We start from the raw sequence: 46797 nt of genomic DNA on the forward strand, positions 1-46797 counted from the left end.
GGCATTGGGCATTGGGCATTGGGCATTGGGCATTGGGCATTGGGCATTGGGCATTAGTCTTTGGTCGATGCTTAGTAACTTTAAACAAATGACAACGGACAAATGACAAATAAAAAACATTAAAAGGAAGCAGAACTATGGAAATGATGATTGAAGACTTGATGGAGCAGTTGATTGAAATGGGTGGCTCGGATATGCATTTATCCGCAGGTTTGCCTCCCTACTTCCGCATCAGTGGCAAACTTACCCCTATAGGTGAACATGTATTGACAGCCGATCAATGTCAAAGGCTGATTTTTAGTATGCTCAACAATACCCAGCGTAAAACCTTAGAGCAAACCTGGGAGTTGGATTGTTCTTATGGTGTCAAAGGTTTGGCTCGTTTTCGGGTCAATGTCTATAAAGAGCGTGGTGCTTATGCTGCTTGCTTACGGGCATTAAGTTCTAAGATTCCTAACTTTGAAAAATTAGGTCTGCCAGATATCGTACGAGAAATGTGCGATAAGCCTAGAGGACTTATTCTTGTGACAGGCCCTACAGGTTCCAGCAAGACAACTACCCTAGCGGCAATGATTGACTTGATTAACCGCACTAAAGCAGAGCATATTTTAACGGTGGAAGACCCAATTGAATTTGTCTATGAACCAATTAAAAGCTTGGTTCACCAGCGGCAACTAGGAGAAGATACTAAAAGTTTTGCTAATGCTTTGAAAGCAGCCCTGCGGGAAGATCCAGATATTATTCTAGTGGGGGAAATGCGCGATTTGGAAACGATTTCTTTGGCTATTTCTGCTGCGGAAACAGGACACTTGGTATTTGGTACGCTACACACTAGTTCCGCCGCCCAAACTGTTGACCGGATTATCGACGTTTTCCCGCATGAAAGACAAACCCAAGTGCGGGTGCAATTGTCTAACTCATTGGTGGGGGTATTTAGCCAAACCTTGGTGTCCAAGAAAAACCCTAAACCCGGTGAATATGGTCGGGTGATGGCTCAAGAAATTCTGATTGTCACTCCTGCTATTTCCAACTTGATTCGAGAAGGTAAAACATCTCAAATTTACTCAGCAATTCAAACTGGCGGCAAATTGGGAATGCAAACTCTGGAGAAGGTTTTAGCCGATTTTTACAAAGCCGGAACGATTTCCTTTGAAGCGGCAATGTCTAAGACTTCTAAGCCAGATGAAATTCAACGTCTCATTGGTAATTCTACACCGCAAGCTGCCGCAGGTGCTAAACCCGGTGTGGCTGCCAAAGCGCATTAAAGGAAGTGGGGAGATGAGGGAGATGAGGGAGCAGGGAAGAAGTTGCAGTAAGTTTTTCCCCTCTACCCCTTTGCACCTTTGCTTTGTGTACCCTATGACCAATTAATAACAACTATTTTGAATTTATTTATGCCAAACTTCGTTGCCCGTGTTCGCGATTCCCAAGGAAAATCCCGAACAGAAAAAATTGTTGCTGAATCCTTGGTACAAGCTCGTACTAATCTCAGAGATCAAGGTTTTGTAATTCAAGAACTCAAGCAATCTCAAGGATTTCAGCCAGATGTTGCCTTCAAAAACTTTCAGAAATCCTTAGTTAAGGTTTCTGTGAAAGACAAAGCCGTTTTTTCGCGTCAATTTGCCGTTTTGATGAATGCGGGAGTTGCGATCGTTAGAAGTCTGGGGGTGCTTTCCGACCAATGCAGTAATACTAAACTGAAACAGGCTCTTGTGGAAATTAGCACCGATGTTCAAAGCGGAATGAATCTTTCAGAGGCAATGCGGAAGCATCCTGACTGTTTTGATGGATTATATGTGAGTATGATTCAAGCTGGCGAAGTTGGTGGTGTTCTAGACGAAGTATTAAATCGTTTAGCCAAGTTGTTAGAAGATGTTGCCCGTTTACAAAACCAAATTAAATCAGCATTGTCTTATCCAACAGTTGTGGGTTTTATCGCAGTTGCTATTTTTCTGGGAATGACCATTTTTCTTATTCCCATTTTTGCCACGATTTTTACACAAATTGGAATTTCATTACCACCTCTAACGCAATTCTTGATGGATGCTAGTAAGTTTTTGAGAAGTCCGGGTGCTTTACTTCTTCTTGGTATTATTATCGGGCTGAAATTTGCTTTTACACAATACGGTAAAACTCCTGTTGGTCGCATCACAATCGATCGTTTTTCCCTGAAGATGCCATTGTTTGGTGACTTAATTCAAAAATCTTCAGTTGCCCGCTTTAGCCGGACTTTTGGTTCTTTGACTCGTTCAGGTGTACCAATTTTAACTTGCTTAGAAATTGTCCGAGATACATCAGGAAACCAAGTGATTGCTAATGCCATAGATGCAGCCCGTATGGAGATTCAACAAGGAGGTATGATTAGCATTGCTTTACAAAAAGATGCCGTTTTTCCAGCTATGGCAATTCAGATGATTAGTATCGGAGAAGAAACTGGAGAATTAGATGCAATGTTGATGAAAGTTGCCGATTTCTATGAAGATGAAGTCGAGCAAGCAGTAAAAGCAATGACCAGTATTTTGGAACCAGTGATGATTGTGGTTTTAGGGGGGATGGTTGGAACCATTTTGCTAGCAATGTATTTGCCTATGTTTAAGGTCTTTGAAAAGCTGGGATAAGGAATTAATAGTTAAGAGTTAGAAGTTATGAGTTAGGAGTTAAAAATTTTAATTCTTAACTTTTAACTCCTAACTGATTAATTTTATTTTTAACTCCTAACTATTTAATAAACTATGACTGTGCAAAAATCTCAGTACGAAGCGAGTTTGGCAGAGTACAGCAATCATCTAGCTGCGATCGCCTTACTAAAGCAACATCGGCCATACTTGGAGATGATTCCCAGTCTGCGCCGTCCAGATGAAAGTGTCATCACTATACCCTTGCCAATTGTCCGGCTTCGCAATACTGCTATAACAGCCGCACAAACGATTTGCTTACCCTGTGATGTCGCAATTTTGATGTGCGATCCAGAGTGGAAAATCAAAACTGGAGCAGAAATTTTAGTCTTTATTCATCGCGCTCACGAAGACTTTTCTGATTTGTTAGGACGTTGGCGACAAACTCAAGTTTATCTGGACAATGATTATGAGTGGTTGATGCCTCTGCGTCACAGTCATATTTTGAGTGAGGGAGCGAATACTATATATCCTCTGTTTATCGTTTTTAGTGAGACTTTAGAACGCATCCAAAGAGGTCTTGTGGGAGCCGAACTCCCATTTATTATGCAAACACCAGATTTGCTTGTTGAGGAGAATTTCACAGATATTTTCTCTTCACAAACTCCACCAGCTTAGGTACTTATAGTTAAAAAACATCCCATCGTTAGGATGCAAGTCCTTGCATCCCTATAAATGTACTAAGCGTGAAACTACATATTTTTACCCCCCGGGTACGCTGTTCCCCTTTTGCTAAACCAGAGGGGTTTTATTATGTGCATCTTCATACAAAATGGGTACAAGTACCCACGCAACAGACTTTTACCTCTACTAAACTACAAATTAGCTCGTCATATATCCGTGAAAGGGCTAGTTATACAAAAATTTATTTTTACTTTTTGAAGAGTAATGAGGATTTGGCAAAGATTCAGTAATCTTACTGTTGTCAATAAAGAATTATCATAGAATTAGAGACATTCATTTAAGAGTAGATATTTTATAATAATGAATCTGAATCGTTTTTCTCAAAAAACAACGAATTCTCAAGAGAGCATTTTACAACAAACTCAGTTGATTCAGATGTGTGGTTCCAAACGGCTATTTCGCGATCGCTATGAAATACTGCAAATTTTGGGTAGAGGTGGTTTTGGTGTGACATTTTTAGCCAAAAATGCCGTATTACCTGGGAATCCACTATGTGTCATTAAACAGCTTTGTCCAAAAGTGACTACTCCCCAAAGTTGGCAAAAGGCATGTATGCGCTTTGAAAAAGAAGCAAGAACTTTGGGACAACTCGGTAGTCATTCGCAAATTCCCATGCTATTAGACTACTTTCAGGCGAATGGGGAGTTCTTTTTAATTCAAGAATATGTGCCGGGTTTGACTTTGGCGCGAGAAGTGCGGCAAACTGGGCCCAAAAGTGAAGCCTCAGTTAAGCAGTTTTTACAGGAATTATTACCTGTATTACAGTATCTTCATAAACATCATGTGATTCATCGGGATATTAAGCCCCAGAATTTATTACGGTGTGAATATGATGGGCGCATAGTGCTGATTGATTTTGGTGCGGTGAAAGAGAAATTAGTTGATGCTTGTGAAAACTCAATCAATCAAGCTGCAAAGACCAACTTTATCGGGACTAGGGGATTTGCACCACCAGAACAGTTTTCTCTACGTCCAGTTTATGCTAGTGATATTTATGCACTGGGTGTAACTTGTATTTATATGTTGACTGCTAAAAGTCCTTTAGAATTGGACTACAACCCAAAAACTGGTGAAATATCTTGGCAAAAACAGGTAAATATCAGTAACAGTTTCGCTCAAATTTTAGGAAAAATGGTGAAAATCACCTTAGAGGATCGGTTTAAGACTGCCGATGAAGTGATGAAAGCTTTAAGTAATGAAAGTTATTCACCTACTTTGGCTAACTGTCTAACTACCCAAAAATTAAATAATAAAAGTATTACACAACACGAAATTATACAACACAAAATTACACAATATGAAATTACACAACAGGAAAATTATGATGTATACATGCCACCTGTAGCCAGAACTGCTAGTGCTATTCGGAAATGGAGAGCAAGATTCAAGGAAACAAGATAGCCCATATAGCAGAATTCAGAATTCAGGAGTAAAACACGCTTTATCCCTGAGTAACAGACGAATCGTTGTGTACCTCACTAACTTGAAATCTGCTGTAAGTTGCAGCCTTTTTTAGCTAAAGTATCAAATGAATAATTAATTATGGGCAATTTAAAATAGCCAAAACAAATTTAGTAAGCATTTTAACTATATTTGATAGTCAGTAATGATTAATTAATCAGGGTTTATCTTCAATACTTAGTCAGTTATCGCTTGCTAAGATACAAGCAAAATTACTATGTTTAAAAGTTCAAAAAAATATTTTTATTCAGATTATTATATAATCGATAGAATAATTAATCTTATGGCTCTCGTAGTTTTCCACAGATGAGGAAGACTGACTACTATTTACAAAAGCTAACTATATAAGTAATTCCCCAATCCCCAGAACAGGGTTTATCTACCACAAGTAAGCGAGAGTCAATTATCTTAAGGGAAAGTTCGGGGCAAACTTAGCCTAAGTTGTCATGCAGTCGCGCCTGTCAGATCATGATCTGCTGCTTAAATCCCGATTGCTCAAATCCCCTGAATCCCAATGGAAAGAAGTTTTGCCAAAGTTGTAGCACCCCGCTGGTGTCACTTTTAAGAAATCGCTTCCGTGTCATCCGAGTCCTTTCAGATGAGGGGGGATTTGGCAGAACCTATCTGTCAGAAGACGTAGATAAACTCAATGAACGCTGTGTTATCAAGCAATTAGCTCCAAAATTCCAAGGAACTTGGTCGCAAAAAAAGGCGATGGAGTTGTTTGCAGAGGAAGCGCAGCGACTACAAGACCTTGGGGAACATCCCCAAATTCCAACTTTGATAGCTTACTTTGAGCAAGACGGTTGCCTATATTTGGTACAGCAGTTTATCAATGGGGAAAATTTATTAAAGGAGTTGCAACAGCGCAAAGCTTATAACGCTAGAGACATTCAATCTATTTTGCTAGATTTACTGCCCATCCTAAAATTTATCCACGATCGCAAAATTATTCATCGGGACATCAAGCCAGAAAATATTATTCGCAATAAAAATGATGGACGATTAAGCCTGATTGATTTTGGCTCTTCAAAGCAATTTACCGCCAAAGTTCAACAGAAATCTGGCACATCTATTGGTTCACATGGTTATTCTCCCCTAGAACAAATTAGAGATGGGAAAGCTTTCCCTGCCAGTGACTTGTTTGGTGTGGGGGCTACCTGTTTTCATCTGCTAACAGGAAATTCCCCGTTTCAGTTGTGGATGGAATCTGGGTACGCCTGGGTAAGTAATTGGCGGGAATATTTGCAAAGTCCGCTAAATCCTGAGTTGGATTTTGTCATCGACAAGCTTTTGAAAAAAGATATCCATGAACGTTACCAGTCAGCCGAAGAAGTCCTTAGAGACTTGACTCCAAAACAACTCCTCGCCCTGCCACCTGCGGGTAAATCATCTGGGAAATTACCACCAACTAAAGCACCAGCTTTACCAAAAAGTTATCCCTTACTGAGAATTTTAATCTTAGTCAGTGCTTTCATTCTGTTGTTTGGATTCAGCGAATCTTGGTATAAAAATTTTCGCCGGATTCAAACCAGTTTGGTCTCTAGGTTGATTCAGCACAATAGTCCTGGTAAAAATGACGCAATTTTGAGTCAGATTAGCTTGGGTAAGGTTTCCTTAACTAACACCCTCCAAGGACACGAAAACTCAGTTTTATCTGTCGCCATCAGCCCCGATGGCAAAACCATAGCCAGTAGTGGCAGCGATCGCACAATCAAACTTTGGAATCTCGCAACCGGAAAACTAATCTCTTCACTCAACGGACATTTTCAGCAGGTGAATGTTGTAGTAATTAGTCCAGATGGCAAACTTCTGGTTAGTGCTAGTGATGACAACACCATTAAAATTTGGAATCTGGCAACGCGAAAACAAATTCGCACTCTTATGGGGCATTCTGACTCAGTTCATGCCCTAGCCATCAGTGCTGATAGCGAGACTCTAGTTACTGGTAGTGATGACAACACGATTAAAATCTGGGATTTGGCAACAGGAGAGCAAATTCGCACACTAGCAGGGCATACATTCTGGGTGCGGTCAGTGGCTATCAGTCCCGATGGTGTGATACTGGCCAGTGGCAGTTTTGACAAGACGATCAAAATCTGGAATTTAGCAAAGGGATACCCAATCCGCACACTAGAAGGAAATTCTCAAACAGTGACAACTGTGGCTATTAGCCCAAATGGTAAAACTTTAGCTAGTGCTGGCCGCGATCGCACCATCAAACTTTGGAATTTAGCTACGGGAAGAGAACTTCGCACACTAGCGGGACATGGCAATACTGTCACATCCGTAGCCTTCAGTGCCGATGGTAAAATTGTTGCTAGTGGTAGCCGCGATCGCACTATCAAACTGTGGAATACAGCTACAGGAGAAGAAATTCTCACATTAGCGGGGCACACCAACACCGTCACATCTGTTACCTTCACTCCTGATCGCAAAACCCTTGTTAGCGGTAGTGAAGATAACACTATTAAGATTTGGCGGTTGTCTGAGTGATTAGGGATTAGGGATTTGTCATTTATCCTTTGTCCTTTGTCCTTTGTCATTTGTTTAAAGTTACTAAGCATCAACTAATGACTAATGACAAATGACCAATGACCAATGACTAATGACTAATGACCAATGACCAATGACAAATAACAAATTCCCAATCAGCAATTAGCTTAGAAAATAGTCAATCTGTATTTACCGCGTTCCTGTGGATTTTTGGAAGTAACAACTATATAGTATGTATCATCTTCAGGCAACCTAGCTCGGTCAATTAAAGCACTGTAGACACCAGCTTTGTCTTTGTCTTTATCGATAGCGATCGTCTGTCCTTGAGAATTTAGTAAAGCTACGTAAGGAGAAAACTCTTCATCAACGCTATCTACACGAATACTTATAAGCTGATTTTTTTTACCTTGAAAATTAGAAACATTGTAAGCGCCTCCATTTTGTTTCAGGGTTGAGCTTTTGGCAGTTAGTTGGCCTGATTCATCTAAAGTATAGCTAGCTCTGTCATTCCTGAGAGCCAAGCTATAGCGACCTGTATCTCCAGGATCTTGACTAGTAACTGCAATTTTGTAAGTTCCATTCTTAGGCAGTCGCGCAAAAATAAATGCATCATCGCCACCACTGCTTTTATCCAAAGCGCCTTTTTTAACGATGATATTATTATCAGGATCGTGCAGAAACAACAAGGGTTTTAAACTCAAGTTATTGGATCTACGTGTATCATTACTACCAATCAGCCTAATTTGAACTAATTGATTTTCTCTACCCTCAAACTCATAGAATTGAAAATATCTACCTTCAGATTGAAAGTCACTCTTACTCAAAATACCTAATGCAACATCTACAAAGTTAATCTCTTTATAAGTTGGTGTTGCAGACGAAGAAAGCGCTGAATTATCGAGAGTTTGGTTCCTAGTTGTAGCGACATTAGAACTTGGCTTGCGAACTCTCCCGGAGCCACCATTAGAACGATTGGCATTTGAGTTAGCAATTCTAGCTCTAGACGATCTAGATGCACCACCACCATTGGAACGATTAGAGTTTGAGTTATAAGTCCTACGTCTAGACGATCTAGGAGTAGAGCTATTATCTGAAACGCTGGAAGTTCGCTGAGAACTTTCTCTATGAGACGATGCACGAGGAGTCTGCTGTATTGGTGACTCAATAGAAGTCTTCCGTCTCGGAGATATTGATGCTTGAGAAGCAGGAATTTGCTCAATTCCTTTTTTTACTGCTTCTGGTTGTCTCTCATCTGGTGATTTAGCAATTATAAAGTCTTGAGAACTTTGAGATTTCACCAAAGCACTTATAGGCAGCACATTACTTGTGATTAACAAACTACTAGTCACGCAACCAATTAAAACATGACTTAATTTGCGACGATAGTTTTTGTTTTCTAATAGCATAATTACGCTCCTAATTTTGCTGATAATTTTGTCTATTCCTGAAATACAAAATTAATACTAGTTGCTGTTTTAACCACAGCAGTTATGTAAACGTAAAGGGGAATTTAGCGTATATACCTTAGCGGCTTGCTAAAGGCATCGTTTGTAATCAGATGAATTTATATATACTACATATCCGAATGTTTGCTACAATCAAATCAGAAAAATTATATTTTCAATTTAGACTACTAGAGGAAATCTCAATTTCGTAGGTATATACTGAGCTACAAACTTAAATTGCTGCTTTTCGGATTTTTGCCCAGGTATTTTTGTAAACCTGACTAAATTGCTCACACAGATGTAATATACAAGCAGACCTGACGTCCATCAATTCTTCAAAAGGCATCGCTCAAACACAATTTTTTGCAAATTATCTAAATTGTTCAATACCTGATCAGGTAAGGAAATTGGGGATTTGTATGGGGTCTCAGTGATATTTACTAACAAGAGAGATTATACTGTATGACTTAAGATGAATATATACCCCAATTGAAATGGATTCCCAGTATGCTCTGTTGTGTGAATCCCGATTGCCAAAAACCCTTAAATCCTGATAAAAACAACTATTGCCACAGTTGTAGAGCGGAATTGATACCCCTGCTAGGAGGTCGCTATCGTCCCACTCAGGTTTTATCAGACGAAGGCGGATTTGGTAGAACCTATCTAGCAAAAGATGTACACAAACTGAATGAATGCTGTGTTGTTAAGCAATTCGCGCCAAAACTTCAGGGAACTGGGCCGCTAACCAAGGCCGTTGAACTATTTAAACAAGAAGCGAGCCGACTGCAAGAACTGGCAGAACATCCGCAAATTCCAACTTTATTAGCTTATTTTGAGCAAAATAGCTATCTATTTTTGGTGCAGCAGTTTATCAATGGGGAAAACTTGCTCAAAGAATCGGAAACGCGGGGAAACTATAACGAAACGGAGATTCGCCAACTTTTGCTAGATTTACTGCCGATACTGAAGTTTATCCATGTGCGGGGAGTGATTCACCGGGATATCAAGCCACAGAATATTATTCGCCGTCAAAGTGACGGGCGATTAATCCTAATTGATTTTGGAGCTTCTAAGCTGTTGACAGTAACAGTGCAGACTAGAATGGGCACTGTTATTGGCTCACACGGTTACACTGCACTTGAACAGATGCAAGATGGAAAAGCTTACCCAGCCAGTGATTTATTCAGTTTGGGGGCTACTTGTTTTCATCTCCTGACTGGAGTTCGCCCATCTCAACTATGGATATACCAGGGTTATGGTTGGGTTACATCTTGGCGACAACATTTAACCAGTCCAAGTAAAGAAGGGATTTCTATATCTGTAGAGTTGGGTGAAGTTTTGGATAAGCTGTTGCAACTAGACATCCAAAAGCGTTATCAATCGGCTGATGAAGTCATCATTGACTTGACACCTCAACTACCACCATTGTCATCAGTGCCCCCAACTATACTTACACCAACATTTGCAACTACTCCAGCAAACAAGGGGCCAGTTTCACCAAAATCAAATAACAATCTGAAAAGTCAACTGTTGTTAGGTTCTAGCATTTTGATGTTGGGATTAGGGGGAGTTTGGTATTTTCACTCTCGTCCCCATACAGTCAGCGAAGTTCCTGAACCTATTTCTCAGCCTATTCAACCCCAAAAAAACGTCTCAGAAAATTCTTATCTACCCAAACCCTTCAAGGGACATTTTAGTGATGTGAATTCCGTAGCTTTCAGTCCTGATGGTACAACCCTTGGCAGTGCCAGTGATGATAAGACAATCAAGCTATGGAATCTGACAGGTGGACAGGAAATCCGCACTTTAAAAGGACATTCCAATTGGATTTGGACTATAGCTTTCAGTCCTGATAGCAAAATCCTCGCTAGTGGCAGTGCGGACAAGACAATCAAACTGTGGAATCTGGAGACAGGAAAGTTAATCCGCACCTTAGAGGGAAATAGCGACGGAGTTACTTCTGTAGCTTTCAGTCCTGATGGCAAAACCCTTGCGAGTGGCAGTGCTAGTAAGGATATGAAAATCAAACTGTGGAATCTGGAGACAGGAAAGTTAATCCGCACCTTAGAGGGACATACCAGTGGTGTTGCATCTGTCGTTTTCAGTCCTGATGGTAAAACCCTTGCCAGCGGTAGCTGGGATAAAACAATTAAATTGTGGAATCTGGGCACAGGAAAGTTAATCCGCACCTTAGACGGAAATGCAGAGTCGATTCTTTCAGTCGCTTTTGCTCCCGATGGTGTCATCCTTGCCAGTGGCAGTAAAGACAAGACAATTAAATTGTGGAATCTAAAAACAGGAAAGTTAATCCATACCTTAAAAGGACATAATGATAAGGTTAATTCTGTCGTCTTTTTGCCAAACGTAAGTTCAAATGGTATTACTCTTGTAAGTGGTAGTAGTGACAAGACAATCAAACTTTGGAACCCAGTCACAGGAAAGGAAATTCGCACTTTGGAAACAGGTTCTGGATATATTTATGCTGTTGCCATTAGCCCAGATGGACAAACCATTGCCGGTGGTGGAAGTGGTGAGAACATTCTCAAAATTTGGCAGATGATTAATTAAAAATATCTAATAGCATATATTCGGGATAGATTGCGACTTTTTCGGGTTCTATCTCAGAATATTTAGCTGTGCAAAAATCTCAATTTAATCCTAGCTTCAAAAGATGATATTGGCGAAGACTGTATTATGATAATATTCTTTACGTGCTCAGGATTATAGCTTGAAAAAATATCAAAATCTATCCCTAAACCTACGAAAATGGGTTTAATATAGGTTTTTTATTGTCAAAAAATATCTCTAAATAAAAGTTTATGATTAATAATATATTTTTCCTGCTCATACTATTTTCTTCACTTTTAGGGCGAATTAAATTTCCAGGAATAAATATTAGTATTCATTATCTATTACTTCCTGCATTTAGCTTGGGAATCATTAGTTTCTCTTTAAAAGAGATACCAGAAGTTGTTAAGAAGCATAAAATAATTTTGATATCTATAAGTCTAATGTATTTATGGATGTGGCTGTCCTCATTAATGAGCGACTTTCCAAATATTGCTATTACTTATAGTCTCAAATACTCAACTTATTATATATTATTTTTTGCTTTTTTAATATTAACTTTTAAGAAGATAGCAACACCATCTTTAACATTTTATTATCGTTGCATATTGTACTTACTACAGATAATTGCAGGTTTGGGTTTTTTAGAGGTTTTCCTTCCCAAAAACTGGATTTTTAAATTATTAAAGTTCCCCAGTTTTTATCCTGAGATTGGTTCAATTATGCAAAACCCTAATCAATTTGGGGTAATAGTCGCCATTGGATTATGTTTAAGCTTGATTTTAGAAAAACAGAATAAAATTTCTAAAATTGAATTAAATATAAGTGAATTAATTTTTCCAATTTTCTTAGCTTTGTCTGCTAGCGGAAATGGTTGGGTAATTTTTATAATTGGGATGTTTTTTTTGCTGACATATAAAATTATTAGTTTTAGAAAAATGATTTATCTAATAAGCTTGTTGTTTTTATGCATTGTAACTGTACCAGTTTCTACATGGAGACTTGGTTTGGCAGATAGTAAAATATTTCCATTAATTAATGTATTTTTAGAAAATTCAAATTTAGTAAATCCAAACGAAAAAAAGCCTCATACTCTTGTAGTAACAGGTTTTTCAAGGTTTCAAATGTGGCAGGCAGCTATTAATGAAACTATTAAAAGACCACTTACTGGTATAGGTATAGGGGTTTTTCCAGACCAGATAGGAGTGAAAGTTTGGGGAAAAAAAGGTTATCATGCACACAATATATTTTTAAATGTGTCAGCAGAACAAGGAATTCCTGGATTATTACTATTTACTAATTTTTTAGCGAAAATAGCACTTAAAGTTAAATATGCTAATCCTTTAATTACTGTTCCAATTATTCTATTTTTAGTGTCTCAAATTATAGATTTTTTTGCTGAAGACTATACTTTTACAACTATTGAGTTTTATTTTATAGCAGCAGCTATCAATTATCGAAAAGATATTGTCATGCAATTAAAACCTGAAATTATTTAAAATGCCAAAAAACGTATGATTGCTAAACCTCATCTTTACTTAATATTTCCGAATATATTTGATTTCAAGGGAGGTATTCAAGTTTACTCAAAATTTTTGCTGAAAGCTTTACAAGATATATATCCTGAAGCTGATTATGATGTGTTTCTAAAATATGATAAATATAGTTTAAAACAGCCAGACAAATTGCAGTTTTTAAGTTCAACAAGATTTCATTATTTTGGAGATTTACCAAAATTAGTGCAACCAATTTTATTTGCCACGAAAATAATTATTTTAGCTATTCTTCAACATCCCGTTATCGTAATTTCCACTCATGTTAACTATGCGATTGTTTGTTATATTCTAAAATTTCTCACTGGAATTCCTTACTGGGTCGTTGCTCATGGCTTAGAAGTTTGGGATATCGAAAACAAGGCAACAAAATTCGCTTTAGAAAAAGCAGATAAAATCATTAGTGTTAGTAATTATACTCGCCAGCGCTTGCTTCAAAATACAAATATTAATTCCGAAAAAATAGTTATTTTACCTAATACATTTGATGCTAGTAAGTTTCCAATAAATTCTAAACCTACCTACTTACTCAAGCGATATAATTTAACAGATGAACAGCCTGTAATTTTAACAGTAACGCGGCTGGGAAGCATGGCAAAATACAAGGGTTATGACCAAATCCTCCATGCTTTAGTTAAAGTGCGGTTGTATCTCCCTAATGTTCACTTCATTCTTGCAGGGAAAGGAGATGATATACCTCGAATTAAAGCTTTAGTTACCAACTTAAATCTACAAGATTGTGTTACTATTGCCGGATTTGTTCCAGATAAAGAATTGTGCGATCATTACAATCTCTGCGATGTTTTTGCTCTGCCTAGTAAAGGAGAAGGATTTGGGATTGTTTTTCTAGAAGCTTTAGCTTGTGGTAAACCTGTATTGGCGGGTAATCAAGATGGTTCTATAGATCCCTTGGCTGACGGGAAGTTGGGATGTTTGGTCGATCCTGATAACGTTGAAGAAATTGCCGATAATCTAATTCAAATCCTGCAAGGCGATTGCTCTAATCGATTAATTTACCAACCAAAATACTTACAACAAAAAACTATTGAAGCTTTTGATTTTAGCCAGTTTCGTGCAAGTTTAGCAAAGTTAGTTAGTGGTAATTAGTTACAATTTAATAAAATTTGTTAAAAAAATGGAAGATTCAATATTTGTTATATTTCTTGCCTTTGGGTTTATTTGGGTTTTGATGGAAGTTGTAGGTTGGATTGCGTTTCTAAAATCTGAGGGTGAGGAAATTAAGTTTGGTAAGTGGGGACTTATAGTTGCTATTCCAATTTTAATACCAATAATTGTTACTCTGATTATTGGTGTATTTTATCATTAATAAAATGGGCGATCGCTGGACAAAACAGCGTGATAGATGGATAAGCAATGGGACAATAAATTACTTAGATAAGCTTTTTGTCAGGTTGTATGTGTAGAGAAATAAGTCCAACTGAACGACAAAATAAAGATATAGTTCTTCAGTTCTATGGAGCTTTCGACAGCCGGAATATTAGCGAAGCCTTGGCACTTATAGCGCCCAATTTTGTTGCTCATATCGCTGGTACACCTGCTCCTCTTGATGGTGAAGGTTTTAAAGAGTTTGGTATGGCTTTTTACTTAGCCTTTACCAACGGTCAACATACATTTGACCAAGTGCTTGTTGAAGGAGATAAAGTTGTTACTTGTGGAACATTTACAGCTAGGCATCTTGCTGAATTTCAAGGTCTTCCTTCAACAGGTAAAGAAATTAAGTTATCAATCATGCATATTGATCGCGTTGAAAACGGCAAAATCGTAGAGCATTGGGGGCAAGGTGATGCACTTGGATTAATGCAACAGTTGGGTATTGTCTTTCTACCAGGGCCTGCCCTTTTTCCACATATTTTTAAAAGTCTTTTATCCAAGCTGTTGAACAAGCTAACAGAAATTAATAGCTTAAGAGTATGATGTTAATTTTTAGCACCAATATCGTGAAACTACTACTTTTGTAACAGCGATCGCAAGAAGGTACTAATCGATCTAGTTTATTTTTGAATCGCACCCCTAACCAAAATAACTGTACTTTCGACACCAGAGGCGATCGCTTCGGGAATATTACCTTGAATCGCTTGCTGTAGCAATCCCTCGCGGGAAGCTCCCAAAACTACAACATCGTAACCTTCGGTTTGCACTAGGTTAATCACACCTTCGGCGACTGAATTAGCTTGCACTGGCAGAGCAACTACAGTACTGGACAATTTGCGGCGACGCATCAAATGGCGAATGGCTTGTTCTGAAATTGACATATCTGGCTTGAGTTCAGATGGCTTAAACACCTGTGTCAGGTGAATTTTCGGATCGTTTCCCAATGTAATTAAAGCTGGTAACAATTTAATTGCCAGTGGGGAATTGGGGCCACCAGCGACTGGAACTAGCCAACGGTTGAACTGGGGACTGAGAATCGGGGATTGAGTAGTGCCTAATTTTACTAATACGACTTCGCAGGTGGCTTGGCGAATTATGGTGTCAACAACGTTACCAAAAATCCGACCAGGGGTAGATGTGTTACCTTTCCATCCCATTAGAATTAGGTCGATGTATTGTTCGTTGATTGTTTCCAAAATCGCTTGGGCTACATCGTGGGTAACTCGAATCTGCGTGTGCAAAGGAATTTTCCACTTTTTTGCTAAGACTTCTGCCTGTCGTAGCAAGCGGCGGCTTTTTGCTGTTCTTACCTGTGTTTCTGATGGGGAACTGTGGCGGGGTATCAGCATTACTTGCACGCAATCTATTTCATAATGGCGATCGCGGGCAATAGCTGCTGCCATTTGTAATAAAACACCTGCTGTTTCAGGATTAGCTACGGGTACTAATAATCTACCTCTACCAGTGCTGGGCGATCGCGTTTGGTAAACTATGTATGAAGGTTCTGACCGCAGTTTCGGAGTCTGGTTATCACAATTGAGATGATCTGCTTCCGCCCGAATAATATCTGCACGGGTAATAATCCCAATTAGTTTGCGTCTATCTACCACAGGTAAGCGACTGATTTGATGGCGATCGAGTAAATATAGTACATTACTTAAAGTGTGAATTGGTGTTACTGTCATCGGGACAGATGTCATAATTTCTTTTAAGAAAATATCGGCTAGATGGCGATCGCGAAGTGTGTGGTTTGTACTCTCACGTATTTTCAGCAAATCTGATTGCGTTACAATCCCCACTAATTTGTTATCTTCTACCACAGGGAAACCGCGATGATGAGAACGAGCAAAAGCTTGCATTGCTTCTTCCAAGCTCATCTGTGCATCTAGAGTTTCTACTCGTTCTTGCATCACATCTTTTGCAGTTAACTTGGTTAATGCTCCTTCCATCGCCACTTCTTTGGTGAGAGTAATACCTTTTAACTCCAAAAGTTTCTCATAAAGCGAACCAGGCATTACCTTGTCCGCAACCAGGTAAGCTGCGACAGAAACAATCATCAAAGGTAGCACCAGGTTGAAATCTGTAGTCATCTCAAAGACAATCACAATTGCTGTGATTGGCACTTTGGAAACGGCGCTAAAAAATCCACCCATACCCGCTAGGGCGTAAGTCGTAGGAGAACCAACTTTGGTGATATATAACTCAGATACACCGATGATGTGTCCTAAACAACAACCCAAAATCAGACTGGGAGCGAATAATCCCCCTGGTGCTCCCGAACCAAATGCAATCAGTGTGAGGATGAACTGGGCTACAAAGGCGATCGCGGCGACGCTAGGATGAGAACCTCCGGTAATTAATGACTCCCGTAGTCCCGTATTATCACGGAAGGATGGGGGGAGCATAGCCACGACAACACCAGAGATAAATCCAGCTAAAGCTACCTGCAACGGTAAGCTGATGTGTAATCTTCTATAAAATTTAATACTAAATATGATGCCGCGATTAAACAATGCACCAAACAAGCCTGCCAAAATACCTAACAGTATGAAAAAGGGAATTTCTGGGATGGAGAATTGGCTGGAAGATTTTACTAATTGCAAGTTAAGGTCAAAAGAGCCACCACCTAAAAGTCGGGATATCACGCCACCAATAAAGGAGGCGATAATGGCAGTTCCTAGAGTCAATCCTGATAAATCTTGGAGTAATTCTTCAACAATAAATAATACACCTGCGATCGGGGCATTGAAAGCAGCAGCCAAACCCGCACCCGCACCGGCTGCAATCATTTGCCGTCGATGATCTGGGGAAGTGGGAACCCAACGACTCATCCCTGCTGCCAAACCAGCCCCCACTTGGACAGTAGGGCCTTGCCGTCCTAGAGTCATGCCGGAACCGATGGCGATGATGGCACTGAATAACTTCACACCTGCTACCCGCCAAGATAAATTCACAGGCACATTGGCAAGAGAAGCTTTGACTTGCGGAATACCGCTACCAGAAGCCTCTGGTGCTAATCTATCCACCAACCATCCAGCCAGAAATCCCAGAACAAGACCAATTGCAGGTAGTACCAGCCATGCCGGCAAAAAGTGGGTAGTATGCACTCGCCATGTCCCCAGCCATCCCGATCCTACTTTCAGGAATACCGCAGATAGGGCAGCAACCAAACCGATAATACAGGCTTCGGCGATCGCTAAACCTCTTCTAGGCTGCCACCAGGTGCGAAAACGCTGATTCATACAAATTTTGGATTTTTGATTTTGGATTTTTGATTACAAATTTTTACTAAAAAGCTGTTCGGTGGAATCTTCAGAGAATGTTTTAAAAGTCGTTGGCAAAATACAGCAGAATTCTGGAGTCAGGAGTCAGAATTCAGGAGTCAGAAGTAAAACAGGCTTTATACCTGGCTTTGAGACGAATCGTTGTGTACTTCACTAACTTGAAATTTGCTGTATAATTCGTTACTATACAATTTCTGTCTCCAATTACGAATTACGAATTACGTTAGCGAGTCATCGAGCGTCATTACGAATTATTTAATTGCTTCTTCCCGTGGTAGATAGCCCTTCTACTATCAGAGACGGGGTATAACAAGAACCATTCCAATCAACATCGTTGCCTAGTGTAACCAATTGCTTCAGGGCTGTGTAAACATTACCTGCAACCATCGTATCCTTAACACGCCCAATTACTTGACCATTTTGGACGCGGTAGCCTAAATCGACGTTGATCGAAAAATCTCCAGAAATACTGCCGCCACCACCCAACATTTGATCGACAATCAAACCATCATCTAGTTGTTGAATCAAATCTGGTAGCGATGCCGAACCTGGCTGGATGAGAAAATTAAATAAACCAGGGGTGGGATAGCTACCTAAACCAGGGCGAAAACCATTTCCAGTGGTGTCAGTACCCAGTTGAAAGCCGATAGTGCGATCGCCATAAAAATGCTGTAAAATCCCGTTTTGGATAAATACCAAAGATTGAGTCGGAGTGCCTTCATCATCAAAAGGGCAACTGTAAGGGCCAGCTTCTGGATCTTGGGAAATCGTGAGACTGGGTGCAACTACTTCCTTACCCAAACGTTCTGCCCAAGGTGAAGCTGCTTCTAAAACTCGCTTGCCATTTAAAGCGGCTTGCACAGTACCCCAAAGCATATCGGCGGCTTTAGAAGTGAACAAAATTGGGACACGACCAGTAGGAGGTGAGATATTTTCTCTGGCCCAAATTAACCGTTGTAAAATTTGGTTAGCTAATCTCTCTGGGTCGAGTTCCCCCCGGTTGGTTTGACCATCACCAACACTTAAAAAATCATCACCACGCACCCATTCTGCTGATACATAGCAACTGAGGGTAGTATCAGTATAGTGACAATCTAAACCTTTAGTGTTGACTAGTCTGGTGGTTTCAATATCACATTCCCAGTCACCATTGCATACAACATCGGGATAGGCATCACGGATGAGTGCGATCGCTTCTTTGCCCCAGTCCACCAAAACCTCTATCGGTAAACTTTCTCCTAAATCGGGGTAGGAGGGCTGAGAGTTAGAGCCTAATTCGACAGTTTCCGGTTGATTTAGTTGACTCAGAGCCAGAGCTTTTTCCACCATTACTTCGGCTAAGACAGACCCGTAAGCCACCGTCAGTCCCGGACACCCGTTTCGCCAAAGCCGTAGTGCTGTACCTTCAGATTGGTTGGTTTCTAGCTGTTTGAGTCGGTTTGCCTCAAAAAACACTGGGCGAGAAAGCGATCGCGACTGATACACCTCAGCAGCTTCTGCTCCAGATTTTATAGCTAGTTCCAGCAACTGTTCGGCTAGTGTATCTTGTGACAAATTTTCAGAACCCATGACCCTTAGTGAATTGTGGATTTTGAACCGCATATCAACGCTGTCTCTTGAGAAGTGCGATGTCTACGACGGGCTACGCCTACGCACTTTCCAATGATGAACGCAGATAACTATCCAAAAATCATCAGTGTTTCCTTACAGTTACGATTTGGAACCGCAGATCGACACTGATGGACGCAGTTAATTATCCCAAATCATTGTCATGTCTCAACGGATCTAGTCATTTGTCATTTGTCATTGGATATGATTATTCTCTCTTGTCTCCCCAATGCCCAATTCCCAATTCCCCATTCCCCATTTTCAAAGATTAACCTCTTGCAACAGCCAAAAGCCAGCAAAAGATTGTGCTTTGGGATCGGACTGTATGCCGATAAAATGTACTCCATTAGCTTTTTGCTTGGCTTCTTCAAAACCTTTAGCTTCTGCTAAAATTTGAGGTTTTTTGATATTTGCCACAATCCAGCTTTCAGTTACACCAGTTTCTAAAAGCAATCTCGCCTCCTCGCTGGTGTCAAATCTTAAGAAAGCCAACTCCAAACCAGACATCCAGCCAGCCAAGGGCAACGCTCTTGATGAGAAAATCAAAATACCAGGGATACGGGCTTCGGGTGAAACTTTCGCCAACTCTAAAGGGAAAGCTTCACCAAAGCCAATTTCCCACTCTGGCATATCAGCAAAATCCGCAGCATCTAAGGTAACAAATACCCACTGCTGTCCTTCCAAAGCATCTGGTAAACGTTGCGGCAAAGGTTTCTCCAAGCGGACTGAGGGATTTGTCCCCCCTTGATACCCTGCCTCTTGAGGATACACTTCTTCCATCCGTTGTTCTAACCATTGGTTGAGAACTAAAGTGCGGCGGCTAGGCTGGGCGGGAATGCCTATATCTTGACAGGCTTTAGTAATCATATTGTTCATTTGACGACGGAAAAAGCGGATTTTAATTGGTGCTTTTCCAGCTTGGTTAATAGCTTCCTGCAATGCCGTCCGCAACCAGCCCGAATTTACCTGGGTACTGGGACAATATTGAGCATAGCGAAACAAAGAGTCTGCTTTTGTGCCGATATCCAAAGGGCTTTCGCAGACTAAGACTTCCCAAACTTTTTTTTGATTAGCGTCCAAAATCGGACGGGAGTAAAAATCGATTTCCCAAATACTGCCCATGTTTTGCGGTAAAAATCTGGCTGTTATGTTTTCCTGATATGTTGATCATACGAGTGTTGGGGCGCATTGGGCATTGAGAATGGGGCATTGGGCATTTGTACTGAGCGACTCGTGCCGAGCATCTCGACTTACCTCGGCTTCTCTATGAGACGCACTCGCGTTCGCTTGGCACAAGTCGCTAATCTCAAAAGTCCAACAATCTAAAGATAATTGGGAGGTTTGGGAAAAGGCGTTTGAGGCAAGCGAGGCAACAACGAAGACTGAGGATCTTTGGTAGAGCGATTTTAACTGCTAGGAGTGTTGGTTCCAATTTCACCTCTATATTGATAATGACACTCACGCACTCGCTAACGTAATTCGTCATTATAGAGATTCAATTACGAATTACGTTAGCGTAGCGTAAAGCCTTCGGCATGGCTTCGCTTAGAGCGAGTCCGCGTACTCTGTAAGAGTTGCAAGCTACGCTTTTAGCGTCTCGTAGAGAGCGTCATTACGAATTACGAATTACAAAAGATCCTGGAGAGGTAGATGAATGCAACTAGAAGATTATTTTGAGTTTTTAGACCCAGATGACATCCGTATCAAAGGGCATCGCATTGGTATTGATAATCTAATTCAATATTACTTGCAAGGATATTCACCAGAGCAAATTCTAGAAGAATTACCTTCCCTGAATTTGGAGAAAATTTACGCGACGCTTACCTACTATCTGCATAATCGTGTTGAAATAGATGCTTATATGTTGCGGCTAGCAAAGTGGCGAGAACAGCGCTATCAAGAATCATCAGCTAATCCTTCACCTTTAATGCAACGTTTAAGAGCATTAAAGGCCCAATGCGAGCAGAAGTTGCTAAACTCTTGGTGAAGGTACGTTTTCTCCTTGATGAAAATTTGTCGCCCAAGCTGAAGACATCTGTTTTGCGCCTCAATCCAGCAATAGATATTCTGCGCGTAGGCGATGCCGAAGCACCGCTATTAGGTACGCTTGACCCAGATATCCTCCGCTACCTGGAATTATCCCAACGAATGTTGGTTACAGACAACCGCAAAAGTATGCCTGAACATCTGGAAGAACACTGGGGAGATGGAGGACATATTTGGGGACTAGTTTGGTTGCGTTCCAGTGGGGAACCTCAGTATTTGGGCAGAAACAATTTATTTGATTTGGGAAGCGACTGAGGCAGAAGAGTGGATTGATAGATTGGATTGGATTCCACTTTAAAAATTTGGCATTGCTGAATTGAAAGTATCCCCTCATTTACCACGGTTAATCCAAACGCCTCTGAGTCCAGCTGCTTTAGCTGCATGATAGTCTTCTACAATGCTATCGCCAATATGCCATGCCGCCTCTGGGGAACATTTATGTTTATCTAAGGCAATGGCAAAAATTTGCGGATCGGGTTTAGCTGCACGTACCTGGGTAGAAATGGTGACAGAGGTAAAAAACTCTCTCAATCCCAAACTTTGCAATACTGAGTAAATCCGAGAATCAAAATTGGACAGCACTCCCAAGCTAACTCCCAACCGCCGCCAGTTGATTAAAGCTGGTAAAACATCGGGATAAACAAACCACGGTTCGCCAGTACCAAAGTGAATGTAAAGTTCGCTAAAAAAAGCCGAAAAGTCAGAAAATTCCTTGAGAACACCTGTCCTTTCAAAAGTGTTCAGAGCAATTATCCGCCACCAATCAAACTCGCGCTGGGGAATATCTTGCAGTTCTGCATCTGGAAATATCGGCGGCGGCGCTGCTTTAAAACTTTGGATGAAGGCTGTATTTAATGTTTCGGCTGAAACTGTAACGCCAAATTCCTGGGCTATCTGACTATAAACTTCGCCCACACTACCTTTGACATCAAAGAGTGTACCCACAGCATCTAAAAAAATAACTTTCGGTTGTTCCATTAAAGTTTGAAAATTTTGAATGTTGAATTTTAGATTTTGGCTTGTTAAGAGCTTCTGTGGGTAGAGTCTAGCATCTGCTAAGTAGATTGGCACAAATAAAACAAATCATCGCAAACATCTTGGTTTTTACCAATACCCAATGCCCAAGCTTGAAAGTTATCGAGAAAGTGTTTCTATTATTGGACGGGCTAGCCAATTAAAACCAACTTTAAGCTGATGCTCTAAAGTTGGCAGCCTATATAAATAAGCAGCACGACGGGCGACGTATGCCAAAGGCCCATCTAGTTTAATTCCCAAACCAGTAAGAGTGGCGTTGTCTATTCCTAGTGCCATCATTTCTCCTAACTGTTGGTAATGGAAGGGAAGGAGGGGGCGATTAGTCAGAGTTGCCCAGATATTCCAAGCAGTATAATCAGCTTGTTGAAAAGCTGCTTGTGCGGTAGCGGGGACTTGTTGTCCTTCAGCATCATGACAGTCTGCTAAATCTCCCAAGGCAAAGATTTCTGGACGATCAAGAACTTGCAGATTGGATGTAGTGGTGATTTGACCACGCTGATTTTGCTTGAGAGGAAGAGATTTGACTACGGGCGCAACTCTAGTTCCTACAGTCCAAATTACCAAATCCACGGGAATTGTATCTAACTGGTTTTTGTAATCTAGGGAAATGCTATTTTGCTCTATTGATTCGACTTTGGTTTCTAAGTCAAGAAATACACCACGGGCATCTATTGCTTTCTTTGCTGCTTCCCGATTAAACTCTGGGGAAGTTCGCAAAATTTGGTCGGCGATTTCAACGATCCGAAAGCGTCCTCTTTCGCCTAGTCTGTCGGCTAATTTACAAGCTAACTCTACACCACAGTAGCCAGCCCCAACGATCGCTACCCGAATTTTATCAGCATCTGATTCTTCTAAAAATCGCAGGCGTTCTTCTAAACGATAGGCATCAGAGATTGTGCGGAATGTGTAGGCGTAGGCTGTGGCACCAGGTACTAAATCTAGTGGTGTCTCACCTCCTAGCGCCAGCACTAATCGGTCGTAAGGAATTTCTGGGCCTTCTTGTATATTTACCCGTTGCTGGTCGATGTCAATTCCAGACACAACACCTTGATAAAAACGCACTCCTGTCCCTTGCAAAACTTCTTCAAAGGGTGGGGCAATTTCCCAGGTTTGCAATTCGCCAGTGAGTAATTCGTAAAGAAAAGGAGAGAATAAGAAGCGATCGCTTTGATCTACCAGAACAATTTCGGGTTTTTGCGTAGATTCCCAAGGTAATTGGCTTAACCGCAGGGCTGTGTAGAGTCCACCAAAGCCTCCGCCAAGGATACAAATTCTAGAAGTTTGTTCAGTCATCTATTCTATGCTATGCAACAATCAATATTAATTAGGCAACTAACTTCAGGGTAACTGAAAGTTTCAAGATTTTAACGCCGACTGCGAAAACCCTGTTTACCATTAACTTGGTCAAAGAGTACATCGTATTTATCAAACAAGGCGATTCCAGGATTTACAAATATAGGCAGTTCTGCTTGTGGCGAGATACTCAAATTCCAGCGATTAAATCCGTCACGGGTTCCTGGTGTTAAACTGTAATCAAAAATGCCATTAATTCCTACTTTTACAGCATTTGCTGATCCTAATACTCCTGGTTTGAGTTTACCTGCTGTAGAAGCTGACTTGAATTCAGTCAAACCATTAATAGTTCCAGTATCAGCGATCGCTCTACTATTACACAAATTTTTCGCAGAACTTCCAGCAAGAGTTAAACAAACTTTACTCAGTCGAGAGTCCCATCTTTTACCTGGTACACCATTAATTTCGGGTTGTTCACTCCAAGAAGCCATTTTGAAACCTGCTTGATTCTCAGCAGTTAAACCGAGAATTAGGCTGCCATTGTTGTTACTACCACTATTGCCAACGACGATAAATCCGTTACTCAGATTGCCTGGTAATTTTCGCAACGGGTTATAGGGAAGTGATTTTTCAAAATAGTTAACACCGACAATTCCAGAAAATGGCCCACCACTATTTGCCGAACATTTAGGTTTTTGGGCAGTACACTGGCGACTAGTAACAACCTGTACGGGAACAGGTTCGGCGGTGGGAATCAAACCAAAGCGGACATTAGTATAAACTAATTCTCCTTCCAGGATAGTACCATCACTTAATACCTCCTTGATATTTTGACCTGTTTTTCGGATCGGAGAATTACCTAAAAACTCTTTGGGAACTCTTAGCCCTGCTGACCCTGTATCTAATAAAATACGTTTTGGTTGACCATTTGCGATCGCAACTTCCAAAAAATAACCGCGAACACGTTGCCCAAGGGAAGGTTTTGGATATAAAGGTAAGGATATGGTGTTAAAAGTTGACTTGCGGGGTGTATTTTGCGAGATATCGCGCAACGCTGAATTTGGGAAAAGAGCCGCAAATGCAGACTGGCGTTGTGCTGCTGGTTCAGGGGCAATATCCCAAAGGCTTTCGTAGTAGAAAAAGCCGATACCTAAACCGCGTTGTTGCACTGCTTCTACCTGGGATTGGATTTGTGGTATGGAAACTGGGCGATTTCGTAACCCCGCCATAATACCAATACCAGTTGGGATGATTTGTTGGGATTCTAAAATTTCTGGGCGGGTAATTTGAGCGATAAAACTTTCTACATCATTACGGTACACCTGCATAACCAACTCATCGACAATACCCAACCGCACCCAGTTGAGCCAATCTTGCAGTTGCATTTTATAGGCGAAATTATAGTAATTAGGAGCAACTGAAAAAATAGCATTCGGTTTTCTAGCTTTCACGGTTTGGTAAAGGTCTACCATGAAGGCAGTAATTTTATCTGCCCGCCATTTTATCCATGCTTGGGCTAAAGGATTGGGTGGAGGAGGATTGCCAGTTTCTTGAGTATATAGACTAATCGTGTACTTATCGTAACCAAAATCCCTAGGTAAACTCGTATGGTCGTCAAATTGAACGCCATCAGCATCGTATTGAGTCATAACTTCCATGACGAGTCCGCGGATAAAGTTTTGCACTTCCGGGTGAAAGGGATTCAACCACGCTACTTCACCCGCAGCACTAATTGAAGTTTGAGTCCCATCCCCTTTTTGGGTTAGCCAATCTGGATGCTGTGATGCGAGTTCCGAAGTTAAAGGAACCATGAAACCAAATTCAAACCAGGGTATTGCTAGTAACCCTTGTCTGCGGGCTTGAGTGATAATGTCTGCAATTACATCTTGTCCATCTACTCCTTTGAAGAAAAAGGGAATACCCATTTTCTGCATGATGGCGCTGGGGTATTGTGTATAACCATCATTCCAGACTACGGGATAAACAGTATTAAAGTTTAACTGCCGCAGTTGGCTCATGGCTGCTTGCACCTGTGAACGATTTCTAAAAACGCTAAAATCGTTACCACTTAGCCACACTCCCCGAATTTCCTGACGAGGTTGAGGAGGTAGTTGGGCAACGGCAGGGGCAAAGCTGTTGAGTAACAATACCAGAAAGAATGATATCAGACATAATAATGGCAGCAGACGCTTTTTCAAAAGCCACGGCGATGTTTCTTGGCTCGCTACGTGTAGCTTGCTTAGACCTAGTAGTACTTGTCTGTGTACAGGCTTAAATAGTAAGTTAGTTAGAGTTGCATTAATTTTTCTACTTTTTTCCCAAAACTTAATTATCATTACTTTTGCTTACTAAATGAGGTTAATTGGTTATATTTCATACCATATAAACGTTAAATTGCTACACCAGGAAAACTGATGCAGTAATTTAGCTGCAAGATATTTGACGCAGTTATAACGTTAGTAGTGCCAAATAAAAATGTTTCAAATGTAAGCTCTAGTCGAGATGCTGTGATGAAATTTATTGTTGTGCCATCGTCAAACCCATGAATTTCAAACCTCACCAAAACACTTTTGACGACAAACTAAGCGCAAGTATTGGGCTGGCCATTGGATTGCTGTTCATTGGAGGCGGTTTTTGGGTACGTAACATCATCGCCCACGAAAGTGCAACGCTAAACGAAACAGGCGGCACGGTGGTAGACAGCATCAGTCGTCGCGATCGCAGCAGTACGAACAATAATGATAATGAGCAAAAAGAAACCTATGCGCCAGTTATCGAGTTTCTAGCCAACGGTAAACGCACTCGCTTTACAGGCAGTTATGAGTCCTACCGCTCCAGCAACGGTCAGATGGTGGTCATACGTTACAATCCTAAACAACCGACAAGCACTGCGCGTGTGGTGAATCCGCTGGAAGGCTTAGTACCTTGGGGAATGTTTGGTATGGGTGGGTTAGCTGTGGTTTTTAGCGTGGGCACACTGTTGCCCGTACGCTGGTCTTCAGGTGGGTAACTATAGATTTGGTCAGTTAATATTGCTCAAAATGGAAATGCGCCATCGCCTTGCCGCCGACTTACTTACACAAAAGTACTGGGAGAAAAGTTGTCTTGGTAGTCATTGGACTATTTTGATTTTCGTGCTGACTTTGGCGGCGTTCGGTGTGCGCCAAAATATTTCTCACTGCGGTAACGCAACCACACCCGCAACACTTGCGGAATCTGGTCTTTTTCTTCCTTAGTCAGGGTATTGTAAAGGACTAAGGCGCGATCGCGTTCGCCCCGACAAGCAGCATTGTTGTGAGCATCCCAATAGCTGCGGGCTACTCGAATCCGCCGACAAACTTCTTTAATCAGTGCGTCTCCCGTAAGTGGAGTGTCTTGCTTGGTCATACTTAAATGCTATAAATTTCTAATGCCATCCTAGCAAGTCAGATTTATCTTGACAATTGCAAATAATCCCAATCAAATACTTCACTAATGACGGTTTTGTATTAGATTATTAAATATTATTTTTAAATGTTGTTACTCTGAGTAGGTAAGAATAAAGTTTCTTTTATATCCTGTTTTACTTCATCAGCTAATTTACTATCATTCATCAAATCTAAGATTACTAAATTTTTTTCATAATATTTCTTTAATAATTCCTTTTGATGTTCGTTCAATACTAAATCATAACCAATCAACTGTCTTATTCTATCAAGCCAGTTTTGACCATATTTTTGTCGCCATTCCTCAAATCTTACTTGTTCTGTTTTTGGATTAGGTAATTCGATTTTTAATTGTTGCAGGGCTTGCTTGAGTTCAGGCTCAATATCCACTATCAAAATTGATGCAAGGACATTAGCCGGATCAAACTTAGGGTTAAATTTAAAAGAAAGTTTAAGTCCAAGAGTATTTACACGATTGAAGCTGTCAAAAAAATTCCGAACTTTGCTATTACTATTTACAGTTGGGTCACAATTACGAACAAAGCCAAGACCAAATATACGGATGAGAGCTAGATAAAAAGCTCTAACTTCTGTATGTTTGTAGCTAGTATCAACTAAAGATGATTTCTGATGTATCCAAGATAAGAGAGTCTGTAATTTATCATCTTACGCTACTAAAGCATCAGCCTCTTTTTTCATCTGCCATAGAATTTTATATGATTCATCGACATTCATTGAACTAATAGCTTGTGAAGAGTCTACTGGCAATTATTCTAAAATTTGATTGGATTTGAGGAACTCGTCAACAGTATCCTTTATGAAATGCTTTATTAGCCAATCGCTAGCTAGGGAAAATGTCTTATCATAGTGTAAATATATTGCTCCTAACAAAGCTTCAAACATCTCGCCTAAAAGCTCTATTTGTTTATTCTCTTCTTATAAACGTTCACTTCCTTCCAACAGGCAGAAAGACTTTATCCTCAATTTTTTGGCAAAATTGTAGCACTGGCAATGCACTTGCGTTTATGCTCCGAGTGAACTGGAAGTGGATGCCGCTCCAACCCGAATCGTCCTTGGAGAGTAGAGATTGATGATTAAAGCTTTTTAAGATTGCTTTTTCTACAACACAAAATTCATGCTCTATCTTTGACATGACTCAAGACTATTTGTATCGGCTGAGGAGAAAAATTAGGAGACAGCAACGAGCAATTTTTAAGATATACCATATTTAATTTTCATTTTTAGGAACAATATTTAATTTACCTGAATTTTAGCCTTGTATATTTCCCTCCTGTCTACTGCTACCTCCTAGTTATGAGCAGCCAGCAGAAAATGTGCTAACTGCTTCGGCAAACTGCTGGTTTTGTTCCATCAATGCCATGTGTCCACCTGGTTGTAGGGTGACTCTTTCAGAGTAAGGTAATTCTGCTTTCATGCGATCGCTCGCCACAGGTTTTGTCGCTATATCTGAAGCGCCGCAAACAACCAACACAGGAACATTAATAGTTGCAAGTGTGTCTGTTTCGTCAAAGTTGAACATTGCCAGTGTGCCACGAGCCAGAACACCAGGCGAACCCAATGCTGATAATAGACCTGCAAAACTGAGTTGACCGCGTGTTTCAGTACCTGTAAATCCAGATAGTTCCACGGTGATGTACAGCGAACCATTTAAATACGAGAGCCAAGTCATTAACCAAAAAATTGGCCACAGCACGATAGTCAAGTACAACACGGGTTCGAGTAGGGGTTTTTGCAATTTACGTACCACGTTGCTAAAGATACAAGTTTTTACCGGATTGGTGTAAGTAGTATCTACAAGAATTAAGCCAGCAACTCGACTCCCCAATTGCTCTGGAAACAGACGACAGAATGTCAGGTTAATCATTCCGCCCATGCTGTGTCCCAACAAGATAACAGGTTTATCCCCTGCTATGGCGACAACAGCTTCCAAGTCACGGGCATATTTTTCTATAGAGTGATCGTTGTTTTTCGGTTTAGCGGATTTTCCTAACCCTGGTAGATCCCAAACAATTACTCGGAAGCGATCGCTTAATTGTCGTTTGGCATAATACCATACAGTACTGTTTGGCCCCCAACCGTGTGACAAGATAATTGGTTGACCATCTTCAGGGCCAAAAAACTCTACTTGCAACACGCTCCCATCTGGACGTAGCAAGCGCTGCACGGTTTTACTACGCATAAACTTGGGTTCCTCACTTCCAGGACGGCGCAGCAGTGGCAAACTGATAAAACGACCGCCAAAAGACCACAGAAACATTACTAGTCCAGCTACTAAGTAGGGCGTTCCTACAAGTTCTCGTTCATACCACTCATAGAGAATGTAGATCCCCCCACCAAGTACCCCAACGGACAGCAGTTGAAACAGCCATACAATCAGAAAATTATGAGGCATGAATATCATGAGCCTAAACCTTGGAATGCTTTGTTAACTGCTTTTAGTTTCATACCATAGTTAAAATCATCAACTTTCACTCCCAAGAATGATTTATACAGTGTTTTGGGGGTGATAAAAATGTTTAGTTGATAAACAGTGTAGATTGGCAAAAATAACTATTAATAAAAAATATTCCCTCTGCCTCCTAATTTTTATTAATTAACAACTTTTCATATCAGTAGGGGTGTGTTAGTGACAGGTGCATGATCCTACAGCATGTTAGCGCATTCGCATTAGAAATTACGAATTAATATCAAATGCTTACTACTCAGGCAAAACATTAACTGAGTCGTTACTAAAATTTTGTTCAAGATAGCGTGGATTGCTTACTCCTACGTGCAAAAGCAGTGCTGTAACTAATGCACCGATAGCTGCTACCAAGAAGGTAGTTCTATAGTCAATATTCTCCACTATCCATCAACCTAGTAGAGGAGCAAGGATGCTGGCAGGGGCAATAAGAGTATTACCAAGACCAATATAGGCTGGTCGTTGGTGTTGGTTTCCAAACTCTAAGGTCATTACCGCAGCAATATTTTGTAGAGCTATCATACCTATTCCCTCTCCTATAAATACCAAGTAAAACCAGTTGGCATTTGGTGCCAAACAAGCTAAAAGCGAACTGAATGCACAGGCGACACAACCAATTTGTAAAACCAACTTGCAACCAGTGCGATCGCCTAACCAACCCAAAACCAATCCAGCAATAGTTTGTGTAACCATCAATAGAGTAGTAATTAACCCAACAGATGCTTCTCCCATCCCATATTGATGTACGGCATAGAGTGTATAGAAGGGAAGTGGCATCAGTGCTAACTGGGAGATCATACGTGCGATCACAAAGCAACGGAAATTCTCATCGCACCGAAGAATAACACTTAGACTGTCCCAAAACTCATGTCTAGTTTCAAAGGCTGATAATGTGGTAGTTACTGGCTCTCGCGTCCTAGACATAAAAAACCAAGATAGAGCCATTGCCAAACTGGCACACAAAAAACACAAAGCAAAGTTAAATGGTTGAGCAATTTCCTTAAGCAGTAAGCCAGCGATCGCAGCACCACAAATACTCATCAGATTACCAGTTGCTGCTAGAGTACCATAAAAAATCCCAAGCTTTCTAGAGGGAACAATTTTAGCAACCATGCTGCTTTGACCAAAATAGTCGGTCAATTTTTGGATAAATTAGAGTGGTACGAAGAAGCATTGCAACGACAAAGAAAAGAAAAAGGAAACCCCTTCTAATCAAGTCAGCAATCAATTATTAGTTATAACGACTAGATTAATTAACTAAAGTTTTTTACATATCTTTGGCGATAACTTCCATAGTTTCTTTCAATACTGGAAGCCAAACGCAACCCTTAGTCACCCTTTAAGAGAAACTTGTGTGAAGCTATAAGAGAGTGAAGAATCAAACTCTCTTCTACTAATCAGTTCTAACTTGCCCTTTGTAAATATGCCTTCAATTAGCTACAATCGCACCGACAGCCAGCAGCCACAAAGCATTACCATTGAAGGTTATGTTGTCCGACCAGGATTACACATTCTCAGTTACGCGCAACTCAAGTTGCTACGAGAGCAAACACAGCATCATTCTCAGCTTGAATCTCTGGTGAGCCAAGGTGTCATTAAGTTGACTGGTTAAATGAATTCTAGTAATAAATTTATCATAGCCGTTGGTTTCGACTTCTCTGCGAGACGCACTCGCGTTCGCTCAACCAACTGAGTGGTCGAGAGTTAAGCGAACTTGTACTGAGCATCGAAGTAGTCGAAACTCGTCAATATAGGTATTTTTTTCATCAGAAATCACCTTAATAGTCGTCAACTCACTTGCAATTCATCTCATCACTTGCTTATTGGGTAAGTGATGAGATGAATTGCTGTATCAGTTAAGTTCTAAGTAGGTGAGTCTGAACGTTCTATTTGCTGACGAATGGTATTAATAGAAGCATTAATACCAGCTAGTTTTGACTCTAAATCATCTCGCATCCAAATCAAGAATTTTAATTTCCGCTCTAAGCTAGTTTTGTGCGAAATGGGTTCGCTTCCGTAACATGGATTACCCCAAAAAGGAAACATATTTTACCTCTGTATTTAGCTTTTGTAAGAGTGCAATAGATTGCACCACTACATTCTGACAAATAACAATTAGACTGGTGTATGTAACAACCGACCATTATTGTGGGTGCTTAACGAACTTTTGCTAAAAGTTGTCTCTTGAATTGGTGGAGGTATTTAACCAAACTGCCATCAACTCTTTCCACTTCTCCTCTAAGAAAAAGTTGAAGTGACGATACCATATTCAAAGGTTCTGGCAATTTGGCATTACAACTCTGTATTTTGCAGTTTAAATAAGATATCAACAGAACAACCACAAATCGCCAGTTGTTGACCCAACGCTGTAAAATAACTCAGCAGCCAATTCATAGCGTTTGGTCATCGCTTCTCTACGAGACGCTGCGCGAACGCTACAACTGGCTAGTAATTTACTAGAAAACCCATAGTAAAAGTGCGTAAGCTAGAAAGCTGTCTTAACGCGGCTGGTAAAATAAATGTGAAGTACCCGCAAATCAACATACTTGTATCAGTGTAAATACTTCTAATAATAGATGACTTGGTAAAAGGGAAAGGGATAATGCTGAAAGGCGTAATATTCTAAGACCAATTACTGAGTAGGAAATTATTTTATGAGAACCAGAAAGCTAGGCAAACAAGGGTTAGAAGTTTCAACTATCGGACTTGGTTGCATGGGAATGTCTGAGTTCTATAGCGGTCGTGATGAAACTGAGGCAATCGCTACAATTCATCGAGCATTAGAACTGGGAGTGAATTTTCTCGATACTGCTGATATGTATGGGCCGTTTACCAACGAGCAACTAGTAGGCAAAGCAATTAAAGACCGCCGAGATCGAGTAGTTTTAGCAACTAAATTTGGCAATGTCCGTACTGAAAATGGTGGTTTTAAAGGGGTTGATGGTAGACCAGAATATGTCCATCAAGCTTGCGATGCCTCGCTAAAACGTCTGGGGGTGGAAGTAATTGACCTCTATTATCAACATCGAGTAGATTCAACTGTCCCCATTGAAGATACAGTCGGGGCAATGGCAGAGTTAGTCAAACTGGGAAAAGTGCGTTATCTGGGGCTTTCGGAAGCTGCTCCGGCGACGATTCGACGGGCTGTAGCAGTTCACCCGATTACTGCACTGCAAACAGAATACTCTCTTTGGAGTCGAGAGCCAGAGGATGAAATTTTACCTACTGTGCGGGAATTAGGAATTGGGTTTGTTCCTTATAGCCCATTAGGAAGAGGATTTTTATCAGGTGCGATCGCTAGCCCTGACGATCTTGCAGCTGATGACTATCGAAGAAATTCTCCTCGCTTTCAAGGTGAGAATTTTTATAAAAACCTGCAATTAGTAGAGCAAGTCAAAGCGATCGCCAGCGAAAAAGGAGTAACTTCTAGTCAGCTTGCTTTAGCATGGCTATTCGCTCAAGGAGAAGATATTGTCCCAATACCTGGTACAAAACGCCGTACTTACTTGGAAGAGAATATTGCAGCTACCGAAATTATCCTAACTGAACAAGATTTGAATCGACTTGAAACAGTTGCACCAAAAAATGTGGCAGCTGGCGAACGCTATCCTGATATGAGTACTGTTAACCGTTGATCTATCTGAGTGCTGGAGTATTTTTGAAAATTCCCCTTTAGATGCACAAGCAGACATTACCGCAACTTAACAAAGTAATCACCCAGAATTCTCAGAGAAAATGTCAAAAGTGGCGATCGCTATTTTATCAACTACATATCTGGATACTCATTCAATCATCTGGAAACTGCCAGCACGAGATATGTTCAATATCTTTGCTGCCGCATTTACTACAGACTGCATCAATCACAGAGTCCACCCATTCATAGTTACAATTACGACAATGACAGAAAATGTTATTGCGGTTAGCCATTTCAATACCTTGATGCCACTGTTGTAGTTGAGAAGAGTCTGTCCAAGCTTCTGACATTTCATCAAACCTCGTTTATGTCATTGTCTGTATTATGAGCCTAACAAGCCCTGAAGTGAATAACTCAGTATTAATCGCCCTGACGATCGCCGTGTCTATAGCGCTATCGCCCGTCAGCATTGCTGGTACTGTCCAAGCAACCCATACTATCAAAATGTCTTCATTTAACCTCAGTTCCCAAAAATGGCAAAACCGGGTGCTGCTAATCTTTGCACCGTCTGTTGATAACCATAACTATCAGCAACAGATGCAGGTATTTAACCAACACCAAAATGGTTTTAAAGACCGAGATTTAGTTCTCGTTCAAGTTTTGGCAACAGATAAAAGCTATGCCAACGGACAGTTAATAGATGAGTCTTCTGTTGCCAATTTGCGAAATCGTTTTGGGGTTGAGCAAGAAAATTTTCGTGTCATTTTGATCGGCAAAGATGGTGGTGTTAAGCGCCAAGAAACTACACCAGTGCCAGCGACAGCAATTTTTAAGCAAATTGACGCTATGCCGATGCGTCAGCAAGAAATGCAAGAACGATAAATTGGTAAAGCAATTGGTTTTATTGTTTAACATTAATGCAAATACAGGTAATTGCCCTTTACTACAAATGCTACGCCAATCCTCAAGTGCAAACCTCTTACAGCATTAGAGTTCTACAAGTTGAGTAAACTTAAGTGCGAACCTATAAAAGTATCTGCTTTCAAACCTGAGCTTAATTCTTCAAGTAGATGAGAACACTCATTAAAAACGCATATACTGCAATTATCAAGCAATGAATTTATTAGCTCCTAGTTTTAGACCTACTAGGAGCTTTTTTTTATTATCCATCTCTAATTAAGGTAGTTCATCACAAGAAGTAATAGGGTTCATCCTCAAGGCTATCGATCATTGCTTCTGTTGGGAGATTGAATGTCAATATTTGGATTGCTATTGTGTATTTGTCACTAGAAAACGTTTATCAAATAAAAACAATGAATATTCTTGCTTGGATTGTTTTAGGTCTAATTGCTGGTGCGATCGCAAAGGCTATCTACCCTGGTCATCAAGGCGGCGGAATTTTAGCAACAATTTTATTAGGAATTGTTGGTGCTTTTATTGGTGGTAGTTTGGGTGTATTCTTCAGTACAGGAAGCTTTGCTCTAGCGGCTCCCTCTTTGAGTATTCCCGGTATTGCAGTGGCAGTTCTTGGTGCAATTGTTGCAGTCTTCTTGTGGAACGCGTTAACTAGCCGCAGTGCTTTGTAATAAATTAAATTGAATTAACTAATTTAGAACTTACGCAATTTTTATCTTACCTGTCAATGTGTAAGTTCTATTTATCAACAATTCTTGACAAAATTTGCTGCTTGTCATGCTGATAGCCTCAACATTATCAACTTGAATAATGTTGAGGCTATGATTTTATTTTGGATGCCCTATGTGTCGCGAACATTTTTTGAATTGGTATTAGAGAAGTCGTAAATCTCTGCATTACAGGCTTATAAAGTCTGTGGCAACAACAGCAACAGCGTGATAAATCGCAAATTTTATACTTGTAATCTAACTTAATTTTCTTTGGTGCATAGGCGTAGCCCATCATAGACATCGCCTGGTAGGATAATTAAAAACTTGGGTTAGCGATCGCAATCTATTAGTTATACGTGTTTTATCTCAATTAAAGTTATATTTAAGACATGCTAATAGTAGTTTACACACTACTAATATTTAAGAACTTAATACTAATGGTGTATAAATAGATTAAGCTTGCCTCTGAGCTATTTGCTATAAAATTTAATGAAGAGGTAGTTACGATTCCCAGTGTACAACTTTGACAACTGTCCACAATACTGTTGCGCGTCTCAAGCTCATGGTAATATTATCTTACTGTCAGGGAGATATTATTTATACATCAATTTGTAACCATGCTGAAACAGCTAGTTAGGTGTGCTACCTCCAAAAAACAAAAAATTATTCAACCTACCCAGGAAATCACCAAAAGCCCTAATGTGCAAAGCACAGAGCTTTTGAGAATCTGTTTATATAAGGTACTAAAGAGCTAACTAAAGCTCTTTTTTCGGAATCATCATAGCCAGCGAAAAAGGCATAAAACCCTCTTAAGATGGCAAAAAATTAGACAAGAGTAAATAGAAAAGTTTTGACACAATGTCAATAGTTTTTTGTATATGTAATATCAAAAAGCCGAATTTGTATTGTCAAGAATACATTAACATTGTGTGTTTTATTTAGATATTGATTCTCTTTGTGCTTAGTTACCTATATAGAAGTCCTATTTGATTAGTGAAAACTTAAGCTACGCTCGCTCAAATTAGGCAAACACTTAAATTTAACAAATAATTTAGGACTGCTAGATCAATCTCGATCTAGTAAAAATTCGATTATTCACAAAGTCAGTAAGAGTAACAGGAAAAACATGAATATCATAGTTCGTTTGTTTGGAGCGATCGTTCTCCAAGTATCTGCGTTGGCTGCAATGTCTAGCATGGCAATGTCTGATGACAAACCTTTTCACATCAATACCCAACAGACTCCGGCTGTTTATCCACAGAAAACACCACAAATGTCTGATGATAAGCCCTTTCGCGTCAATACCCAACAGACTCCTGCTGTTTATCCACAGAAAACAACACAGAGGATTTGCTCTTTAGATCCTATTGAAGATTTATTACCTCCACCACAAACTAAGGCAAATAATTCTTTGCTTTCTTACCTTGCTGAACAGGGTTTTACACAAAATAAAGAGGGTTCCTGGGTCTGTTATGCCAACGATCCTAAAAAAGAGGGACGTTATTTTACTTTATTTAAGGTCAAACAAGTTAATAGCAGGCTCATAGCAAGTTCTTTCCTAGATGAAGGCAGTCTGATTCAAGGGCAGGAAAATCGGAGTTTGGACTTCTTTATGATGCTGATTGAGCGTCATACGAATACTACTAAAGAGAACCGTCAGGGTATACGTAGATATCTACAAGCCTTCGTTTCCTTAGTCAAGGAAGGGAAAATCAAACCTACACGTCGTGGGTATCTTTTTGACCAACCAAACCGGGCGATAGTCTTATATCACACACTCTCATCAGGAAATCTCAAAGGTACAGGAATCACGATCAACATTTATTTAGCTAAGAGTTGAACTGGGGAATGAGGAGCAGAGCAGCAGAGGAGACAAAGGGACAAGGGGGAATTATTAAACAAGTCTCTCCCTTGTCTTTCCCCTCTTCTTCGTCTACTTTGTCTCTTCTCCATGCCCTATGCCCCATGCCCTATGCCCAATTAAATTGTTGTCGTCTAGTAGAGGTGCATCTTGTCTAAATCAATTGTTCAAAGAATTGCGATGCCGAAAGTAGTTCGCTTTGCAGCGATCGCATTTTCATCTGTTGCAGTAGTACTCACTACGTGTCAGTCTGCTTTTGCACAGCTAAATATTGGGCGCTATGGTATCCAACAAGGACTGGAGTCTGAGTATCTCCAGTATCAAATTAATAACCAGAATTTGAGCCAGATGCGAGTCATTCCTGGATGTGATGTGGGATTTGGTCTGACCTGCAATAAGACTGGATCGGTAATCCAACAATTAGTGGAGTTAAACAATGGGACTAGTTATCAAAACCTTCTGATCCGAGCAGCCGGTGGGGAGAAAAACTTCCAGAATTTTGCTAGCTTCTACAGCAATAATCCCAATCTCTCTGCGGTGCCTTACGCCTCATTTTGGAGAAACGCATCTCCCGCAATCATGGATGGATCTCAATACCTTCTTGGACAAAGTTTTGGTCGCAATCCAGTAGAAGGACTCGGACTTGTAACCAAGCAGTTCTACTGGGCACCATATTCAGGAGTCAATGACTCTGTTAGCCTCCGTAATGGATTACTAGACCTGAAATTGTCATACGGACGACTGCTGTTTGAAGAGGTTTCACAAATTTCCAACATTCAAGAGCAGATTCAGTCTCTAGGTCTGTCGCCAGAGATGACAAATTTTTATTTAGATAAAATCTCTACAGGCTTAGATGCGTTGAGTTCTGGAGATCAGAACCAACTCCAACAGAAGATTTTTGAAGTACTATCCTTTCCATACTCCGAAGAAGGTGGACAACTCGGACGCCCCAATAATGCGATTCCAGCGGAATTTAATCAGATATTAGGAGAAGATATCGCAGGAGATACTTTGCTGAGTGACAATCCACTAGCCTTGGATGGAGAAACAATAGCTTTTGATGCTTTCCCTAGTTCTGCGGGAGATGTCTTGGTACCAGACAGTTCTAATTCCTTTCCACTTTGGCCAATAATCGGCGTTGGGGGTCTTGGTTTAATTCTGCTTCTACTACTGGGTGGTGATAGTTCTTCAGCTCAACCACCTGTTTCTTCATCTCCTCAACCACCTGCACCTGTTTCTCCAGGAAATACACCTTTGTCTCTCAACAACAAAGGCGAATGCGATCTGACTCCCAGTGGTAATGGTTCCAATCACACACAGATAATTGAAATTCCATGTAGTGTGACTCCTCAAAGCCCTACGGAAGTGAAAAAGGTAATGGAGCCATCAACGATCAAAGCGCTTGTATTGCTAATTGTTCTACTATGGATAGTCCGTAATAAACACCGAACTTTAAAAATCCTTAGTTCGTAATTATATTATCAATACCTTTGCCAAAATAAGAGCCTAGAAAAATTTTGGCAAAAACGGCAAAATGACTCATACATAAGCGTTTAGCTTACAAGGTGGTTTGGAAGCTCAAACCCTTGATACTGCGGACAATACATGAAAAAATCCTTGCAGGAAACCTTGAAGGAATTTTTAGGACTTATTGTTTTTGCCAAACCTTTGAGAACAGGACGTTAATACAATCAACTCAGCCTTGTAAATTGGCGAAGGTATTGATTACATAAGGGGATTTAGCAAAAAGTTGGAGCGCTAGTTTCCAATAAGCTTGAGTTAGCGTTAAAAACCTTAAACTGGTAGGTTGGGTTGAGCTTTCGCGTTACCCAACATCAATCGGAGTGTTGGGTTTCGTTCCTCAACCCAACCTACAAATTTTTTTGCAACAATTTAGCCTTGCCACGCCAGTAGGGTAGCACAGCTAGCTCTGCTACCCTACCCGTGTAACTTATTCAAATAAGAATCGCTATTATTACAATTTTGTAATAGCGTTCAGTTCGGGGAGCGTCCCGTAGAGAAGGAAAGGTATCGCCTGTTAATCTGCGGCCAATTCACCACATTCCACCAATTATCCAAATACTCAGCTCGACGGTTGCGATATTTCAGGTAATAGGCATGTTCCCATAGATCGTTACCCATAATCGGATATGAACCCTCCATAATTGGGTTATCCTGATTTGCTGTGGTGACAATCTGGAGTTGCTTTTGAGGATTGCGTACTAACCAAACCCAACCACTACCGAAACGACCTGCACCCGCTGCATTAAACTGTTTTTTAAAGGCATCAAAGCTGCCAAAAGTTTGGTTAATTTCTTGAGCGATCGCTCCTGATGGTTGTCCTCCACCTTGGGGACTCATCAGTTGCCAAAAAATCGTGTGGTTGAGATGACCACCAGCGTTATTACGTACCTTTGTCCGAATATCTTCAGGTACGCTGTTCAAATTCACTAGCAAACCTTCAACACTTCTTTTTTGCAAATCTGGATACTGCTTCAATGCATCATTTAAGTTCTTGACGTAGCTAGCATGATGTGCGTCATGATGCAATTTCATCGTTTCAGCATCAATAGCTTTTCCTAGTGCCCCATAAGCATAAGGCAATGGTGGTAGCTGTGCGGGAGAAGCACTTAATGACCTATTAGGATAAGCTACAGTGGTAAACGGTCTAGTAGGTGTTGGTGAAAAAAATTGCGCCCCTACTGGTTCGTGATAAATTAGCAGAATTGTCAACACAATTGTTGTGAAGAAAAAAACTATTTTTTTTCGCCAAAATCCGATCATAAATTGTAGCCTCAAAATCAATATTATTGGCTTATAACGCGATCGTAGACTGTTAGTTTGCAGTTACATTAAGCCAAATATTATATATATTACCTTAGTTTTCAGTTAATTCAAACAAAGATAGATATAGCTGAAATTTTATTTTCTAAACCTACAATTCAAACCATGTAACCAAAAAATCTCTTTGGCTAAGAATAATAATTATCGAACAGAATAGAGGCGTCAGTCGTTAGAATACAAGAAGGGTATTCTGACCGAAAAAGCGGATGAATAATATCATGTCCGCATAATTAGTTATGATTCCCACAGTCATTGACCCCACCCCTTAATCCCCTCCCCGCTTGCGGGGTGGGGTTCTTCGGGTTTGATAAGTAATCAAGCGGACATGATATAACTGGGTTTAAGACCCCCACAAAACAAGAAAATTTGGTGGTCAACAATTCAGTGGCGGGTCTGAATCCCCCACTAAAAGATTGCTGAATTCTGAATTCTGAATTCTGAATTCTGAATTCTGTATTCTTCTTCAACAATCAAATTCTTAATTTTTATTGTGCTATGGGCGTTTATTCCGCCCGTGTGAATATCTTGTTTACACCATAATAGCTAGATTTTATTTACTATTTTAGCTGGGCTATGCTACTACAACTTTTCTATTATTTAGCTTAGTTTTTGTTTTTCATCTGTCTGTAAATAGCTGCAATGTTGCGAGCATCATCAATGCCACGATGGTGTGTGCCTTTTAATTCTATCTCCAACTCATTGAGAGCCTGCGCCATGCCAAATTTTTTAGATACGCCAAGATATTCTGAAAATTCTTCTTTGATATTTATATGTTCTGAAGTAAAAGGATAGGGAAAATCATGAAACGCACAATCTTGAATAAATTGCTTTTTGTCGTAATTACCCCAAGAACAAAAAATATAGTTGGGAAATAAATTAATCCATTCTTTAAAGCGAGAAATTGCTTCTAAAAATTTGGGTGCTTCGTCAACATCTAGCTGGCGAATGCTAGTCAATTCGGTGCAAAAACCTGTCAGTTGCGGATGTCTCACAGGTTGGATGAATTGCTGAAACTCTGAATCAATTTCCCACGTTGTTCGATTGAGCATCACTGCACCGATTTCAATAATTTCCATTTCATGACGGGGAATAGTTTTACTGTTACAGCACGTGGCTTCCAAATCGACTATCAAATAATAGTGGGATATTTTAGTATTCATATTAGATTGATGATTAATACTGGTAATTAGTTATACGTTTAGTTAAAATTTAGAGATTTTTTGTAGGAATTTTGTTTGGATTATACTACAAAAACTTAATGTTTACAGTAGCTTTGCTTTTTTCATTTATTTAAACCACAACCTCCTGTATAGGCTTACAGGTAGCTGTAAGACCACAAGAATTTAGATTGATGAAAAAGGTTTAACCCAACTCAATTGAATAGCGATATCAAGAGCAATTGCAGCTAGCGCAAACCATAACAAACTTTCTGCCGCCAACACCAAAAATGGCCAAATTGTGCTGTGAGAATTCCACCCAAATTCTATCTGAGTTAATCCGCGCACCAAGCCAAAAGCTAACACGCCACCAGCTTTGAGTTGGGGATTTCGATCGGAGCGGATGATATAGCGGTAGGTGACACCAAATAGGAAACCAGTAAAAGTGGCAACTGCACCACTTACCCATAAGCGCCAGTTAAGATCACTTTGCAGACATACAAGTGTCTGAAAATATGTTGCTAGTACTAGAGTATTTAACAGACTGGCGATCGCAAAAGCGAAACATACAGATAATCCCCCAACTATTCCAGCCTTGAGAGATTCTATGCGTTCTGCCATTAATTGAGGATCTAAAGTTGGGTTCACTCTATATATAAATTACGGATTGGGTATTGGGAAAACTCTTCCCCAGTCTCCAATATGATAAATGCTAGAGCAGTTTTGTAATCAATTAAATATTGTTCTCATGTAGGAATTTTGATGATGAACTCGGTTCCCATGCCGGGTTGAGAATTCACTTCTAAAATGCCTTTGTGTTTCTCTACAATTATTTGATATGCAATCGACAAGCCAAGTCCAGTACCTTTTCCAACAGTTTTCGTGGTAAACAACGGCTCAAACAAGCGTTTTTTAAGCCGTTCAGGAATACCAACCCCATTGTCAGCAATCCGAATTATAACTAATTGTTCAGAATTTATTTCTGTGGCAATTTTAATCTGAGGAATTAAATTGCTCATTTTGCCTTCTATTATAGCTTCATCAAGAGCATCAACTGCATTTGCCAGAATGTTCATAAATACTTGATTCATTTCCCCTAGATAGCAGCGAACCTGTGGTAATTCTCCATAACTTTTAATAACTTCAATGCGAGGGCGATCGCCATTAGCATTGAGGCGGTGTTGCAAAATCATTAGTGTACTATCTAGTCCTTGGTGCAAATCAGCAGATATTTTGGCATCCCTGTCTGAGCGACAGAAGTTGCGGAGTGAATTAGAAAGGTTCCTAATTCGTTCACTTCCTAGCTGGAGTGAGTTTAAGATTTTTACTATATCTTCGAGAACAAAGTTCAGATCCAAGTCCTCAATGGCATTGGTAATTTTGGCTGTTGGGTTTGGATACTCTTGTTCATATAGTAGGAACAACTTGGTTACTCCTGCAATGTGTTCTTGCAAGGGTGGAATATTACTAGAAATAAAGTTGATCGGGTTATTGATTTCATGGCCAACACCAGCGATTAACTCTCCAAGTGTTGATAGTTTCTCTTGCTGCACTAGTTGGACTTGGGCTTTTTGCAAAGCCTTGGTGCGATCGCTGACTTGTTGTTCCAAAGATTCAGTCAATTGTTTGAGTTGTAAATGTACGCGTACTCTGGCAATAACTTCCTCTTGGGCAAACGGTTTAGGGATATAGTCTACTGCACCAAGGGAAAATCCCTTCGTTTTGCTCTCCGTATCCGCTAAAGCAGTAGTGAAAATAATCGGAATGTTTTGGGTAACAGGATTAGCTTTGAGGCGGCGACAAGTTTCAAATCCATCAATACCGGGCATTTGTACATCCAGCAAAATCAACTCTGGTTGATTGCGTTCGGCTTGAGCGATCGCACTTTCTCCATCGACTGCAACCCGGAAACGAAAACCCTCACTATTGAGCGCTTCACACACGACAGATAAATTTGTCGGATTATCATCCACAATCAAAATAAATCCGTTATTTTGAATTTTGCTCATGATGAATTTCAAACTGAATTTGAACTCAAATTAATCAATGCATTGTTGAATAAAAGTTTCCAAACGTTTGAGTTGGAAATTACTAGCAAGCTGGACGATTTGCTGGGCAAAAACGCTTAACTGCTGATCGGATGCAGAAAGTTCTTCAGCCAGTTCCAAGATTTTTTGAATATCGCCGTTTTCTGTCAGTTCGAGTAACTCTTGTAAAACCTCTTTGGCAGGATAAATCATCTCATTTTGTTGATCCAAACCACCTGTATAGGTTTTTTTGATTGCGTCTACCTTAACATCAAAAATCCATTCTAGATGCAAAAATTGTCGTAACATTTCCAGCAGCGTTTCAGCTTCTACAGGCTTTGGTAAAAATGCATCTGCACCGACATCAATACTCTTGTGCTGGTCGATTGCAAACACGCTAGCTGACGAAGCGATGACAGCAATTTCTTTAAATGGCCCAGGCTGACGCAAACGCTCGATCAACTCAAATCCATTTAATATAGGCATCACGAGGTCAGTGATAATCAAGTCTGGTTTGTGGGCTAGAGCCTGTTCCCATGCTTCTTGACCCTGGCTAGCTTCTACCACAGTAAACCCAACAGGCTCTAGTAAATTTACAATTACCGATCGGTTTTCCCATTTGTCATCCGCAATCAAAATCGTGCGCCTTTGTCCTTGATAACCAATAATAGTTCCTTGCTCAACCACTCTAGAAACCTTTGCCCAGTCTTTAGATTCTGGGAATTCTGCCTCAAACCAGAAAGTACTACCTTTGCGTAAGGTACTTTGCACCTGAATTTGACCACCCATTAACAAAACAATTTTTTGGCTGATTGCTAATCCCAAGCCTGTACCTTCAGATTGTCGTTTTTGATTTCCCACTTGCTCAAAGGGCTGGAAGATTTTCTCGGCTTGTTCAGGGCTTATACCCGTGCCGGTATTTACTACTTGAAAACGAATTTTGTAATTAGTTTGTCCATTGGTATTTGATTCTTGACCAATCACCTGAACTTTGAAAGTGACACTGCCTTGATGAGTAAATTTAATCGCATTACTAAGCAAGTTAATCAATACTTGCCGCAAGCGTTTTTCATCAGCATGAATACCCGTTGGCAAATCAGGATCGAGTTCAATGTGAAATGCGATCACCTTTTGTTCTGCCCGGATGCGGCAAATTTCAGCCACGCTATCTATAAAAGCAGGCAAGTAAAAATCAACAGGATACAATTCCAACTTCCGGGCTTCTATTTTGGAGAGATCCAGCACATCATTAATTAGGGTTAAAAGATGAGAACCACATTGATAAATGATGCTGACTCCTTTACGTCCTTTTTCACTCAAAGATTCTGTACGTTGGAGAATTTGTGTATAGCCGAGAATCCCGTTGAGAGGTGTGCGTAGTTCATGACTCATATTGGCAAGAAATTCACTCTTGGCTTGGCTGGAGTTTTGAGCGACTTCCTCTGCAAGGCGTAGTTCTTTCTCGATGCGTTTACGCTCGACAATTTCAGTTGAAAGCACTTGATTGATAGCTTCTAACTGGGCTGGGCTGGGTAGCGTCAGAGCTTGAGGCATGAGATAAAATAACGCAAATGCCGTGTATATCGAAATAATCGCAGTTAAAGCTTTTAAACCACCTGCAATCCAATAGTCTGGATGCCAAAGCGTCCAAATATCTATCAAGTGTCCAGTACCGCAGGCAATGATAAAAGCACCAAATAACAAAAAGACTCCATTGAAAGGAACGTCTTGACGCTTGGAAATAAAGTAAATCAGTAAAAAGGGAATAGAATAATAGGCTAGAGCGATCGTGGCATCAGAAATAATGTGGAGCGAAACTAATCCAGTTTGCCAGAGATAACAATGTCCGTGGGGAACAAAACCGTTGGAGTGGAAAGGATAGTTGAAAAATGTCGGCATGATATTAGGGGTTGCTGGATTGGAAGTATATACGCATAGCCCTAGTATTCCCAAAGTATCAAGTCAGAAAGCGCGATCGCTACTTTTTTAGATTCGTGTTTATCGTTGCTTAAAATGCTAGCGTATCGAGAAAATTTGTTTGGTGTCTTTTTTGCGACGCCGAATAGCCCGTTGTAGACATCGCACGCAAAACTTACAATGTCATTAACAAAAAAATCTCAGCCTGCCCAATCCCTGTATGATAAGTATTAGAAACCTTTTGTAATTATTTGAAAAGTGGGACTATGGAGATTTTGACACTAGGTTGGGTATCGTTGTTAGTTGTGTTCACTTGGTCAATTGCAATGGTAGTGTGGGGACGTAACGGACTGTAGAGGTATTGTGGAAAGTCCATTCTTGAGTATTTTGGCTTTATTTGCTGTAGTGCTGCTCGTAGTAGTGACTGGTGGTATTGGTTATTTGACCCTGGCAGATTGGCGCGATCGCCGTCGTCGAGATGAAGAAAAACGCACCACCCGCAGCGCCACTCCCAAGCGGCGATAATTTTATTGTGATTGAAAAATCTTTTTGTGGGGACGCGATACTATCCATTGGTGTCAACTTCAGCAAAAAGTAAGTAAAAGATGTAATCTAGGAACATGAATAATGATGTTCTTAGATATACATCATGGCAAGAAAACGACCAGCGCGAATAGGAAATCCAGACCTGCGGCAGCAAAAACAAGTACAGAAATGGTGTTTCGTGCTTTATACCATTTTTCACAAGCTGTTCTCCGTGGTGATGCACATGAGGCTGTTCCTTATCTTGTGGAACGTCAAAAGCTCTTTGGATTAGTTAAAGCAAGGCGTAAGCGCCACTCTTGAGATTGACGCTTACACCGAACAATATTTGGGCAAAATCTTCTTAAGTTGACACCAATGGGCACTGCCGTGCCCCTACACCCCGCGATATAATGTTGTACCGCATCTGAATGGGAACCGCTATATAAGACTCCTATTTAATTTTTGAATAACTAAGCTGCTTAAAAGCTTGCCAGACAAAGATTTACTTTTCAAAATACTGAGCAGGATTCAAGTAGGATTGCTATATGTATGTGAACATAATAATTACATAAATGAAAAAATGAAAGTTAGCATTCAAAATACAGTAGAAATTCTAGAGCAAGTTCACCAATTAGAGTCCACATTAGGTCTTAAAAATGAAGCCTGCCGTTCTAAATTTTTGATTCATCCTGACTTCACTTCAAAAGTTTTTTTGTTTTTGCATGGTTTTACAGCAGGCCCTTACCAGTTCGAGCCGCTTGGTAAAGCCTTCTTTAACACGGGATATAACGTTCTAATTCCTTTACAACCCGGTCATGGACGCTCAGGTGACTGGAAGTCTCAAAATCCTCCACCCCTGCCAACAGATATTGAGATTTATCAAAAATTTGTAATCAAATGGTTAGAGATTGCCAAAACGCTAGGGCAACAAGTTGTAATTGGTGGATTATCAACAGGTGGAACTTTAGCTGCTTGGTTAGCTTTAGAGCATCCTCAAGAGATTGACCGCACCTTATTGTTCACGCCTTATTTAGGTAGCTGCTACTTAATATTCGATCAACTGATCAAACTTCTGCCAATTTACTTTGAATGGTTCAACAAAGATGCACCCGGCAATTTTGGTTATAAAGGTTTTTGTCTCAAGGCCTTACGGATATTTTTGGAATTGGGATATCAGGTTTTAGACAAGTCTCAAGGCTGTGTTTCTGCCCCAATTTTAATGGTATGTAGTGAGGCAGATAGTGTTGTTAGTCGCTCGAAACAGCAGGATCTTTTCCGAAGAGTACTTAGGCAGCAACCAAAATCCTGGTATTACTGTTTCGATGATTCGCTTCACATTGAACATCGAATGATGACAAAATTGGAAGACAATGATTATGAGGAACTGGTAATTACCCTTAGTAAAGCATTTGTTGAGAGTGATTTAACTTGGGTAGAGTTTGAGCAAATGGCAAAGCGGATAGTGCAGGGGCAAGCTCATGACCAAATCATGCAAGAACTCAACTTTAATGAACAAGTTTTTCCACAGCTATCTGCAATGATGACTCAAGGTTTTGGCTGTGAACATCTTAAATGTATTAATCCAGATTGCTAATGAGCATCGTAATTTTGCAAAAAATCGTTTTTTGTGTAAAACATGATATTTATCTTCAAATTATAAAAAAGGAAAAATTTCTTGGGGAGCGTCGGAAAGAATGCTTACAAGGGGAGCATCCCAGTTTTTTGCAAAGAGGGGGAAAATCAGTCAGGATAAGTAAGAC

41 protein-coding genes and 1 pseudogene are annotated in these 46797 nt (G+C 40.3%); 23 read left to right on the forward strand and 19 right to left on the reverse strand.

Going from position 1 to position 46797, the window contains the following annotated elements; all coding sequences use genetic code 11:
• Nucleotides 1–137 precede the first annotated feature (137 nt).
• From HWQ58_RS23515 to HWQ58_RS23535, 5 genes are all read left to right on the forward strand, one after another.
• Nucleotides 138–1265, forward strand: coding sequence for a type IV pilus twitching motility protein PilT (locus tag HWQ58_RS23515; protein ID WP_292867860.1), 1128 nt, complete (start codon nt 138–140; stop codon nt 1263–1265).
• Nucleotides 1266–1394: 129 nt separating this feature from the next.
• On the forward strand, nt 1395–2618 hold the full coding sequence (locus HWQ58_RS23520; RefSeq protein WP_292867863.1) for a type II secretion system F family protein: 1224 nt from the start codon (nt 1395–1397) through the stop codon (nt 2616–2618).
• A 114-nt stretch (nt 2619–2732) separates the two neighbouring features.
• On the forward strand, nt 2733–3293 hold the full coding sequence (locus HWQ58_RS23525) for a hypothetical protein (RefSeq protein WP_292867866.1): 561 nt from the start codon (nt 2733–2735) through the stop codon (nt 3291–3293).
• A gap of 372 nt (nt 3294–3665) precedes the next feature.
• The gene (locus HWQ58_RS23530) at nt 3666–4760 is read left to right on the forward strand and encodes a serine/threonine-protein kinase (protein WP_292867967.1); all 1095 of its coding nucleotides are present in this window, start codon (nt 3666–3668) and stop codon (nt 4758–4760) included.
• A gap of 528 nt (nt 4761–5288) precedes the next feature.
• Entirely contained in the window at nt 5289–7316 is a 2028-nt protein-coding gene (locus HWQ58_RS23535; RefSeq protein WP_292867869.1) for a serine/threonine-protein kinase, read from the forward strand.
• Nucleotides 7317–7483: 167 nt separating this feature from the next.
• Here the strand turns inward: HWQ58_RS23535 and HWQ58_RS23540 are convergent, their stop codons facing one another.
• On the reverse strand, nt 7484–8722 hold the full coding sequence (locus HWQ58_RS23540) for a peptidase (RefSeq protein WP_292867872.1): 1239 nt from the start codon (nt 8720–8722) through the stop codon (nt 7484–7486).
• 546 nt (nt 8723–9268) lie between these two features.
• On the opposite strand from HWQ58_RS23540, the gene HWQ58_RS23545 reads away from it, so the two are divergent.
• The 5 genes from HWQ58_RS23545 (at nt 9269) to HWQ58_RS23565 (ending at nt 14817) form a co-directional block, all read left to right on the forward strand.
• The gene (locus HWQ58_RS23545) at nt 9269–11329 is read left to right on the forward strand and encodes a serine/threonine-protein kinase (RefSeq protein WP_292867875.1); all 2061 of its coding nucleotides are present in this window, start codon (nt 9269–9271) and stop codon (nt 11327–11329) included.
• Nucleotides 11330–11580: 251 nt separating this feature from the next.
• The gene (locus tag HWQ58_RS23550; RefSeq protein WP_292867878.1) at nt 11581–12828 is read left to right on the forward strand and encodes an O-antigen ligase family protein; all 1248 of its coding nucleotides are present in this window, start codon (nt 11581–11583) and stop codon (nt 12826–12828) included.
• A gap of 15 nt (nt 12829–12843) precedes the next feature.
• Complete coding sequence (locus tag HWQ58_RS23555; protein WP_292867881.1) at nt 12844–13989, forward strand: glycosyltransferase family 4 protein; 1146 nt, start codon at nt 12844–12846, stop codon at nt 13987–13989.
• 28 nt (nt 13990–14017) lie between these two features.
• The gene (locus HWQ58_RS23560) at nt 14018–14209 is read left to right on the forward strand and encodes a hypothetical protein (RefSeq protein ID WP_292867884.1); all 192 of its coding nucleotides are present in this window, start codon (nt 14018–14020) and stop codon (nt 14207–14209) included.
• A gap of 89 nt (nt 14210–14298) precedes the next feature.
• Complete coding sequence (locus HWQ58_RS23565; protein ID WP_292867887.1) at nt 14299–14817, forward strand: ester cyclase; 519 nt, start codon at nt 14299–14301, stop codon at nt 14815–14817.
• Between the two features lie 77 nt (nt 14818–14894).
• Here HWQ58_RS23565 and HWQ58_RS23570 read toward each other — a convergent pair whose 3' ends face one another.
• The 3 genes from HWQ58_RS23570 to HWQ58_RS23580 all read right to left on the reverse strand — a co-directional run bounded on the left by HWQ58_RS23570 (nt 14895) and on the right by HWQ58_RS23580 (nt 20288).
• Nucleotides 14895–17516, reverse strand: coding sequence for a chloride channel protein (locus HWQ58_RS23570; protein ID WP_292867891.1), 2622 nt, complete (start codon nt 17514–17516; stop codon nt 14895–14897).
• A 297-nt stretch (nt 17517–17813) separates the two neighbouring features.
• Entirely contained in the window at nt 17814–19127 is a 1314-nt protein-coding gene (locus tag HWQ58_RS23575) for a TldD/PmbA family protein (RefSeq protein WP_292867894.1), read from the reverse strand.
• 300 nt (nt 19128–19427) lie between these two features.
• Nucleotides 19428–20288 carry a Tab2/Atab2 family RNA-binding protein gene (locus HWQ58_RS23580; protein ID WP_292867897.1) on the reverse strand — a complete coding sequence of 287 codons (861 nt, stop codon included), beginning with the start codon at nt 20286–20288 and terminating at the stop codon, nt 19428–19430.
• A 532-nt stretch (nt 20289–20820) separates the two neighbouring features.
• Between HWQ58_RS23580 and HWQ58_RS23585 the strand changes: the two genes are divergently transcribed.
• Nucleotides 20821–21153, forward strand: a complete 333-nt coding sequence (locus tag HWQ58_RS23585; protein ID WP_292867900.1) for a DUF433 domain-containing protein — start codon at nt 20821–20823, stop codon at nt 21151–21153.
• On the forward strand, nt 21123–21467 hold the full coding sequence (locus tag HWQ58_RS23590) for a DUF5615 family PIN-like protein (protein WP_292867903.1): 345 nt from the start codon (nt 21123–21125) through the stop codon (nt 21465–21467). Before HWQ58_RS23585 ends, HWQ58_RS23590 begins: the two co-directional genes overlap by 31 nt.
• Nucleotides 21468–21542: 75 nt before the next feature.
• On the opposite strand, the gene HWQ58_RS23595 is transcribed toward HWQ58_RS23590, so the two are convergent.
• The 3 genes from HWQ58_RS23595 to HWQ58_RS23605 form a co-directional block, all read right to left on the reverse strand.
• Nucleotides 21543–22190: an HAD family hydrolase gene (locus HWQ58_RS23595; RefSeq protein ID WP_292867906.1), complete on the reverse strand. Its 648-nt coding sequence runs from the start codon at nt 22188–22190 to the stop codon at nt 21543–21545.
• Between the two features lie 156 nt (nt 22191–22346).
• Nucleotides 22347–23540 carry an NAD(P)/FAD-dependent oxidoreductase gene (locus HWQ58_RS23600; protein ID WP_292867909.1) on the reverse strand — a complete coding sequence of 398 codons (1194 nt, stop codon included), beginning with the start codon at nt 23538–23540 and terminating at the stop codon, nt 22347–22349.
• A 71-nt stretch (nt 23541–23611) separates the two neighbouring features.
• Nucleotides 23612–25876 carry a family 10 glycosylhydrolase gene (locus HWQ58_RS23605; protein WP_292867912.1) on the reverse strand — a complete coding sequence of 755 codons (2265 nt, stop codon included), beginning with the start codon at nt 25874–25876 and terminating at the stop codon, nt 23612–23614.
• Between the two features lie 206 nt (nt 25877–26082).
• On the opposite strand from HWQ58_RS23605, the gene HWQ58_RS23610 reads away from it, so the two are divergent.
• A complete protein-coding gene (locus HWQ58_RS23610; protein ID WP_292867915.1) occupies nt 26083–26550 on the forward strand; it encodes a DUF3592 domain-containing protein in 468 nt (155 codons plus the stop codon).
• A gap of 110 nt (nt 26551–26660) precedes the next feature.
• Here the strand turns inward: HWQ58_RS23610 and HWQ58_RS23615 are convergent, their stop codons facing one another.
• The 5 genes from HWQ58_RS23615 to HWQ58_RS23635 form a co-directional block, all read right to left on the reverse strand.
• Nucleotides 26661–26927, reverse strand: a complete 267-nt coding sequence (locus HWQ58_RS23615) for a Precorrin-3B methylase (protein WP_292867918.1) — start codon at nt 26925–26927, stop codon at nt 26661–26663.
• Between the two features lie 122 nt (nt 26928–27049).
• Nucleotides 27050–27355, reverse strand: coding sequence for a hypothetical protein (locus HWQ58_RS23620; RefSeq protein ID WP_292867920.1), 306 nt, complete (start codon nt 27353–27355; stop codon nt 27050–27052).
• Between the two features lie 922 nt (nt 27356–28277).
• Nucleotides 28278–29378, reverse strand: a complete 1101-nt coding sequence (locus tag HWQ58_RS23625) for an alpha/beta hydrolase (protein ID WP_292867923.1) — start codon at nt 29376–29378, stop codon at nt 28278–28280.
• Nucleotides 29379–29684: 306 nt separating this feature from the next.
• Nucleotides 29685–29831 carry a hypothetical protein gene (locus HWQ58_RS23630; protein ID WP_292867926.1) on the reverse strand — a complete coding sequence of 49 codons (147 nt, stop codon included), beginning with the start codon at nt 29829–29831 and terminating at the stop codon, nt 29685–29687.
• A 6-nt stretch (nt 29832–29837) separates the two neighbouring features.
• On the reverse strand, nt 29838–30560 hold the full coding sequence (locus HWQ58_RS23635) for an MFS transporter (RefSeq protein ID WP_292867929.1): 723 nt from the start codon (nt 30558–30560) through the stop codon (nt 29838–29840).
• Between the two features lie 310 nt (nt 30561–30870).
• On the opposite strand from HWQ58_RS23635, the gene HWQ58_RS23640 reads away from it, so the two are divergent.
• On the forward strand, nt 30871–31059 hold the full coding sequence (locus tag HWQ58_RS23640; protein WP_104909283.1) for a hypothetical protein: 189 nt from the start codon (nt 30871–30873) through the stop codon (nt 31057–31059).
• A 251-nt stretch (nt 31060–31310) separates the two neighbouring features.
• On the opposite strand, the gene HWQ58_RS23645 is transcribed toward HWQ58_RS23640, so the two are convergent.
• Nucleotides 31311–31493, reverse strand: a complete 183-nt coding sequence (locus HWQ58_RS23645; protein ID WP_292867934.1) for a hypothetical protein — start codon at nt 31491–31493, stop codon at nt 31311–31313.
• A gap of 608 nt (nt 31494–32101) precedes the next feature.
• On the opposite strand from HWQ58_RS23645, the gene HWQ58_RS23650 reads away from it, so the two are divergent.
• The gene (locus HWQ58_RS23650) at nt 32102–33082 is read left to right on the forward strand and encodes an aldo/keto reductase (RefSeq protein WP_292867937.1); all 981 of its coding nucleotides are present in this window, start codon (nt 32102–32104) and stop codon (nt 33080–33082) included.
• Nucleotides 33083–33233: 151 nt separating this feature from the next.
• Here HWQ58_RS23650 and HWQ58_RS23655 read toward each other — a convergent pair whose 3' ends face one another.
• Nucleotides 33234–33431 (reverse strand): hypothetical protein, encoded by a 198-nt coding sequence (locus HWQ58_RS23655; RefSeq protein ID WP_292867940.1) that lies wholly within the window; start codon nt 33429–33431, stop codon nt 33234–33236.
• A gap of 34 nt (nt 33432–33465) precedes the next feature.
• Between HWQ58_RS23655 and HWQ58_RS23660 the strand changes: the two genes are divergently transcribed.
• From HWQ58_RS23660 to HWQ58_RS23675, 4 genes are all read left to right on the forward strand, one after another.
• On the forward strand, nt 33466–33963 hold the full coding sequence (locus HWQ58_RS23660) for a DUF4174 domain-containing protein (protein WP_292867943.1): 498 nt from the start codon (nt 33466–33468) through the stop codon (nt 33961–33963).
• Between the two features lie 431 nt (nt 33964–34394).
• On the forward strand, nt 34395–34667 hold the full coding sequence (locus tag HWQ58_RS23665) for a GlsB/YeaQ/YmgE family stress response membrane protein (RefSeq protein ID WP_104909288.1): 273 nt from the start codon (nt 34395–34397) through the stop codon (nt 34665–34667).
• A 1165-nt stretch (nt 34668–35832) separates the two neighbouring features.
• Nucleotides 35833–36546 (forward strand): hypothetical protein, encoded by a 714-nt coding sequence (locus HWQ58_RS23670; protein ID WP_292867946.1) that lies wholly within the window; start codon nt 35833–35835, stop codon nt 36544–36546.
• 171 nt (nt 36547–36717) lie between these two features.
• Nucleotides 36718–38040 carry a hypothetical protein gene (locus HWQ58_RS23675; protein WP_292867949.1) on the forward strand — a complete coding sequence of 441 codons (1323 nt, stop codon included), beginning with the start codon at nt 36718–36720 and terminating at the stop codon, nt 38038–38040.
• Between the two features lie 522 nt (nt 38041–38562).
• Here HWQ58_RS23675 and HWQ58_RS23680 read toward each other — a convergent pair.
• The 5 genes from HWQ58_RS23680 to HWQ58_RS23700 all read right to left on the reverse strand — a co-directional run bounded on the left by HWQ58_RS23680 (nt 38563) and on the right by HWQ58_RS23700 (nt 44494).
• Nucleotides 38563–39351, reverse strand: coding sequence for a superoxide dismutase (locus tag HWQ58_RS23680; protein WP_292867952.1), 789 nt, complete (start codon nt 39349–39351; stop codon nt 38563–38565).
• A 662-nt stretch (nt 39352–40013) separates the two neighbouring features.
• Nucleotides 40014–40571 (reverse strand): 3'-5' exonuclease, encoded by a 558-nt coding sequence (locus tag HWQ58_RS23685; RefSeq protein WP_292867955.1) that lies wholly within the window; start codon nt 40569–40571, stop codon nt 40014–40016.
• Nucleotides 40572–40754: 183 nt separating this feature from the next.
• Nucleotides 40755–41189, reverse strand: coding sequence for a hypothetical protein (locus HWQ58_RS23690; protein ID WP_292867970.1), 435 nt, complete (start codon nt 41187–41189; stop codon nt 40755–40757).
• A 125-nt stretch (nt 41190–41314) separates the two neighbouring features.
• The gene (locus tag HWQ58_RS23695) at nt 41315–42577 is read right to left on the reverse strand and encodes a response regulator (protein ID WP_292867958.1); all 1263 of its coding nucleotides are present in this window, start codon (nt 42575–42577) and stop codon (nt 41315–41317) included.
• A gap of 30 nt (nt 42578–42607) precedes the next feature.
• The gene (locus tag HWQ58_RS23700) at nt 42608–44494 is read right to left on the reverse strand and encodes an ATP-binding protein (protein WP_292867961.1); all 1887 of its coding nucleotides are present in this window, start codon (nt 44492–44494) and stop codon (nt 42608–42610) included.
• A 284-nt stretch (nt 44495–44778) separates the two neighbouring features.
• Between HWQ58_RS23700 and petN the strand changes: the two genes are divergently transcribed.
• The 4 genes and pseudogenes from petN to HWQ58_RS23720 all read left to right on the forward strand — a co-directional run bounded on the left by petN (nt 44779) and on the right by HWQ58_RS23720 (nt 46631).
• Nucleotides 44779–44868: a cytochrome b6-f complex subunit PetN gene (gene petN / locus HWQ58_RS23705; RefSeq protein WP_012408302.1), complete on the forward strand. Its 90-nt coding sequence runs from the start codon at nt 44779–44781 to the stop codon at nt 44866–44868.
• Nucleotides 44869–44875: 7 nt separating this feature from the next.
• The gene (locus HWQ58_RS23710) at nt 44876–45037 is read left to right on the forward strand and encodes a hypothetical protein (protein WP_094350864.1); all 162 of its coding nucleotides are present in this window, start codon (nt 44876–44878) and stop codon (nt 45035–45037) included.
• A 180-nt stretch (nt 45038–45217) separates the two neighbouring features.
• Nucleotides 45218–45402 (forward strand): annotated as a pseudogene (locus HWQ58_RS23715) (IS4 family transposase); the annotation flags it as partial.
• A gap of 215 nt (nt 45403–45617) precedes the next feature.
• On the forward strand, nt 45618–46631 hold the full coding sequence (locus HWQ58_RS23720; protein WP_292867964.1) for an alpha/beta fold hydrolase: 1014 nt from the start codon (nt 45618–45620) through the stop codon (nt 46629–46631).
• Nucleotides 46632–46797 lie beyond the last annotated feature (166 nt).

It is taken from the genome of Nostoc sp. LPT (genome assembly GCF_017115165.1).
GTDB lineage: Bacteria > Cyanobacteriota > Cyanobacteriia > Cyanobacteriales > Nostocaceae > Nostoc.

Coding starts and splice junctions, on each gene's coding strand:
- HWQ58_RS23515 (WP_292867860.1), top strand. CDS start 138: ATGGAAATGATGATTGAAGACTTGATGGAGCAGTTGATTGAAATGGGT.
- HWQ58_RS23520 (WP_292867863.1), top strand. CDS start 1,395: ATGCCAAACTTCGTTGCCCGTGTTCGCGATTCCCAAGGAAAATCCCGA.
- HWQ58_RS23525 (WP_292867866.1), top strand. CDS start 2,733: ATGACTGTGCAAAAATCTCAGTACGAAGCGAGTTTGGCAGAGTACAGC.
- HWQ58_RS23535 (WP_292867869.1), top strand. CDS start 5,289: ATGATCTGCTGCTTAAATCCCGATTGCTCAAATCCCCTGAATCCCAAT.
- HWQ58_RS23540 (WP_292867872.1), bottom strand. CDS start 8,722: ATGCTATTAGAAAACAAAAACTATCGTCGCAAATTAAGTCATGTTTTA.
- HWQ58_RS23545 (WP_292867875.1), top strand. CDS start 9,269: ATGCTCTGTTGTGTGAATCCCGATTGCCAAAAACCCTTAAATCCTGAT.
- HWQ58_RS23550 (WP_292867878.1), top strand. CDS start 11,581: ATGATTAATAATATATTTTTCCTGCTCATACTATTTTCTTCACTTTTA.
- HWQ58_RS23555 (WP_292867881.1), top strand. CDS start 12,844: ATGATTGCTAAACCTCATCTTTACTTAATATTTCCGAATATATTTGAT.
- HWQ58_RS23560 (WP_292867884.1), top strand. CDS start 14,018: ATGGAAGATTCAATATTTGTTATATTTCTTGCCTTTGGGTTTATTTGG.
- HWQ58_RS23565 (WP_292867887.1), top strand. CDS start 14,299: ATGTGTAGAGAAATAAGTCCAACTGAACGACAAAATAAAGATATAGTT.
- HWQ58_RS23570 (WP_292867891.1), bottom strand. CDS start 17,516: ATGAATCAGCGTTTTCGCACCTGGTGGCAGCCTAGAAGAGGTTTAGCG.
- HWQ58_RS23575 (WP_292867894.1), bottom strand. CDS start 19,127: ATGGGTTCTGAAAATTTGTCACAAGATACACTAGCCGAACAGTTGCTG.
- HWQ58_RS23580 (WP_292867897.1), bottom strand. CDS start 20,288: ATGGGCAGTATTTGGGAAATCGATTTTTACTCCCGTCCGATTTTGGAC.
- HWQ58_RS23585 (WP_292867900.1), top strand. CDS start 20,821: ATGCAACTAGAAGATTATTTTGAGTTTTTAGACCCAGATGACATCCGT.
- HWQ58_RS23590 (WP_292867903.1), top strand. CDS start 21,123: ATGCGAGCAGAAGTTGCTAAACTCTTGGTGAAGGTACGTTTTCTCCTT.
- HWQ58_RS23595 (WP_292867906.1), bottom strand. CDS start 22,190: ATGGAACAACCGAAAGTTATTTTTTTAGATGCTGTGGGTACACTCTTT.
- HWQ58_RS23600 (WP_292867909.1), bottom strand. CDS start 23,540: ATGACTGAACAAACTTCTAGAATTTGTATCCTTGGCGGAGGCTTTGGT.
- HWQ58_RS23605 (WP_292867912.1), bottom strand. CDS start 25,876: ATGATAATTAAGTTTTGGGAAAAAAGTAGAAAAATTAATGCAACTCTA.
- HWQ58_RS23610 (WP_292867915.1), top strand. CDS start 26,083: ATGAATTTCAAACCTCACCAAAACACTTTTGACGACAAACTAAGCGCA.
- HWQ58_RS23615 (WP_292867918.1), bottom strand. CDS start 26,927: ATGACCAAGCAAGACACTCCACTTACGGGAGACGCACTGATTAAAGAA.
- HWQ58_RS23625 (WP_292867923.1), bottom strand. CDS start 29,378: ATGCCTCATAATTTTCTGATTGTATGGCTGTTTCAACTGCTGTCCGTT.
- HWQ58_RS23635 (WP_292867929.1), bottom strand. CDS start 30,560: ATGGTTGCTAAAATTGTTCCCTCTAGAAAGCTTGGGATTTTTTATGGT.
- HWQ58_RS23640 (WP_104909283.1), top strand. CDS start 30,871: ATGCCTTCAATTAGCTACAATCGCACCGACAGCCAGCAGCCACAAAGC.
- HWQ58_RS23645 (WP_292867934.1), bottom strand. CDS start 31,493: ATGTTTCCTTTTTGGGGTAATCCATGTTACGGAAGCGAACCCATTTCG.
- HWQ58_RS23650 (WP_292867937.1), top strand. CDS start 32,102: ATGAGAACCAGAAAGCTAGGCAAACAAGGGTTAGAAGTTTCAACTATC.
- HWQ58_RS23655 (WP_292867940.1), bottom strand. CDS start 33,431: ATGTCAGAAGCTTGGACAGACTCTTCTCAACTACAACAGTGGCATCAA.
- HWQ58_RS23660 (WP_292867943.1), top strand. CDS start 33,466: ATGAGCCTAACAAGCCCTGAAGTGAATAACTCAGTATTAATCGCCCTG.
- HWQ58_RS23665 (WP_104909288.1), top strand. CDS start 34,395: ATGAATATTCTTGCTTGGATTGTTTTAGGTCTAATTGCTGGTGCGATC.
- HWQ58_RS23670 (WP_292867946.1), top strand. CDS start 35,833: ATGAATATCATAGTTCGTTTGTTTGGAGCGATCGTTCTCCAAGTATCT.
- HWQ58_RS23680 (WP_292867952.1), bottom strand. CDS start 39,351: ATGATCGGATTTTGGCGAAAAAAAATAGTTTTTTTCTTCACAACAATT.
- HWQ58_RS23685 (WP_292867955.1), bottom strand. CDS start 40,571: ATGAATACTAAAATATCCCACTATTATTTGATAGTCGATTTGGAAGCC.
- HWQ58_RS23690 (WP_292867970.1), bottom strand. CDS start 41,189: ATGGCAGAACGCATAGAATCTCTCAAGGCTGGAATAGTTGGGGGATTA.
- HWQ58_RS23695 (WP_292867958.1), bottom strand. CDS start 42,577: ATGAGCAAAATTCAAAATAACGGATTTATTTTGATTGTGGATGATAAT.
- HWQ58_RS23700 (WP_292867961.1), bottom strand. CDS start 44,494: ATGCCGACATTTTTCAACTATCCTTTCCACTCCAACGGTTTTGTTCCC.
- petN (WP_012408302.1), top strand. CDS start 44,779: ATGGAGATTTTGACACTAGGTTGGGTATCGTTGTTAGTTGTGTTCACT.
- HWQ58_RS23720 (WP_292867964.1), top strand. CDS start 45,618: ATGAAAGTTAGCATTCAAAATACAGTAGAAATTCTAGAGCAAGTTCAC.